The organism is Nocardia elegans NBRC 108235 (assembly GCF_001612845.1).
Lineage (GTDB): Bacteria > Actinomycetota > Actinomycetes > Mycobacteriales > Mycobacteriaceae > Nocardia > Nocardia nova.
Window position 1 is genome coordinate 1 of sequence record NZ_BDBF01000017.1, and the last position, 56,925, is coordinate 56,925.

General features: G+C 68.6%; 54 protein-coding genes and 2 pseudogenes (1 of these 56 only partly in view). 33 read left to right on the forward strand and 23 right to left on the reverse strand.

Annotated elements, in window-relative coordinates; all coding sequences use genetic code 11:
• Window positions 1-93: 93 nt before the first annotated feature.
• On the forward strand, window positions 94-1,554 hold the full coding sequence (locus NE2_RS13940) for an MFS transporter (protein WP_063026493.1): 1,461 nt from the start codon (window positions 94-96) through the stop codon (window positions 1,552-1,554).
• Entirely contained in the window at window positions 1,544-2,197 is a 654-nt protein-coding gene (locus NE2_RS13945) for an acyl-CoA-like ligand-binding transcription factor (protein ID WP_063026308.1), read from the forward strand. The genes NE2_RS13940 and NE2_RS13945 overlap by 11 nt, the downstream gene beginning before the upstream one ends.
• Window positions 2,198-2,209: 12 nt before the next feature.
• Here the strand turns inward: NE2_RS13945 and NE2_RS13950 are convergent, their stop codons facing one another.
• The 7 genes from NE2_RS13950 to sdhC form a co-directional block, all read right to left on the reverse strand.
• Window positions 2,210-3,094: a phenylalanine 4-monooxygenase gene (locus tag NE2_RS13950; RefSeq protein WP_063026309.1), complete on the reverse strand. Its 885-nt coding sequence runs from the start codon at window positions 3,092-3,094 to the stop codon at window positions 2,210-2,212.
• A 115-nt stretch (window positions 3,095-3,209) separates the two neighbouring features.
• The gene (locus NE2_RS13955; protein ID WP_063026310.1) at window positions 3,210-3,644 is read right to left on the reverse strand and encodes a PIN domain nuclease; all 435 of its coding nucleotides are present in this window, start codon (window positions 3,642-3,644) and stop codon (window positions 3,210-3,212) included.
• Complete coding sequence (locus NE2_RS37535; RefSeq protein ID WP_039776673.1) at window positions 3,641-3,850, reverse strand: type II toxin-antitoxin system VapB family antitoxin; 210 nt, start codon at window positions 3,848-3,850, stop codon at window positions 3,641-3,643. The genes NE2_RS13955 and NE2_RS37535 overlap by 4 nt, the downstream gene beginning before the upstream one ends.
• A gap of 184 nt (window positions 3,851-4,034) precedes the next feature.
• On the reverse strand, window positions 4,035-4,811 hold the full coding sequence (locus tag NE2_RS13965; protein ID WP_036498394.1) for a succinate dehydrogenase iron-sulfur subunit: 777 nt from the start codon (window positions 4,809-4,811) through the stop codon (window positions 4,035-4,037).
• On the reverse strand, window positions 4,811-6,595 hold the full coding sequence (gene sdhA, locus NE2_RS13970) for a succinate dehydrogenase flavoprotein subunit (protein ID WP_030513571.1): 1,785 nt from the start codon (window positions 6,593-6,595) through the stop codon (window positions 4,811-4,813). Before sdhA ends, NE2_RS13965 begins: the two co-directional genes overlap by 1 nt.
• Window positions 6,596-6,608: 13 nt before the next feature.
• Entirely contained in the window at window positions 6,609-7,040 is a 432-nt protein-coding gene (locus NE2_RS13975; RefSeq protein WP_030513572.1) for a succinate dehydrogenase hydrophobic membrane anchor subunit, read from the reverse strand.
• A gap of 1 nt (window position 7,041) precedes the next feature.
• Complete coding sequence (sdhC, locus tag NE2_RS13980; protein WP_051024341.1) at window positions 7,042-7,443, reverse strand: succinate dehydrogenase, cytochrome b556 subunit; 402 nt, start codon at window positions 7,441-7,443, stop codon at window positions 7,042-7,044.
• Between the two features lie 329 nt (window positions 7,444-7,772).
• Between sdhC and NE2_RS13985 the strand changes: the two genes are divergently transcribed.
• The 5 genes from NE2_RS13985 (at window position 7,773) to NE2_RS14005 (ending at window position 11,881) form a co-directional block, all read left to right on the forward strand.
• Entirely contained in the window at window positions 7,773-8,174 is a 402-nt protein-coding gene (locus NE2_RS13985) for a cytidine deaminase (protein ID WP_030513574.1), read from the forward strand.
• A 44-nt stretch (window positions 8,175-8,218) separates the two neighbouring features.
• Entirely contained in the window at window positions 8,219-9,505 is a 1,287-nt protein-coding gene (locus NE2_RS13990; protein WP_063026311.1) for a thymidine phosphorylase, read from the forward strand.
• A 147-nt stretch (window positions 9,506-9,652) separates the two neighbouring features.
• Window positions 9,653-10,177, forward strand: coding sequence for a DMT family transporter (locus NE2_RS13995; RefSeq protein WP_063026312.1), 525 nt, complete (start codon window positions 9,653-9,655; stop codon window positions 10,175-10,177).
• On the forward strand, window positions 10,174-10,677 hold the full coding sequence (locus NE2_RS14000; protein WP_063026313.1) for a DMT family transporter: 504 nt from the start codon (window positions 10,174-10,176) through the stop codon (window positions 10,675-10,677). Before NE2_RS13995 ends, NE2_RS14000 begins: the two co-directional genes overlap by 4 nt.
• Before the next feature lie 109 nt (window positions 10,678-10,786).
• Window positions 10,787-11,881, forward strand: a complete 1,095-nt coding sequence (locus NE2_RS14005; protein WP_063026314.1) for an adenosine deaminase — start codon at window positions 10,787-10,789, stop codon at window positions 11,879-11,881.
• Between the two features lie 41 nt (window positions 11,882-11,922).
• On the opposite strand, the gene NE2_RS14010 is transcribed toward NE2_RS14005, so the two are convergent.
• From NE2_RS14010 to NE2_RS14030, 5 genes are all read right to left on the reverse strand, one after another.
• Window positions 11,923-13,173, reverse strand: coding sequence for a SatS C-terminal domain-containing protein (locus NE2_RS14010; RefSeq protein ID WP_063026315.1), 1,251 nt, complete (start codon window positions 13,171-13,173; stop codon window positions 11,923-11,925).
• Between the two features lie 33 nt (window positions 13,174-13,206).
• Entirely contained in the window at window positions 13,207-13,539 is a 333-nt protein-coding gene (locus NE2_RS14015) for a YbaB/EbfC family nucleoid-associated protein (RefSeq protein WP_030513580.1), read from the reverse strand.
• A gap of 182 nt (window positions 13,540-13,721) precedes the next feature.
• On the reverse strand, window positions 13,722-14,072 hold the full coding sequence (locus tag NE2_RS14020; RefSeq protein ID WP_063026316.1) for a hypothetical protein: 351 nt from the start codon (window positions 14,070-14,072) through the stop codon (window positions 13,722-13,724).
• Window positions 14,069-15,211: an NlpC/P60 family protein gene (locus NE2_RS14025; protein ID WP_063026317.1), complete on the reverse strand. Its 1,143-nt coding sequence runs from the start codon at window positions 15,209-15,211 to the stop codon at window positions 14,069-14,071. Before NE2_RS14025 ends, NE2_RS14020 begins: the two co-directional genes overlap by 4 nt.
• A complete protein-coding gene (locus tag NE2_RS14030) occupies window positions 15,208-15,528 on the reverse strand; it encodes a type VII secretion target (RefSeq protein ID WP_063026495.1) in 321 nt (106 codons plus the stop codon). The genes NE2_RS14025 and NE2_RS14030 overlap by 4 nt, the downstream gene beginning before the upstream one ends.
• A gap of 146 nt (window positions 15,529-15,674) precedes the next feature.
• Between NE2_RS14030 and upp the strand changes: the two genes are divergently transcribed.
• A complete protein-coding gene (upp, locus tag NE2_RS14035; protein ID WP_063026318.1) occupies window positions 15,675-16,304 on the forward strand; it encodes a uracil phosphoribosyltransferase in 630 nt (209 codons plus the stop codon).
• A gap of 71 nt (window positions 16,305-16,375) precedes the next feature.
• Here the strand turns inward: upp and NE2_RS14040 are convergent, their stop codons facing one another.
• Both NE2_RS14040 and NE2_RS14045 read right to left on the reverse strand, forming a co-directional pair.
• Window positions 16,376-18,004 carry a phospho-sugar mutase gene (locus tag NE2_RS14040; protein ID WP_063026319.1) on the reverse strand — a complete coding sequence of 543 codons (1,629 nt, stop codon included), beginning with the start codon at window positions 18,002-18,004 and terminating at the stop codon, window positions 16,376-16,378.
• A gap of 9 nt (window positions 18,005-18,013) precedes the next feature.
• Complete coding sequence (locus tag NE2_RS14045; RefSeq protein WP_063015631.1) at window positions 18,014-18,793, reverse strand: purine-nucleoside phosphorylase; 780 nt, start codon at window positions 18,791-18,793, stop codon at window positions 18,014-18,016.
• A gap of 101 nt (window positions 18,794-18,894) precedes the next feature.
• Here NE2_RS14045 and NE2_RS14050 point away from each other — a divergent pair, with 101 nt between their 5' ends.
• From NE2_RS14050 to NE2_RS14065, 4 genes are all read left to right on the forward strand, one after another.
• Window positions 18,895-19,803, forward strand: a complete 909-nt coding sequence (locus NE2_RS14050) for a ribonuclease Z (protein WP_063026320.1) — start codon at window positions 18,895-18,897, stop codon at window positions 19,801-19,803.
• A gap of 88 nt (window positions 19,804-19,891) precedes the next feature.
• The gene (locus NE2_RS14055) at window positions 19,892-20,593 is read left to right on the forward strand and encodes an enoyl-CoA hydratase-related protein (protein ID WP_063026321.1); all 702 of its coding nucleotides are present in this window, start codon (window positions 19,892-19,894) and stop codon (window positions 20,591-20,593) included.
• A gap of 45 nt (window positions 20,594-20,638) precedes the next feature.
• Window positions 20,639-21,952, forward strand: coding sequence for a M20 family metallopeptidase (locus tag NE2_RS14060; RefSeq protein ID WP_084494031.1), 1,314 nt, complete (start codon window positions 20,639-20,641; stop codon window positions 21,950-21,952).
• Window positions 21,953-22,218: 266 nt separating this feature from the next.
• Window positions 22,219-23,364 carry a M20 family metallopeptidase gene (locus NE2_RS14065; RefSeq protein ID WP_373862248.1) on the forward strand — a complete coding sequence of 382 codons (1,146 nt, stop codon included), beginning with the start codon at window positions 22,219-22,221 and terminating at the stop codon, window positions 23,362-23,364.
• 63 nt (window positions 23,365-23,427) lie between these two features.
• On the opposite strand, the gene NE2_RS14070 is transcribed toward NE2_RS14065, so the two are convergent.
• Window positions 23,428-23,910 (reverse strand): gamma-glutamylcyclotransferase family protein, encoded by a 483-nt coding sequence (locus tag NE2_RS14070; RefSeq protein ID WP_039776727.1) that lies wholly within the window; start codon window positions 23,908-23,910, stop codon window positions 23,428-23,430.
• A gap of 201 nt (window positions 23,911-24,111) precedes the next feature.
• Here NE2_RS14070 and NE2_RS14075 point away from each other — a divergent pair, with 201 nt between their 5' ends.
• The 4 genes from NE2_RS14075 to NE2_RS14090 all read left to right on the forward strand — a co-directional run bounded on the left by NE2_RS14075 (window position 24,112) and on the right by NE2_RS14090 (window position 29,548).
• Window positions 24,112-25,530, forward strand: a complete 1,419-nt coding sequence (locus NE2_RS14075; RefSeq protein WP_267888184.1) for an NAD(P)H-quinone dehydrogenase — start codon at window positions 24,112-24,114, stop codon at window positions 25,528-25,530.
• Between the two features lie 354 nt (window positions 25,531-25,884).
• A complete protein-coding gene (locus NE2_RS14080; protein WP_228816556.1) occupies window positions 25,885-27,030 on the forward strand; it encodes a hypothetical protein in 1,146 nt (381 codons plus the stop codon).
• Window positions 27,031-27,114: 84 nt separating this feature from the next.
• Complete coding sequence (locus NE2_RS14085; protein ID WP_063026325.1) at window positions 27,115-28,287, forward strand: DUF8176 domain-containing protein; 1,173 nt, start codon at window positions 27,115-27,117, stop codon at window positions 28,285-28,287.
• Window positions 28,288-28,372: 85 nt separating this feature from the next.
• Complete coding sequence (locus NE2_RS14090) at window positions 28,373-29,548, forward strand: aminotransferase-like domain-containing protein (protein WP_063026327.1); 1,176 nt, start codon at window positions 28,373-28,375, stop codon at window positions 29,546-29,548.
• 325 nt (window positions 29,549-29,873) lie between these two features.
• On the opposite strand, the gene glpK is transcribed toward NE2_RS14090, so the two are convergent.
• Window positions 29,874-31,373 (reverse strand): glycerol kinase GlpK, encoded by a 1,500-nt coding sequence (glpK, locus tag NE2_RS14095; protein WP_063026329.1) that lies wholly within the window; start codon window positions 31,371-31,373, stop codon window positions 29,874-29,876.
• Window positions 31,374-31,505: 132 nt separating this feature from the next.
• On the opposite strand from glpK, the gene NE2_RS14100 reads away from it, so the two are divergent.
• Window positions 31,506-33,254: a glycerol-3-phosphate dehydrogenase/oxidase gene (locus NE2_RS14100; protein WP_063026331.1), complete on the forward strand. Its 1,749-nt coding sequence runs from the start codon at window positions 31,506-31,508 to the stop codon at window positions 33,252-33,254.
• A 3-nt stretch (window positions 33,255-33,257) separates the two neighbouring features.
• Here NE2_RS14100 and NE2_RS35675 read toward each other — a convergent pair whose 3' ends face one another.
• From NE2_RS35675 to NE2_RS37775, 4 genes and pseudogenes are all read right to left on the reverse strand, one after another.
• Window positions 33,258-33,431 (reverse strand): hypothetical protein, encoded by a 174-nt coding sequence (locus NE2_RS35675; RefSeq protein WP_157110937.1) that lies wholly within the window; start codon window positions 33,429-33,431, stop codon window positions 33,258-33,260.
• Between the two features lie 119 nt (window positions 33,432-33,550).
• Complete coding sequence (locus NE2_RS14105) at window positions 33,551-34,357, reverse strand: DNA-formamidopyrimidine glycosylase family protein (protein WP_063026333.1); 807 nt, start codon at window positions 34,355-34,357, stop codon at window positions 33,551-33,553.
• 41 nt (window positions 34,358-34,398) lie between these two features.
• Window positions 34,399-38,388: pseudogene (locus NE2_RS37070) on the reverse strand (Lhr family ATP-dependent helicase); the annotation flags it as partial.
• Between the two features lie 396 nt (window positions 38,389-38,784).
• Window positions 38,785-39,333 (reverse strand): annotated as a pseudogene (locus NE2_RS37775) (DEAD/DEAH box helicase); the annotation flags it as partial.
• A 270-nt stretch (window positions 39,334-39,603) separates the two neighbouring features.
• On the opposite strand from NE2_RS37775, the gene NE2_RS14115 reads away from it, so the two are divergent.
• From NE2_RS14115 to NE2_RS14125, 3 genes are all read left to right on the forward strand, one after another.
• Complete coding sequence (locus NE2_RS14115) at window positions 39,604-39,975, forward strand: VOC family protein (RefSeq protein WP_063026503.1); 372 nt, start codon at window positions 39,604-39,606, stop codon at window positions 39,973-39,975.
• A gap of 81 nt (window positions 39,976-40,056) precedes the next feature.
• Window positions 40,057-41,004 carry a patatin-like phospholipase family protein gene (locus tag NE2_RS14120; protein ID WP_063026337.1) on the forward strand — a complete coding sequence of 316 codons (948 nt, stop codon included), beginning with the start codon at window positions 40,057-40,059 and terminating at the stop codon, window positions 41,002-41,004.
• Complete coding sequence (locus NE2_RS14125; RefSeq protein ID WP_063026339.1) at window positions 41,001-41,852, forward strand: SDR family NAD(P)-dependent oxidoreductase; 852 nt, start codon at window positions 41,001-41,003, stop codon at window positions 41,850-41,852. Before NE2_RS14120 ends, NE2_RS14125 begins: the two co-directional genes overlap by 4 nt.
• Before the next feature lie 4 nt (window positions 41,853-41,856).
• Here NE2_RS14125 and amaB read toward each other — a convergent pair whose 3' ends face one another.
• Entirely contained in the window at window positions 41,857-43,386 is a 1,530-nt protein-coding gene (amaB, locus tag NE2_RS14130) for an L-piperidine-6-carboxylate dehydrogenase (protein WP_063026341.1), read from the reverse strand.
• A gap of 97 nt (window positions 43,387-43,483) precedes the next feature.
• Here amaB and NE2_RS14135 point away from each other — a divergent pair, with 97 nt between their 5' ends.
• From NE2_RS14135 to NE2_RS14155, 5 genes are all read left to right on the forward strand, one after another.
• Window positions 43,484-43,936 carry an Lrp/AsnC family transcriptional regulator gene (locus NE2_RS14135; protein ID WP_030513603.1) on the forward strand — a complete coding sequence of 151 codons (453 nt, stop codon included), beginning with the start codon at window positions 43,484-43,486 and terminating at the stop codon, window positions 43,934-43,936.
• A 64-nt stretch (window positions 43,937-44,000) separates the two neighbouring features.
• On the forward strand, window positions 44,001-45,365 hold the full coding sequence (gene lat / locus NE2_RS14140) for an L-lysine 6-transaminase (protein WP_063026343.1): 1,365 nt from the start codon (window positions 44,001-44,003) through the stop codon (window positions 45,363-45,365).
• A 146-nt stretch (window positions 45,366-45,511) separates the two neighbouring features.
• Window positions 45,512-47,152: an acyl-CoA carboxylase subunit beta gene (locus tag NE2_RS14145; RefSeq protein ID WP_063026345.1), complete on the forward strand. Its 1,641-nt coding sequence runs from the start codon at window positions 45,512-45,514 to the stop codon at window positions 47,150-47,152.
• 206 nt (window positions 47,153-47,358) lie between these two features.
• Window positions 47,359-47,694, forward strand: coding sequence for an acyl-CoA carboxylase subunit epsilon (locus NE2_RS14150; RefSeq protein WP_030513606.1), 336 nt, complete (start codon window positions 47,359-47,361; stop codon window positions 47,692-47,694).
• A gap of 1 nt (window position 47,695) precedes the next feature.
• A complete protein-coding gene (locus NE2_RS14155; protein ID WP_063026346.1) occupies window positions 47,696-48,421 on the forward strand; it encodes a Maf family protein in 726 nt (241 codons plus the stop codon).
• Here NE2_RS14155 and NE2_RS14160 read toward each other — a convergent pair.
• Window positions 48,329-49,120 carry a helix-turn-helix transcriptional regulator gene (locus tag NE2_RS14160; protein WP_030513608.1) on the reverse strand — a complete coding sequence of 264 codons (792 nt, stop codon included), beginning with the start codon at window positions 49,118-49,120 and terminating at the stop codon, window positions 48,329-48,331. The genes NE2_RS14155 and NE2_RS14160 overlap by 93 nt on opposite strands.
• A gap of 158 nt (window positions 49,121-49,278) precedes the next feature.
• On the opposite strand from NE2_RS14160, the gene NE2_RS14165 reads away from it, so the two are divergent.
• Together NE2_RS14165 and NE2_RS14170 are read left to right on the forward strand one after the other, a co-directional pair.
• Window positions 49,279-50,208 (forward strand): sulfurtransferase, encoded by a 930-nt coding sequence (locus NE2_RS14165; protein WP_063026348.1) that lies wholly within the window; start codon window positions 49,279-49,281, stop codon window positions 50,206-50,208.
• 121 nt (window positions 50,209-50,329) lie between these two features.
• Window positions 50,330-52,132: an acetyl/propionyl/methylcrotonyl-CoA carboxylase subunit alpha gene (locus NE2_RS14170; protein WP_063026350.1), complete on the forward strand. Its 1,803-nt coding sequence runs from the start codon at window positions 50,330-50,332 to the stop codon at window positions 52,130-52,132.
• A gap of 91 nt (window positions 52,133-52,223) precedes the next feature.
• Here NE2_RS14170 and NE2_RS14175 read toward each other — a convergent pair whose 3' ends face one another.
• On the reverse strand, window positions 52,224-53,738 hold the full coding sequence (locus NE2_RS14175; protein WP_063026352.1) for a serine/threonine-protein kinase: 1,515 nt from the start codon (window positions 53,736-53,738) through the stop codon (window positions 52,224-52,226).
• Window positions 53,739-54,028: 290 nt separating this feature from the next.
• On the opposite strand from NE2_RS14175, the gene NE2_RS14180 reads away from it, so the two are divergent.
• The 6 genes from NE2_RS14180 to NE2_RS14205 all read left to right on the forward strand — a co-directional run.
• Window positions 54,029-54,487 carry a DUF1707 SHOCT-like domain-containing protein gene (locus NE2_RS14180; protein ID WP_063026354.1) on the forward strand — a complete coding sequence of 153 codons (459 nt, stop codon included), beginning with the start codon at window positions 54,029-54,031 and terminating at the stop codon, window positions 54,485-54,487.
• Entirely contained in the window at window positions 54,487-54,825 is a 339-nt protein-coding gene (locus NE2_RS14185; RefSeq protein WP_063026356.1) for a hypothetical protein, read from the forward strand. Before NE2_RS14180 ends, NE2_RS14185 begins: the two co-directional genes overlap by 1 nt.
• A 132-nt stretch (window positions 54,826-54,957) precedes the next feature.
• Entirely contained in the window at window positions 54,958-55,194 is a 237-nt protein-coding gene (locus tag NE2_RS14190; protein WP_063026358.1) for a hypothetical protein, read from the forward strand.
• 71 nt (window positions 55,195-55,265) lie between these two features.
• Window positions 55,266-56,114 (forward strand): biotin--[acetyl-CoA-carboxylase] ligase, encoded by an 849-nt coding sequence (locus NE2_RS14195; RefSeq protein WP_051755357.1) that lies wholly within the window; start codon window positions 55,266-55,268, stop codon window positions 56,112-56,114.
• A 29-nt stretch (window positions 56,115-56,143) separates the two neighbouring features.
• On the forward strand, window positions 56,144-56,692 hold the full coding sequence (locus NE2_RS14200; RefSeq protein WP_063026360.1) for a PH domain-containing protein: 549 nt from the start codon (window positions 56,144-56,146) through the stop codon (window positions 56,690-56,692).
• Between the two features lie 61 nt (window positions 56,693-56,753).
• A protein-coding gene (locus NE2_RS14205; protein ID WP_030513615.1) for a response regulator transcription factor crosses the window boundary here: on the forward strand, window positions 56,754-56,925 show its start. Its footprint extends 506 nt past the window's final position; 172 of the gene's 678 nt are visible here — the first part of the coding sequence; its start codon is at window positions 56,754-56,756; its stop codon lies beyond the right edge, outside the window.

The following is a 56,925-nucleotide window of genomic DNA, read 5'->3' on the forward strand; positions in this document are numbered from 1 at the left end:
GGCGCCGATGCGCCTGGCGCCGATGCGCCGGGAGTCGATGTGCCGGGCGCCGGCCGGGCGCGCTGGCTCGCCCTCGGTGCGCTCGGGCTCGCGATGCTCACCATCGGCCTCGACACCACGGTGCTGGTCGTCGCGCTGCCCACCATGGCCGTCGACCTGCATGCGAATACCGCTGCGCTGCAATGGTTCACCACCGCCTACACCCTCGCGCTGGCCGCCGTGATGCTGCCGGCGGGTGCGCTCGGCGACCGCTACGGCCGCAAGAAGTTCCTGCTGGCGGCGCTGGTCGTCTTCGGTGGGGCATCGCTGTGGTGTGCGCTGGCGACCTCGGCGGGGATGTTGATCGCCGCCCGCGCGGTGCTGGGTATCGCGGCTGCCGCGATGATGCCGCTGTCGATGTCGGTGCTGCCCGGCCTGTTCCCGGATCGAACCGAACGACAGCGCGCATTGACGGTCTGGGTCAGCTCCACCGCATTGGGGCTGCCGCTCGGGCCGATCGTGGGTGGCTGGCTGCTGAACCATTTCTGGTGGGGTTCGGTCTTCTTGATCAACGTTCCCCTGGTCGTGGTCGGGCTGATCGCGGTGGCGCTCCTGGTTCCGGAAACCCGCAGCGATTCGGCCTTCCGCATCGATCTGCCCGGCGTGCTGCTCTCGGCCGCGGGCATGCTGGGATGCACCTACGGATTCATCCGCTTCGGCGAACAGGGGTGGGGCGACGGCGCGGCCTGGGCGGCTGTGGTCGCCGGTGCGGCGCTGCTGGCCGGCTTCGTGTGGTGGCAGCGGCGGATCGCGCACCCACTGGTCGACATCGCACTGTTCACCAACCGCGGATTCCGTTGGGGCACCGCGTATTCCGTTTTCGTGAACTTCGCGATGTTCGGCATGTTCTTCACCGTGCCGCAGTACTTCCAGGCGGTGCTCGGTGTCGACTCGCTCGGTAGCGGGCTGCGGTTGCTGCCGCTGATCGGCGGGCTGGTGGTCGGCACGCGCGTGGTCGACAAGCTGCTGCCGAAACTCGGGGCGCGGATCGTGCTCAGCGGTGGCTTCCTGATCCTCGGCGCCGGGCTCGCCATGGGCGCCATGACCCGGGTGAGCAGCGGATACGGCTACACCGCGGCCTGGACCACGATCCTGGGCTTCGCGATGGGCCTGGTCATGCCGGCCGCGATGGGAATGGCGATGGGGCAGCTGGGAGCCGAGCGCGCCGGTTCCGGTTCGGCGCTGCTGCAGGCGCTGCGCCAGGCCGGTGGCACCATCGGCGTGGCGGTGCTGGGCACCGTCCTCGCCACGCAATATCGCTCCGACCTGGGATCCTACAACCACGAGCCGGTGTCGGACGGCGTGAACGCGGGTGTCGCGGTGGCTCGGACCACCGGCAACGCCGACATGCTCGCCCACGTGCAATCGGCCTTCGTCTCCGGGATGGGCGCGATGCTGTGGCTGTGCGCCGGAGTGTGCGTGGTGGCGGCGCTGCTCGCCGCGATCCGGACCCGAAGCGGGGAGCCGGACCCGCACTCCGCGGCCGATGCGGGAGAATCGGTGCATGTCGGCTGAGTCGAAAGCACCCGTTCGGGCCCACTCCGGGGCGACCACGCCGCCCCGGGCGGGCCTGCGCGAACGCAAGAAGCAGCGCACCCGCCGCACCATCCGCGCGGAAGCGATGAAACTGTTTCAGGCACAGGGGTATTCGGCGACCACGATCGAGCAGATCGCCGAGGCCGCCGATATCTCGCCGAGCACCTTTTTCCGCTATTTTCCGTCCAAAGAGCAGGTGGTGCTGGCCGACGACGTCGATCCGATCATGATCCACGCGCTCGAATCCCAGCCGCCGGAGCTGACGCCGCTGGCCGCGTTCCGCCAGGCGATGCGCGACACCTTCGACAATCTGGACCCGCAGGACTGGCAGTTCGAGCAGGACCGCATGAAGCTGATCTACAGCGAGCCCGAGCTGCGCAGCGTGATCATGCAGGAGACCGAACGCAACGTGGATCTGGTCTCCGCGCTGCTCGCCCGCCGAGTCGGCCGCGAACCGAGCGACTTCGAGGTCCGTGCCTTCTCCGGGGCGATGATCGGGGCGATGATGACCGCGTTCGGCCGGGAGGGGCTCGATCTGGACAAGATCGACCGGATCGTGGAATTCATGGAGGCGGGCATGCCGCTGGGGCCGGCGGTCCCCGAACCGGAATCGGGCGACTGACGCCACCTCCGATCAGGACGCGGTCAGCTCGGCTGCCGCGCTGTCGTCGGTCATGCCGGCGAAGAAGCCGCCGATCACGTCCTCGATCTCGGAAATCGACCGCGCGCAATACAGAATCGGCTGGTAATGCGTGATGTCGTAGGTCGCGGTGCCCATGTCGTGAATGTTCAGCGGACGCAGCCGGGCGTGCCGGAACTCCTCGATCTCGCCGAACGAGGACAGCAAACCCGCACCGTAGCAACGCACTTCGCCCTTTTCGCGCACCACACCGAATTCCATGGAGAACCAGAACACGTCGGCCAGGAATTTCAACGCCGCCTCGGTCTCCAGCCGGGACACCGCGGCGCCGGCTTCGGCATAGATCGCGGCGAACCGTGGCGACGCCAATTGATTTGCGTGCCCAATGATTTCGTGAATCGAATCGGGCTCCGGCGTGTACAGCGGAGCGGAATGGTGGCGAATGTACTGGGTGGAGTGGAAAATTCGATCGGCGAACGAGCCGAAGAATTCGCGCAGCGGCACCAGGCCGGCCGCCGGAACGTAGCGAAAACCGGTGAGCGGCACCAGTTTCGCGGTCACCTCGTCCAGTTGCGGAATATGATCGGCAGGCAGGTCCAGTCGCCGGGCGCCCTCGAGCACCTCCGCCGACGCGTACGTCCGATGTTTGCGCGTCAACTCCGCCGACACGATGCGCCAGACCCGCTGCTCCTCCTCGGTGTAGTCGATGCGCGGCAGCGTCTCGCCCTCCCGATACGCCAGCGCCAGCGCGGCGATCGCGTTGCGCCGCGCCCGATACTCCGGATCGTGCACCCCCGGATGCTCGGCACTCAAATGCACCGTGACATCGCCGTCGTTACCCGTGGTAACCGGCGAATACAGCTGACCTTCGGTGAACATGCCTCCAGGCAAGCACCCGCACCCCGATCCGACAACAAACCCCCAGCAAACTGAGCAAATTGCCTAGCTGGAGCCGGTCCTACGGTCGCCGCGCTCCTGGCTCCGATATCGATCCTCAGTCGATACTTCCTCTCGGCACGACCCAGACGTGTGGCTGACGCGTGACCGAGGCGATGTGTTCGAAGTCTTCGTCGTAGTGCAGGATCGTGGCTCCGTGGTACTCGGCGACTGCCGCGGTGAGTAGATCGACGATGCCGGCTGCACGATGTTTTCCCTGTCTGGCGAGCAATAGCTGCACTTCACGAGCCCGGTCGGCGATCGGCTCGGTGACCGGAAGTGTGGTGAATCGCGCCCGGCGACTGTGCGCGATGTTCTGGACGTCTGAAAGATTTCGACCCGAGTAGCCTGCTTCGAGATCGAGCGTGACACACGTTGCGGCCGCACGATCGGCGAGCAGACCGGCGATGACGGTCCGGACGCCGGGGTCGCTCAGACGGGCATATGCGGATGTATCGATCAGGTGCAGACGCAGTGGGATCGGTTCGATCACCGCCGAGCCCCGCGCATGACCTCGGGGTCGCCGATATCGGGACCGACTCCGAAGCCGTAGGGATCGTTCAGAATCTCCTCGACGCGCCGACGACGTTCGGCGACGAACCGGAGCGCCGCGTTGACGGTGTCCTTCTTGGTGGTGGTACCCAGCTCTTTCGCGGCAAGGGTCAAGGCCTCGTCATCCAAGTCGATCATCGTCTTCATATTTACAACGGTATGTCCGCCCCCTTATGACGAGCAATACTGGTTGATGCAACCGTTATTCGGCGCCACCGGCCATGTGGATGGGTGCCCGCGTGCGCCGGCGGCCCGGCCCGACGACGAAAAGGCCGCCCGCATCGAAAGATGCGGGCGGCCTTCGTTTTTCGGACTCTGCGAGTCTGCTACCTCAGGGGCGGGCGAACAGGAGAGCTCGCTTGACCTCCTGGATGGCCTTGGTGACCTCGATGCCGCGGGGGCAGGCGTCGGTGCAGTTGAAGGTGGTGCGGCAGCGCCAGACGCCTTCGACGTCGTTGAGGATGTCGAGACGCTCGCGGGCGCCCTCGTCGCGGCTGTCGAAGATGAAGCGGTGAGCGTTCACGATCGCGGCCGGGCCGAAGTAGCTGCCGTCGCTCCAGTACACGGGGCAGGAGGTGGTGCAGCAGGCGCACAGGATGCACTTGGTGGTGTCATCGAAGCGGTGCCGGTCGGTCTGGGACTGGATGCGCTCACGGGTCGGCGCGTTACCCGAGGTGATCAGGTACGGCTTCACCGCGCGGAACGCGTCGAAGAACGGCTCCATGTTCACCACGAGGTCCTTCTCCACGGGCAGGCCGCGGATCGGCTCGACGGTGACGGTGAGCTCCTTGCCGTTCTTGGGCAGCATGTCGCGCATCAGCACCTTGCACGCCAGCCGGTTCACGCCGTTGATGCGCATGGCGTCGGAGCCACAGACACCGTGCGCGCAGGAGCGGCGGAAGGTGAGCGTGCCGTCCAGGTAGGACTTGATGTAGATGAGCACGTTCAGGAAGCGGTCGGTCGGCAGGACCGGCACCTGGAACGAATCCCAGTGCGCGCCCTTGTCGTCCTCCGGGTTGAACCGGGCGACCTTCACCGTCACCATGGTCGACCCGTCGGGCACGGGGGCCGGCTTCTGCCCGGCCGGGGCTTCGGCTACAGCAGTCATCAGTACTTACGCTCCATCGGCTCGTAACGGGTCTGCACGACCGGCTTGAAGTCGAGCTGGATGTCGGCGATCAGCTCCGCCGGCTTACCGGGCTCGACCTGCTTGTACGCCATGGTGTGGCGCATGAAGTTGACGTCGTCGCGGTCGGGGTAGTCCTCGCGGGCGTGGCCGCCGCGCGATTCCTTGCGGTTGAGCGCGCCCACGACGGTGACCTCGGCCAGCTCCAGCAGGAAGCCGAGCTCGACGGCCTCGAGCAGGTCGCTGTTGTAGCGCTTGCCCTTGTCCTGCACGGTGATGTGCTGGTAGCGCTCCTTGAGCGCGTGGATGTCGGTCAGCGCCTGCTTGAGGGTCTCCTCGGTGCGGAACACCGCGGCGTTGGCGTCCATGGTGACCTGCAGCTCGGTGCGGATGTCGGCGACCCGCTCGTTGCCGTGGTCGCTCAGCAGCAGCGTCAGCCAGTCCTGCACCATCTGCGCCGGGTTCTCCGGCAGCTCGACGAATTCGGTGCGGGCGGCGTACTCCGCGGCGGCGATACCCGAGCGGCGGCCGAACACGTTGATGTCCAGCAGCGAGTTGGTGCCCAGGCGGTTCGAGCCGTGCACCGACACGCAGGCGCACTCACCGGCGGCGTACAGGCCGGGGACCACGTCGGTGTTGTTGCGCAGCACCTCGCCGCGGATGCGGGTCGGGATACCACCCATCACGTAGTGACAGGTCGGCATGACCGGCACCGGCTCCTTCACCGGGTCCACACCCAGGTAGGTGCGGGAGAACTCGGTGATGTCGGGCAGCTTCTCCTCGAGCACGTCTTCGCCGAGGTGGGTCACGTCGATGAAGACGTAGTCCTTGTTCGGACCGCCACCGCGACCCTCGAGGACCTCCTTGACCATCGACCGGGCCACGATGTCGCGCGGCGCGAGGTCCTTGATGGTGGGGGCGTAGCGCTCCATGAAGCGCTCACCGGAGGCGTTGCGCAGGATGCCGCCCTCACCGCGGACGGCCTCGGAGATCAGGATGCCCAGACCGGCCAGGCCCGTCGGATGGAACTGGTGGAACTCCATGTCCTCCAGCGGCAGCCCCTTGCGGAACACGATCGCCATACCGTCACCGGTCAGCGTGTGCGCGTTGGAGGTGGTCTTGTACATCCGGCCGGAACCGCCGGTGGCGAAGATGATCGCCTTGGCGTGGAAGACGTGGATCTCACCGGTGGCCAGCTCGTAGGCGACCACGCCGGTGGCGACCGAACCGCGGTCGGTCTCGCTCATCACCAGGTCGAGGACGTAGAACTCGTTGTAGAACTCCACGTCGTGCTTGACGCAGTTCTGGTAGAGCGTCTGCAGGATCATGTGGCCGGTGCGGTCGGCGGCGTAGCAGGCGCGGCGCACGGGCGCCTTGCCGTGGTCGCGGGTGTGACCGCCGAAGCGACGCTGGTCGATCTTGCCCTCGGGCGTCCGGTTGAACGGCAGGCCCATCTTCTCCAGGTCCAGCACCGCGTCGATGGCCTCCTTGGCCATGATCTCCGCGGCGTCCTGGTCGACCAGGTAGTCACCACCCTTGACGGTGTCGAAGGTGTGCCATTCCCAGTTGTCTTCTTCGACGTTGGCCAGCGCGGCGCACATACCGCCCTGAGCCGCGCCGGTGTGGCTGCGGGTCGGGTACAGCTTGGTCAGCACGGCGGTGCGAGCCCGGGGGCCGGCCTCGATCGCCGCGCGCATCCCCGCGCCACCGGCACCGACGATGACCACGTCGTAGCGGTGTTCCTGAACCGGACGGGATTCACTCATCGCGGAGGCGTTCCTAACTGATGTTGGGGTCGAAGGTGAAGATGACGTAGGTGCCCACGCCCATGATCAGGATCATGGCGACGGCCAGCAGGGTCTTCAGCCAGAAGCGGGTGGAGTCCTTGCGGGAGTAGTCGTCGATGACCGTGCGCAGGCCGTTGCCACCGTGCAGTTGCGCCAGCCACAGCATGGCCAGATCCCAGCACTGCCAGAACGGGCTGGCCCAGCGGCCCGCCACGAAGCCGAAGTTCAGTCGCTTCACACCGCCGTCGAGCATCAGCATGATCGTCATGTGGCCCAGCACCAGCACGATCAGCAGCAGGCCGGAGAAGCGCATGAACAGCCACGCGTACTTCTCGAAGTTGTTGCCGGAGGAGCGGCGCGGGGTGCGCGGCGAGTCGAGGCTGGCGGGCCGGTCGTAGGACTTGCCGAGAACAGGTGCGGTCATATCAGTGCTCCGTCAGCAGGTAGAAGAACTGGCGGCCGACGCCGGCGGCGGAGACCAGAACCCAGATGGTGAGCACGATCCACAGCATCAGGCGCTGGTACTTGGGGCCCTTGGACCAGAAGTCGACGAGGATCACGCGGACGCCGTTGAGCGCGTGGAACAGGACGCAGACGACCAGGCCCATCTCCATGAGGGCCACGACCGGGTTCTTGTAGGTCTCGATGGCCCGGTCGTAGGTGTCCGGGCTGACCCGCACCAGAGCGGTGTCGAGTACGTGGACGAACAGGAAGAAGAAGATCGTGACACCGGTGATCCGGTGCATCGCCCAGGACCACATACCCGGGTCGCCGCGGTACAGGGTCTTCCGCTTCGGCTGAGCCGGAGCTTCCAGTGTGGTCGTCATAGCGTGCGGTGCCTCCAACGTCGTTGATGGACACGCCGGCGAGCCGGCAGTCGGATCCGGTCGCAGCTTCGGCATACGCCGAGCATGTGAATCTGGAGAAACACCAGCTCAACTCGGGCGCTGACATCCGGAGGCGGTGGCCGGCGGTGCGTTGCCAAACCTGGACCGATCTGTGGAGAACTCTAATCCCCGGCGATTCGCGGAACTAATTCGGCGTGCCGTGCGTTGAGCCTCCAAGCGGCGAGTTAGGTTTGCCTTGCCTGACTGTTCGACAGCGTCGCGATGCCATTTCTACGCTGTCATATCAGCCATTCGAGCGGAGGTCCGATATGCCGGAAATTGATTGGGATTCCCTGCGTCACAACGCATTTCGAGTAATGCGTAATGCGTATGCACCGTACTCCGGCTTTCCGGTCGGCGCCGCTGCTCTCACCGCCGGCGGTTCCATTGTGAGCGGCTGCAATGTGGAAAATGTCTCATACGGGCTCGGCGTCTGCGCCGAAACTGTACTCGTCGGTAACTTTTGTTCGTCCGGCGGCGGCCGTTTGCTGGCGGTCGCGGTCTGTGATTCGCACGGGGAAATCCTGATGCCCTGCGGGAGGTGCCGGCAGGTGCTCTACGAGCACGGCGGGCCGGAACTGCTCGTCGACCATCGTGACGGCCCGGTACCCCTGGCGAGGTTGCTGCCGGACGCCTTCGGGCCGGACGATCTGGCCGCCGGCCGGAAATGATGTGAATTTCCGCACCCCGAACGGGATCTGGAAGGCTTTTCGCCATGACCCATACGGCGGTGTCGGTGATCGCGGCCAAGCGCGACGGTGCGGAACTCGACGACGAACAGATCGATTGGGTGGTCGACGCGTTCACTCGCGGCGAGGTCGCCGACGAACAGATGTCGGCCCTGGCGATGGCGATCGTGCTGCGCGGCATGACCCGCCGTGAACTCGCCCGGTGGACGGCCGCGATGATCGCCTCCGGGCAGCGGATGGACTTCACGGACCTGCCCCGGCCGACCGTCGACAAACACTCGACGGGAGGAGTCGGCGACAAGATCACCCTGCCGCTGGCGCCACTGGTGGCCGCGTGTGGCGCGGCGGTCCCGCAGTTGTCGGGCCGCGGCCTGGGTCACACGGGCGGAACCCTGGACAAGCTGGAATCGATTCCGGGCTGGCGAGCCGATCTGGACACCGCGCGGATGCGGTCGATCCTCGCCGACCCGGAAATCGGCGCGGTGATCTGCGCGGCCGGGGCGGATCTGGCGCCGGCCGACAAGCGCCTGTACGCGCTGCGCGATGTGACCGGCACCGTGGAATCGGTTCCGCTCATCGCCAGTTCGATCATGAGCAAGAAGATCGCCGAGGGAACCGGCGCACTCGTCCTGGATGTGAAGGTCGGCAGCGGCGCGTTCATGAAGAATTTCCGCGACGCCACCGAATTGGCCACGGCGATGGTCGAATTGGGGACCGACGCGGGGGTGCGGACGGTCGCGTTGCTCACCGCGATGGACACCCCGCTCGGGCGTACCGCGGGCAATGCGCTCGAGGTCGCCGAAGCGGTGGAGGTTTTGGCCGGGGGCGGCCCGGCGGATGTCGTCGAACTGACGGTGGCGCTGGCGCGAGAGATGGTGGCGCAGGCCGGTATTCGCGATGTCGACCCCGCCGCCGCGCTGGCCGACGGCCGCGCGATGGATCACTGGCGGGCGATGGTCGCGGCGCAGGGCGGCGATCCCGACGCGCCCCTGCCGCGGGCGCGGCACACCGAAACCCTGGTGGCGCAGGAATCGGGCGTCCTCACGCGGCTGGATGCGATGGCCGTGGGGCTCGCCGCCTGGCGGCTCGGTGCCGGACGCGCTCGTCAGGGCGATCCCGTGCAGTTCGGCGCGGGCATCGAGATGCACTGCAAGCCGGGCGATCCGGTCACAGCCGGGAAGCCGCTGTTCACCCTGCACACCGACTCCGAAGCGGCCATACCCACGGCGATCGCGACACTGCGGGCGGGATTCGATATCGGAGCGGTGCCGCCGACCGCGCATCCGCTGATCCTCGGGCGGATCGGGCTCTGAACACAGTCGGTGACCTATCTATTGTGCCAATAACCAACGGCACGTCATTCAGGTTGCTATTCTGTGCTCGCACGACCGCAGAATCCGGCTGGTGAGCACCGCCTGCGTGCGGCGGCATTCGTTGTCACCTAGCGAAGGACGTGTCTCGTGGGTGCTCTCGCTCTCGGACTGATCTTCTTGTTCATCCTGGCCGCCGGCGGATTACGGTCCGTCGAGGTCGGATGCCAGAACACACAGAAATTCCATCTGAAGAACATGTGGCTGTGCGCGGTGGTGTCCTACGCCGTCGCGCTGGCCGGATTCTCGGTCTTCCTCGTGATCTCGACCGTGCTCTCGCACTCGCCGTGGCCGACGTGGGCCGACGTGGAACGGATGCCCTGGTGGGCGCCGTTCGGCGGGCTGATCGGCGGTGTCGCGGTGATCGGCATGATCACCGTGGCCAAATATGTCGGTGTCGCCACCTTCAACGCCGTCGTCATCGTGGCCGAAATGCTGGTCGCGCTGGTGATGGACGACCTGGGCGCGATGGGTTTCGCCGAGCGGCACGCGACGCCGCCACGGCTGCTGGCCGCGGCGCTGATCACCGTGGCGGTGTATCTCATGGCGAGCGATTCCCGGGAGGCGGCGCCCCGGCCACCCGAGTTCGTGCCGGCCGGGGAGGCGGCGCGATGACCACCCGCACCCCCGTTCGGCGGGCGGCCCTCGGCCGCGGGGCGATGATTCTCGTCTTCGTCCTGATGCTCGTCGGCGGCGCCCTGCGCTCGGTCGAGGCCGGATGCCAGAACTCGCTGAAACTCGCCCTGCACAACGTCTTTCTGTGCGGCGTGATCTCGTACGCGGTGGCACTCGCCGGTGTCGGCGCGATATTCGCTGTGACACTGGCGATTTCGCCGCATCAGCCGTGGCCGTCCCGATCGGATCTGAAGGCGATGCCCCGATGGGCTCCCTTCGGCGGGCTCACCGGCGGCGCCGCCATCTTCGCGATGATCACGGTGGCCTCCAGCGTCGGAGTGAGCACCTTCAACGCCCTGATCATCGCCGGTCAGATGCTGCTCGCGGCGGCCATGGACCATTTCGGTGTCATGGGTTTCCCACGCCGGCCGGTCAGCGCGCAGCGGCTGGCGGGCTGTGCGCTGATCGTCGTGGGCGCCTATCTGATGGCCAGGTACTGAGCCGAGTCCGGCTACATGCGGGCGACCGCCGGGCAACGACAGGCCGGCGGGCAGATGCACACCCGGCAAGTTGCCTGCACGGGCCCGCGAATGCGGATAGCGTCGTTACATGACTGGACCGATGCCTTTGACTCTCGCCTCGATCCGCCAGGCCCCCAAGGCCGTGCTGCACGACCATCTCGACGGTGGCCTGCGTCCCGCGACCGTGCTCGAACTGGCCGAGGACTGCGGATACGACCAGCTACCCGCCACCGACGCGCAGGCCCTGGCGCACTGGTTCCGCGAAGCGGCCGACAGCGGATCGCTCGAGCGCTATCTGGAGACCTTCGCGCACACGGTGGCGGTGATGCAGACCCCGGAGGGACTGCGGCGGGTGGCGCGCGAATGCGCACTGGACCTGGCCGCCGACGGGGTGGTGTACGCCGAGGTCCGCTTCGCGCCCGAACAGCATCTCGAACGCGACCTCACCCTCGACGAGGTCGTCGAGCACACCCTGGCCGGCTTTCGCGAGGGCGAGCGGCTGGCCGCCGAAGCCGGCACTCCCATCCGGGTGACCTGCCTGCTCACCGCCATGCGTCACGCCGCCCGCTCGCGCGAGATCGCCGAGCTGACGGTGCGCTTCCGCGACCGCGGGGTCGGCGGATTCGACATCGCCGGAGCCGAGGCGGGCTATCCGCCCTCGCGGCATCTGGACGCCTTCGAATACATGCGCGCCAGCTGCGCGCAGTTCACCATTCACGCCGGGGAGGCGTTCGGACTGCCGTCGATCCACGAGGCGCTGGCGTTCTGCGGCTGCGATCGGCTCGGGCACGGGGTGCGGATCACCGACGACATCTTCGACAGCGACGGCTCCGAGCCCACCCTCGGGCTGGTGGCCAATTACGTTCGCGACAAACGGATTCCGCTCGAGCTGTGTCCCTCGTCCAATGTGCAGACCGGTGCCGTGCCGGCTCTGGACAAGCATCCGTTCGACCTGCTGGCGCGGTTGCGGTTCCGGGTCACCGTCAATACCGACAACCGGCTCATGAGCGATACCGACATGAGCCGGGAAATGCTGAAGCTGGTCGAAACCTTCGGCTACGGCTGGAGCGATCTGGAGCGGTTCACGATCAACGCCATGAAGTCGGCGTTCATCCCGTTCCCCGACCGGCTGCGCATCATCGACGAGGTGATCAAGCCCGGTTACGCAGTGCTGATCGGATGACCACCGCGTCCCTCGGTCGATGACCGCGCCTCGGGAACCGGCTAGCCCTTCTCCAGCCGGTTCTCGAAGGCCTGCTCCAGCGCTCGCCAGCTCTCGGCCTCGGCGGTGAAGGGCGGACTCGGCGCCAGCCGGGTCGGGTCCGGCTCCAGCAGGTAGGAGACGTACCAGCCCAGCGGCGTCGACTTCGCCAGCGCCTGCTCCACCGAGTCGTCACCGACGTAATCGGCTGCGTCGGTGAACAATTCGACCGCCAGATCGAGCTGGTCGATGTCGACCGCCTTGGGTCCCTGGCCCAGGTCGTCGGCCAGGCCCGGCAGCACGTAGACGTTCTCCTCGGTGACCTCGACCTCCAGCGAGCCGTCGACCGCCGCCGTGCGAACCTCGCCATAGGTGCTGACCCGCGCCAGGTCGTGGTCGTGATCGTCGGCCAGGTAGCGAGCCAGTGCGCGCTCGGAGGGGAAGACGGTGATGGTGCCGTCGTGGCCGAGGAACACCGGCTCGTCGTCCAGATAGCAACGCAGGGTGAAGAATTCGCCTTCGGACGTGACGATCTTGACCGGGTCGATGCCGACCTCGTGCCAGAAGGTCTCCTCTTCGTCCTCGTCGTCTTCCTCGTCCTCGTCGAGGTCGACCGGCTCGATATCGTCGTCGTCGGTGTCGGCGACGTCCTCGGCGTCGACGACGTTCTCCTCGGCGGCCAGCAGTTCCGCCTCGGCCACGGCCAGCGCTTCCGGGTCGACCTCCGGCGAAGCCACCACGGAATCGATGGCATCGATGACCCGGTCCCAGTCCTTGGCGATCGCGTTGCCGACCTGGTCCCACAGCTGTTCGCCGTCGCGGCCGACGAATGCGGTCACACCCGCAGGCAGAGCGCCGAGGACGGGATGGGAGCCGAAGAACTTGGTGACCACCTCGAGTTCGCACACCTCGCCGATGGTGCGGACCATCTCGAGGGTCTCTTCCAGTTCGGCGATGGTCTCGGGGTCGGGTTCACCGGCCGCGAGTTCGGGGACGCCGACCAGATCGAAGACGTGCTCCTCCTGGGGTTCGAGCTCGGCGGCGGACAAACCGACGACGACCTTCCAGGACGGATGGTCCACCAGATCGTTGTCGTCGTTGGTCCGGATGAACGCGGCGAGCTCCGCGGGGGAGTCGAATCCGTAGAGCTCGTCCTCGTGACCGAGGAATGCCTCCCACTCGTCGTCACCGTCTCGCCAGCGCGGTGCCCACAGGGTGACCAGATCGCCGTCGGTGAGACCGAGCTCGATCGGGACGATGTCTCCAGAAGCCATGACCGGAAGCCTATCGAGCCGTCGCCTTCGGCACTATTCGGCCCGCCCCCCAACGTTTCCCGATTCGGGCGCGGTGAAGGCGGAATTGAGGGTGGCGACGACCTCCGAGCGCTGCTCTCCCGCATTCTGCGCCGCCTGCTGGCACGCCCAGATGATCAACTGGCCCACTTCGGCCGGAGAATGCGAGGTGACGGCCTCGGACAGGTCCAGGCCGACCAGGGCGCCGTCGCTGTCGACCTCGACGCTCACCGAACCGTCCTCGGCGGTGAACCGGCCGCGCACGTTCTTCAGGTTGTAGAGCGCCGCCTCGAGGGCCTCGAGTTTATTCGTCGCCGCGGCGACGAGGGCATCCATTTCCGCGCTCACAGTGCGTCCTTTCCGGCAGATGCGCTAACGCTCATGCTGTGCTTGACAACCGTATGAACGGGGCGCTGCGTGGTTACGCTGCGCCGCCTCCGCTGTGTCGGACGGCGGCACTCCCGGTGCGCTGCGTGGTTACGCACGCTGCCTCCTCCGCGCCCGTCGCTCGATGCCGCGCGCCCGACCGTTCATACGGGCCTCATCCAGCTGGTGGGGCCGGTGTCCTCGTCGTCCATGCGGTCGAGTTCGTCGACGGCTTCCTGGCGGGTGGGCAGGGCCAATTTGTCCAGGATCTCGGTCGGCATGCCGGATTCGGCGAGCAGTTCGCGCCGGCGGGCCTTGGCGACGATCGCCGACCGCTTGGTCAGCCGCAGAATCTCCGCGGCCAAAGCCTGTGCGCCGTAACGGTATTCGCTGCGTTCGAATTTGATCTCGACCGGAATGCCCTGATCGGTGGCCCGCACACTGATGGTGCCGGCGCGATTGGTGCTGGCGGCGACCGTGACGCTCGGGATCTGCTGGTGCTGCGGCTGGCTCATGACGTCGGCCTGTAGAACCCGTGGAACGCCATTCCCATGTTCTCCGTTCGAATCGGGTCGATCTGCACCGGATCACCGGCCTCGACCATCTGTCCGTTACCGACGACCATCGCGACGTGACCGTCCCAGACGGCCAGATCGCCCGGCATGACATCGCCCGGGCTCACCGGTGTGGCGCCGGCACTCTGATCGCAGGCGAGTCGGGGCAGGTCGACGCCGGCCTCGCCGTAGGCCCACTTGGTCAGGCCGCTGCAGTCCAGGCCGGCCCCGGGGGTGTTGCCGCCCCAGACGTACGGCGTGCCGCAGGCGCTGATCGCGGCCTTGACCGCGGTGGCGGCCTTCTGATTGGGCGCCTCGACCTGGCTGCCGTCGGGCAGGGTGATCATGACGCCGCCGTGGCGGCCGGGCTTGTCGGCGCCGGACTGCTGGGCTCCGGGAGTCCTCGTGCCGCCCGAGCTCGACCGGGACTGCGTCGCCGCGGAGGCCGGGCTGGTCATGCTGCTCATCATCGAACCGCCGCTCGATACCAGACCGCCGAGCAGTGAACTGGCCGTCTGCGCACCGGTGCTCAGCGCGGGTGCAGCGACCGCGGCCGCGGCCACCGGAGCGCTCGACATGGACGGCGTCGGCGGGGGCGGGGTGAGGTCGTTCATGGAGGCGGTATGCGTGTCGAGCTCCGACCGCACCCGGCCGACCACCCCCAGCGCCTGGCCGAAGTGGTCGATCGCGGAATTCACCACGGTGATCAGTCCCGGGGGAGTCGTCACCGCGGGCCCGAGCGCCGTGACCGACTGCACGAACGACTGGACGATTCCGTCGAGTTCCTTCTGGCCCGTCTGCACCGAGGCGGCGGCCTGGCTGACCACATCGGCCATATCGTTGCCGCGGTCCGACATCGCGGCCGCCGAGGTCTGTACCTTGAGCGCCTTGTCCATCGCCGCGTCGCCACCACCGCCGTTCCAGGCGTTGGTCATCTGATTGATGCTCGCGCTACCGGCCTGATGAATCCCGTCGAGGTGGGTGGACACCTGGCGCAGCGCATCGGCCGGGCCGCCGGCGGGCAGCACCCCGGAGCCGAAGCTGGTGAGCAGATCGATGAGTGGTTGGGCGAGTGCGTCGAGATCGATGACGCCCGTCATCCGATCGGGCCTTCCGCGGCGCGCAGTGCGGCGGCGTGGGCGGCGTCGGTTTCGGAATAGGTGGCGGCGGCGCCCGTCGCGGCGGCCCCCACACTGCCCATCACCGCGGACAGTTCGCCGATCCCCGCGACATGCCCGGCGTGGGCCGCGGCATAGGCGGCGACGAAATCGCCCCCCACCAAACCGAAGATCGGGCCGAGCAGGACCGGGTCGGCGCCGGCGGCGCCCGCCGCGGCCACACCCATTTCACCGGCCAGTCCCGCAGCTGTGGCACCGTAGGCGGCGACGCCCTCGGTGTCGACCGAGATCCTGTGCATCAACATCCCCCATCGTGCTGGTCTGGTGGCAGATTACGTCATCCGAGTAGTTCGACGCATGCCCCTGCGCAACGGTTCCCACTCCGGTTGCGGAAATCCGCCCTCGGTTGCCGATTTCCAACCCCGACAGACCTTATCGTTCCCTCATGCGTACGCATATCGTGGAACACCCGCTGACGGCCACCCTCCTGACGACCATGCGCGATGCCCGCACACCCAACGCGGGATTCCGGGCGGCACTGGCCGATCTGACCGGATTCCTCGTCTACGAAGCGCTGCGGGAAGCCCCGACCCACACCTTCGACATCGACACCCCGGTCGCGCCGACCCGGGGCGCCCGGCTGGCGCGACCACCGCTGCTGGTGCCGGTGTTGCGCGCCGGCCTCGGCATGGTCGACGCCGCCAGTGCGCTGATTCCGGAATCCCGCGTCGGTTTCGTCGGCGTGGCGCGCGACGAGCAGACCCATCGGCCGGTGCCGTACATGGAATCGCTGCCGGCGGACCTGTCGGGCCTGCCGGTCTTCGTCCTCGATCCGATGCTGGCCACCGGTGGATCGATGCGCCACACCCTGGAACTGCTGTCCGCCCGCAACGCCACCGACATCACCGCCATCTGCGTCGTCGCCGCCCCGGAAGGCATTGCCGCGCTGGAGAAATCGGGTCTGCCGGTGCGGCTGGTGACCGCCGCGGTCGACTCCGGACTCAATGCCGACGCCTTTATCGTGCCGGGGCTGGGTGACGCCGGCGACCGCCAATTCGGTCCGCGCCACGACTGATGCCGCCCGCCGCCGGGTAGCATCCTGCCGAACCGCGGGATCGGTAGGGTTCGCGCGGGGGGCTCAGCTGTTCACGACTTCTCGCAGAACTCGCGCAGTACCGAGAGTCGTTGTGCTGCAACCGCTTTCGACGAAGTCAGCGAATCGCGGTCGCGAACCGGCTCGACGACCTCCAGATAGAATTTGAGTTTCGGTTCGGTACCCGAGGGGCGGATGACGATGCGCTGCCCCTCGCCTTCGAAGATCAAGGCGTCGGTGCGCATCCGGCCGCGAACCGTGGACAGGTCGGTGCAGGTGACGGGCACGCCCGCGATGACATCGGGCGGCATATCGCGCAGGCGGGCAACGGCTTGCGCGGCGGCCGCCTGATCGGGCAATCGCAGCGAGACCTGGTCGCCGGCGTGCAGGCCGAATTCCACGGCGTAGTCGTCGAGGACGTCGAGCAGGGAACGCCCCCGCTCTCGCAGGCGGGCGGTGAGGTCGGCGGCGGCGACGGCGGCGGTGATGCCGTCCTTGTCGCGCACGGCAGCCGGGTCGACGCAGTGGCCGATGGCCTCCTCGTAGGCGTACACCAGGCCCGCCCCGGCGCGGGCCAGCCATTTGAATCCGGTGAGCGTTTCGGCGTAGCGGGCCCCGCGCGCCGCCGCGAGTTTCCCCAGCAGTCGCGACGACACGACGGTGGTCGCGACCAGCGCGTCCGGTGCCGCGCTGCGCAGGACGTAATCGGCCAGCAGCACACCGGTTTCGTCGCCGCGCAGCATGCGCCACCCGTTCGGGCCGGGGACCGCGAGCGCGCAACGATCGGCATCGGGATCGAGTGCGACGGCGAGGTCGGCGTCGATGTTCTCCGCCAGTGCCAGCAGCAGATCCGCGGCGCCCGGTTCCTCCGGATTCGGGAACGCCACGGTCGGGAAGTCCGGATCGGGCGCGAACTGTTCCTCGACCACATGGACGTCGTGGAACCCGGCGGCGGCCAGCGCGGCCACCGCCGTCTCGCCGCCGACGCCGTGCATGGGGGTCAGCGCGATCCGGATATCGGGGCGCTGCACCGTCATTCGGTCTCCCGCGAGCGGTTCGCCGTCCCGATCCTCGTTCGCGGTGTGGTGGCCCGCATGGACCGGGATCGTTCGCGCGCCGCCGATCGCCTCGGGCACGGCGGCGGCTCGCGCCAGGTAGCGGCGAACGAGTTCCTCGCCGAGTTCGGCTCGCCCGGCATCATCGGGCAGCGACAGGATCGACGGTGAGGGGGCGCCGGCGGCCGGATCGGTGCGGGCGATCGGTTCGGTGACCGCATCGATGCAGCACTCGATCTCGGCGTCGGCGGGCGGGATCAGCTGCGAACCGCCGTCCAGGTAGAGCTTGTACCCGTTGTCCGTGGCGGGGTTGTGGGACGCCGTGATCTGCACGCCGGCCACCGCACCCAGCTCCCGTACCGCGAACGCCACGATCGGCGTCGGCAGCGGCCGTGGCAGGAGCAGCACCGAAAAGCCCGCTGCGGCAAACACTTCCGCGGTGACCGTAGCGAACTCCGCGGAGCCGTGCCGGGCGTCGCGACCGACGATCACCAGACCACCGCCGAGGCAGCGGTCTCGGAGCCACGCCGCCACACCGGCGCTCGCGCGTGCCACGGTGCCGGCGTTCATCCCGTCCGGCCCCTCCTGGAGCGGGCCGCGCAGACCTGCCGTTCCGAATCGCAACATGGCGCCCGCCTACAGCCGTTCCAGCACACCGCGCAACAATTTTCCCAATCTCGGTGCGGCGGCCTGCCCTTCGGCGAGTACCTCCTGGTGGGACAGCGGTGCGCCGGTCACGCCCGCGGCCAGATTGGTCACCAGCGATATGCCCAGCAGCCGCAGCCCCAGCGAGCGGGCCGCGATCGCCTCCAGCACGGTCGACATGCCGACCAGATCGGCGCCCATGCCGCCGAGCATGCGGATCTCGGCGGGCGTCTCGTATTGCGGCCCGTTCAGGCCCGCGTAGACGCCCTCGCTCAGTGACGGGTCGATTTCCCTTGCCAGCGTGCGCAATTCGGGATCCCAGGCATCGACCATGTTCACGAACGCGGCACCGGTGAGCGGAGTGCGCCCGGTGAGATTGAGGTGATCGCTGATAAGCACAGGCTCGCCGACGCGCAGGCCCGGGCGGATACCGCCCGCGGCGTTGGTGAGGATCACCGTCTCGGCGCCCGCCGCGGCCGCCGCGTGCACCGCGTGGACCACCCGATGCGGTTCGTAGCCCTCGTAGAGGTGCTGGCGGCCCATCATCAGCAGCACCGGCACCTCGCCGACCGCCACCGAATGCACGATGCCCTGATGGCCCTGCGCTGTCGGCGGTTCGAAGCCGGGCAGCTCGGTCATCGGAATCGACGCCCGCGGCGCTCCGATCTCGGTGGCGGCGGACTGCCAGCCGGATCCGAGTACCACCGCGACCCGATGGTGCGTGACTCCCGTACGTGTGGCGATCGCCTCGGCGGCCTGTTCGGCAAGCATGCGCCCACGATAGTGCGCCGACGGGCCGGTTGTGCGCGTCGCGGGCCGGACACGACCACCACCGCCGGGCGCGGTCGCCGGGGCGGGGGCAGGATGGTGCCGTGCGTGAACTCGTGGTCCTCGGGACGGCCAGTCAGGTGCCGACCCGCCGACGCAATCACAACGGATATCTGTTGCGCTGGGACGGTGACGGCCTGCTGTTCGACCCCGGCGAGGGGACGCAGCGGCAGATGCTGTTCGCGGGGGTTTCGGCGAGTGGCGTCACCCGGATCGGGCTGACGCACTTCCACGGTGATCACTGCCTGGGCCTGCCCGGGGTGCTGGCGCGGCTGAATCTGGACCAGGTGACCCATCCGGTCGACATCTGCTTCCCGGGATCGGGCGCCGATCTGCTCACGCACCTGCGCGGGGTGGTACCCGCGTTTCCCGGTCTGCGCGAACATCCGATCGAGGCGGACGGTCCGGTGCCGCTGCCCGACGCGCCGTTCACCTTCGAGGCCGTGCGGCTGTCGCATCGCATCGACACCTTCGGCTACCGGCTGGTCGAACCCGACAGCCATCGGATCCTGCCGGAGCGGCTCGCCGAATTCGGGCTGGCGGGTCCGGTGGTCGGGGCACTGCAGCGCGAGGGCGCGGTGCGACTGCCCGACGGTCGCACGGTCACCGTCGACGAGGTCTCGGCCCCGCGGCCCGGACAGCGTTTCGCCTTCGTGATGGACACCCGAATGTGTTCGGGCATAGCCGAATTGGCCGAAGGCGCCGATATGCTCGTCATCGAGTCGACCTTCCTGGAGGCCGAGGCGCAGCTGGCCGACGATTTCGGCCATCTCACCGCGGGGCAGGCGGCACGCGTGGCCGCGGAGGCGGGCGTGCGGACCCTCGTCCTCACCCATTTCTCGCAACGCTACGGCGATCTGTCCGGACACCGGGCCGAGGCGGAGCGGTATTTCGACGGGGAGCTGGTGATCGCCGAGGATCTGATGCGGGTGCCGATCCCGCCACGTCGCTGACACGTACCCGGCCGGTGATGACAACTCGTCGGTAACTTGGCCGGGGGTGTGATGCGGCCGTTCATACGGAGCTGCATATTCTCTGCCTATGCCGTACTTGGACCGTGACGGGGACGTATTCGTGCTCTACCTCGGCAACGAGGGTCAGACCGACAGCGAGAACCGCTTCCACCCCGACTGGATCGACGCCGTCCACGCGAAACTGGACGAGGTAGAGGCCGCCGAGGGGCCGGCGGCGCTGGTCACAGTGGCCACCGGAAAGTTCTTCAGCAACGGCCTGGACACCGACTGGCTGTTCGGCAACATGGACAAGATGCACTGGTACCTGGACCGGGTACATTCCGTCTTCAGCCGGTTGCTGGCCTTCGGTATGCCGACCGTCGCCGCGCTGAACGGCCACGCCTTCGGCGCCGGCGCCATGCTGGCCACCTCGCACGACTTCCGGGTGATGCGCTCGGATCGCGGGTACTGGTGCCTGCCCGAGGTTCACCTGGGGATGCCGTTCACGGTCGCGATGAACGCACTCGTCACCGAGCGGCTGACCAATCAGGTCGCGCTCGAGGCGATGACCACGGGCCGGCGCTACGGCGCCGCCGACGCGATCTCCGCGGGCATCGTCGACGAGGCGGCCGAGGCGGACGGCGTCCTGGCCGCGGCCGTGGCGCGGGCCGCGGCACTGACCGGCAACCGCAAGCCGAATCTGCCGGTCATCAAGCGTGCGCTGCACGGACGGGCGCTCGCGGGCCTGAATACCCCGACCACACCGGAGAATCTCGCCTTCGGCTCCTGATAACCCGATGATCATCGCGTGGCGCACAGTGCGAGACTGTGTGCCATGCCACGCAGCGGGGACGAACGCAGCTGGAGTCGAACGGGCCGGTCGGCGCACCGGGCCGCTGCGCCCGGCTGCGCCCGCGCCGACGATGCCGGTGCCGACGATTTCGACGCGCAGGTGGCCCCGGCCGATCCTGCCCTCCTCGCCGCCGCCGATGCCGCGGTCGCGGCCGCCGAATCGGATCTGATCGCCCTCTCGCATTCCATCCACGCCGAACCCGAGCTGGCGTTCGCCGAGCACCGCAGTGTCGCCAAGACGCTGGTCCCGCTGCGTGAGCGCGGATTCGGTATCGAGACGCCGGTCGCGGACCTGGACACCGCCTTCGTCGCCACCTACGGCAGCGGTGATCTGGTGGTCGGAATCTGCGCCGAATACGACGCGCTGCCCGAGATCGGTCACGCCTGCGGACACAACATCATCGCCGCGGCGGCGGTGGGCGCGGGCTTGGCCCTGGCCGAGGTGGCCGATCGGTGCGGCCTCACCGTGAAGGTGTTCGGCACGCCGGCCGAGGAGAGCGGCGGCGGCAAGGTGCTGATGCTCGAGCGCGGGGTCTTCGACGGGATCGCGATGGCGCTGATGGTGCACCCGGGTCCGCTGGACATCGTGGGTGCGCGGTCGCTGGCGCTGGCCGATCTGTCGGTGTCCTTCCACGGCCGCGAGGCACATGCCAGCGCCGCGCCGGAGTACGGCCGCAACGCCGGGGACGCCGCCACCGTCGCGCAGGTCGCACTGGGTCTGCTGCGTCAGCATCTGCGCCCCGGCCAGCAACTCCACGGTATAGTCGAGTCGGGCGGTGTTGCCCCGAATATCGTGCCCGGCCATGCGGAACTGTTGTATTACCTGCGGGCAGACGATTCCGCATCCCTCGACGATCTGCTGCAGCGCGCCTCGGCCTGCTTCGAGGCGGGAGCGCTGGCGACCGGATGCACCCATGAAATCCGGGCGCTGGCGCCCACATATACCGAGCTCACGCCGGATTCCGCACTACTGTGTGCCTACCGCGAGCAAATCATCGGTATGGGTCGCATGCCGCTCGCGCCGGACCTCGAGGCAGCACGGCCGCTGGGCAGTACCGATATGGGCAATGTCACCAACGTCATTCCCGGCATCCACCCGGTTGTCGGCATCGAGGCGAACGGCGCGGTGACACACCAGCGGGAGTTCGCCGCGGCCTGTGTGACGCCGTCGGCCGATCTCGCGGTGACCGACGGGGCGCGGGCACTGGCCCGTACCGCAATCCAGGTTGCGGGCGATCAACTACACAGGGACAGGTTGTTGGAGCGCAGTATTCAGCGACAGGAGGAAATTCGGTGAGCACGATCGGCCGGTCATCACCGGCGGGCCGCGAAGGAGATGCCGCGGCGGGTCGCGGCGACGATACCGCCACCGGTTCGGAGGACGACTCCGCGACCGGTGCGCGCCCTTCCGCGGCGGCGGGTCGCACAGCAGCAGCCCCGGGTCTGCAGAGCAAGGCGGCCACACCGGGCCTGCAGGGTAAGGCGCTGGGCCCGGAGGCCGGTACGTGTCGGCACACCGGGCTCGCGACCGGACGGCAGGCGGAGATCACGGCCGGACAGGCGGTGGTCGAGGCGTGGCTGCGTGACCACGGTGACGATCTGATCGGCTGGCGCCGCCACATCCACGCCAATCCGGAACTGTCCCGCGCCGAGCACGGCACCACCGAATTCGTCGAGTCCTGGCTGGTGAAGGCCGGTCTGGAACCGCGCAAACTGCCCACCGGCACCGGTTTGATCTGCGATATCGGCCCGGCGGGGCCACGCCTGGCCCTGCGCGCCGATATGGATGCGCTCCCGCTGCAGGAGTACACGGGCCGGCCGTTCGCCTCGAGCGTCCCCGGCGTATCCCACGCCTGCGGTCACGACGCGCACACCGCGATTCTGCTCGGCACCGCCCTGGCCCTCGCCGAGATGGACGAACTGCCGGTCGGCGTCCGGCTGGTCTTCCAGCACGCCGAGGAGGTCATGCCCGGCGGTGCCATCGATATGGTCGCCGCCGGTGCGATGGACGACGTCTCGCGGGTGTTCGCCCTGCACTGCGATCCCCGGCTCGAAGTCGGCCGGATCGGGGTGCGGGTCGGAGCCATCACCTCGGCCGCCGACACCGTGGAACTGGTGCTCGACTCGCCGGGCGGGCACACCTCCCGGCCGCATCTGACCAGCGATCTGGTCTATGCCATCGGCACCGTCATCACCGGCCTGCCGGGTCTGCTCAGCCGTCGCATCGATCCGCGAACCAGCACGGTGATGGTGTGGGGCGCGGTATCGGCGGGTAAGGCGCCCAATGCGATTCCGCAGACCGGCATGCTGACCGGGACCGTGCGGACCGGGGATCACACCACCTGGTCGCTGCTCGAGCCGATGGTCCGTGAGATCGTCGACGGACTGCTCGCCCCCACCGGCGTGCGATATCAGCTGAACTACAAGCGTGGCGTGCCGCCGGTGGTCAACGACGAATTCTCCACCCGGATGTTCGAGGACGCGATTCTCGGTCTGGGCCCGGACGCGCTCTCGGATACTCCGCAGTCGGGCGGTGGCGAGGACTTCTCCTGGTACCTCGAGGAGGTTCCGGGTGCGATGGCACGGCTGGGCGTGTGGTCGGGCGAGGGCCCGCAACTGGACATCCACCAGCCGACCTTCGACATCGACGAGCGCGCGCTGGCGGCCGGCGTGCGCGTGATGACCAATCTGGTCCTGCAGGCACGCTGACCGGGCGGCCCGCCGGGTGCGAACTCGGCGGGCTGTCGGGCTCTCTCCCTGCGGTCTTTTCGGCTACATCGATCCGAAAGTCCCCGGACCGACGTTGCGGCTGTTGCGGGTGCGCAGCGCGTGGACGTAATCGGCCGGGGCTCCGGCCTTTTCGGCCGCGTCGGCGATCACACCGATGTAGCGGGCCGAGGGCAGCCCGCCCTCGTAGGCATCCAGCACGTACAGCCACGCCAGGACCGGCTGCGTACCCGTGCCCGAATTGGGCGAGACCCGGAGCCGGATCTTCTTGTGGATACCGAAATCCGAACCCTCCCACCGGTCGAGGCTCTGCTCGTCCTCGGCGGAGACGTCGTACAGCACGACGAACACCCGGGAGCCCGGATCCTCGACGACCGTCGCGAGCGGCCCTTCCCAGCCGATGTCGTCGCCGGCGAAGGTCAGGCGCCACCCTTCCAGCCAGCCCGTTCCGTAGACGGGGGAGTGCGGACAGCGCTTGAGCATCTGCTCCGGGTCCATATTGGATCCGTAGGCGGCGTATATCGGCACCTGGCAAGAGTATCGAATGTAGGGACCGCTTGTTTCGATCCGGCCGGGTTCGGGCCCTGCCTGTCTTCGGCGAGGCGGGGGAATGTCCGGAGAATTACCGGAAGGTGACACGCGCAACGTGACCCATGACGCGGTCAAAACTGTGAGGAGCAGGACCGATAACGTTGACGGCAGTGCCGGAGATCCCGGCCGGACGGCTCGATAGCGGAGGTACACATGGCCCGCATTGCAATCATCGGGGGCGGCCCCGCCGGCTACGAGGCGGCGTTGGTGGCAGCTCAGCACGGAGCCACGGTCACCGTGATCGACTCCGACGGTATCGGTGGCGCATGCGTGCTGTGGGACTGCGTCCCGTCCAAGACCTTCATCGCTTCGACCGGGGTGCGCACCGATCTGCGCCGCGCGCGTGATCTGGGCATCACGCTGCACATGGCGCAGGCGCAGGTGCGATTGTCGGAGGTCAACTCCCGGGTGAAGGCGCTCGCGCAGGCGCAGTCGTCCGACATCCGGTCCAAACTGCAGGCCGCCGGAGTCACCATCCTCAACGGCCGCGGTCAGCTGATCGACCAGATCGCCGGTCTGGCCACACATCTGGTGCGCGCGACGCTCGCCGACGGCACCGAACGGGTGATGGAGGCCGAGATCGTCCTGATCGCCACCGGCGCCAGCCCGCGGGTGCTGCGCGGCGCCGAACCCGACGGTGAGCGCATTCTCACCTGGCGTCAGCTCTACGACCTCAAGGAGCTGCCGGAAACGCTGGTCGTGGTCGGCTCGGGCGTGACGGGCGCCGAATTCGTCTCCGCGTACACCGAGATGGGCGTGAAGGTGAAGCTCGTCTCCAGCCGCGACCGGATGATGCCGGGCGAGGACGCCGACGCCGCGCTGGTCCTCGAGGACGCCCTGGCCGAACGCGGCGTGGAGCTCGTCAAGCAGGCCCGGGCCGACGCCGTCGAGCGGACCGCGGACGGGATCGTGGTCAAACTGTCCGACGGGCGCACGGTCACCGGCTCCCATGCGCTGATGACGGTCGGCTCCACGCCCAATACCCAGGATCTGGGCCTCGAGCGCATCGGCATCGAACTCGACCGCGGCGGCTATCTGCGCGTCGACCGCGTCTCGCGGACGGCGGTGCCCGGGATCTATGCCGCCGGCGACTGCACCGGGTTGCTGCCGCTGGCCTCGGTCGCGGCGATGCAGGGCCGGATCGCGATGTATCACGCACTCGGCGAGGGCGTGCAGCCCATCCGGTTGAAGACGGTCGCCTCCGCGGTGTTCACCCGGCCCGAGATCGCCACGGTCGGTGTCAGCCAGACCGCAATCGACAACGGTGAGGTCCCCGCGCGCACGGTGATGCTGCCGCTCAACACCAATCCGCGGGCCAAGATGTCGGGCCTGCGACGCGGTTTCGTGAAGATCTTCTGCCGGCCGGCCACCGGCGTGGTGATCGGTGGCGTGGTGGTCGCGCCCATCGCCTCCGAACTGATCCTGCCGATCGCGATCGCGGTACAGAACAACCTGACGGTGAACGACCTGGCACAGACGTTCTCGGTGTACCCGTCGCTGTCCGGATCGGTCACCGAGGCGGCGCGGCAATTGATGCGTCACGACGACCTCGATTAGTGGGCGGCTGCTGTTTCAAATGCGCTGCCCCGCTTGACGTTTTGCCGGACGGAGTGCGGCTTCCCACAGCCGGGTAGCACCAGTTGCCTGAAACTTGTTCGTGTGGTTCACTTCCGGCAGAGATGTCAGTGGTGGGCGGTTGGCAGGTTCACGTGCGGGGGGAATGCAATCTTTCCCGGGCCGGGAATCCGCGAGCGGCTCGCGGACCGCAGCAGGGTGCGGGCCGGACATCGATGAGGGACCAATGGAGACGGCCCCATCGGACGGCGTTCGTCGGTCGGTGGCAGTGGCCGAGCTCGGGAAAGGGATTGCGAGACAGTGAAACATCGTAAGCCGAGTCGGGCGCAGCGAGCGATGGCCACGACATCGTTGCCACTGGCCACCGCGGCCGCCGTGGCAACCATCCTCGCGTCGGGTACGGCGAGTGCCGCGCCGGCCGATCAGCCGAGCGTGCCGACCACTCCGGCGCAGCCGGGCGCCACCAACGAGGCCCCCGCGCAGGACAAAAACAACAACGGCCAGAGCCAGGACGCGCCGGGCACGCAGGAGAACGCCCCGCAGCAGAACGGCACTCAGCAGAACGGGCCGCAGCAGAACAACAACCAGCAGAACGGGCCCCAGCAGAATGGGCCGCAGCGCAACGGCAATCCGCAGCCGGGCGTCACCACCCCCAATCAGCCGGGTGTCACCACGCCGAACCAGCCGGGCGTCACCACCCCGCAGCCGGGCGTCACGACCCCGAACCAGAACGCGCCGAAGCCGGACCAGAACCTGGCCTCGCCGACGCAGCCGGGTGTGACCACCCCGCGTGTCGCGCCGCTGCCGGTGCCGGGTCAGGGCAGCCAGGTGCAGCCGGCCGTCGTTCCGGACCAGCCCACCCCGAACGGTCAGGCCGACCAGCTGAAGCCGGGTCAGCAGTCGCCGGACCAGACCGTGGGCACCCCGAACAAGCCGCAGTCGCACGACGGCAGCATGGACACGCTGCGTAGCCAGCAGGGCAACTCGGCCCCTTCGCAGCAGGCGCAGTGGACCTCTCCGAGCCTGCAGTCCGCACCGGCCGCACCGGTCGTGCAGATGAACGGCCCGCACACCGAGGTCGGCGCCAACGTCGACGGCGGCGGGCTGCTGCCGGGCTACGTGGCCAACACCCACCACTTCAGCAACCTCGACGGGTATGTCGGCACGGTCGGCTACAGCACTCCCAACGGGGTGGGCGACGCCGGTGTGTCGGTGGAGTTCGTCGAGGCGAACAAGGTCAAGATCACCTCGTACACCCACGCCACCGGCTTCGACGATATGAAGTCCGAGAGCTACGTCGACACCACCCAGGCCAATGCGGCCAAGGCGGCCGTCGAGGGCTGGATCAAGCAGCAGCCGGGTGGCGCCGCGGCACTGGATGCGGCCGCTCAGATTGGTAGACTCCCGCAGGGTGATATCGCTCCGCAAACGGTGAATGTCGCTGGTGCGACCACACAGTGGGGTGGCACGGTCCAGTACTGATCCGGTACTGATACAGACTGAATCGGCGCGTGGGGCGGTCGTTCGCGACCGCCCCACGCGTGTGTCTCGGGGAAGGAACGGGTGATGGCCTCCGGCGACGATCAGGGCCGGGACGAAGGCGAGTCGGAATTCGGCCCGCCGGTTTCCGGATTCGGACCACCGCTGAACGATTTCGGGCCGCCGACGGGTGAAACGGGTGCGGTCGGCTGGGCGCCGGTCGGAGAACCGGAACGTCCCACACTGGGCTGGCAGCCCGCCGATGCTCCCGCGACGCCGTCCGTCCCGCCGCCGCCCGCGCAGTACCGCGCGCCGGATTCGACCGCGGCGCCCGAAACCGTTCGCCACTCGGCACCGGAGACGCCACGCGCGCCCGAAACCGTGCGGACGCCCGCGCCGGAAACCATGCGGACGCCCGCGCCCGAAACCCGCCGCGTTCCCGAGCCGCCGCACGGCACGGACGCGGCACGCGCCCCGGAGACGGTGCGCTACCCCGACGCCGGCGGTGCCGACGCGGACCGCGGAACCTGGTGGCGCGCAGACGATTCCGGCTTCCCGCCCACTCCGCCGCGCGAAACCACAGGCTCGCTGTGGGACGACGACGAACTGGCGAAGAAGCTCACGGTGCCGCGCGGTGGCGCCGAGCAGAAATCGGGTTCGGGCTCGTTGTGGGACGACGACGAGCTGGCCAAGAAGCTCGCGCCGTCGCGGCCGGTGCCCGGACCGGAACCCGCCGAGGCCGGTCGCAACAAGACGGTCCTGATCGGCGGCGTCGGCGCGGCGGTCGTGCTGATCGTGGCGTTGATCGTGGTTGTCGTCTTCGCCACGAGCGGTGGTGGCGACAAGTCCGACAATGCGCAGGCCGGTGGTGCGACCAATGCAGCCGACGGCACCGGCTGCCAGGCCCGCACCGAGGGCAATCTGGTCTACGGCAACGGACCCGGCGACACCTCGAGCGGTGCGAACGCAATCTTCGGCTACCAGCACGCGTATTACACCGATCGCAATGCCGAGAAGGCGCACACCTTCATCGCTCCTGGGGCGAACGTGCAGGCCCCGCCGGACCTGCAGAAGACCATCGACGAGCACATCCCGAAGGGCACGACGTACTGCCTGCGGATCGCGACGACCGCGCCCAACCAGTTCAACGTCGAGGTCTCGGAGTTCCACCCCGACGGTACGAAGTCGTTGTATCTGGAGGTCATCACGACCGTGAATCAGGGAGGCCGGAACCTCATCCAACTGATCCAATCGTTCTAAATCTCACAATATGAGAATCTGAGTTCATATTGTGGACGCCGCTGTGCGAAAGTGGAGGTACCACCCCTTTCGCTCGGAGGTCTCCATGTCGCCGCATACTCCACCCCTGTCCCGTCGGCTGGACGGTCTGCAGAGTTCGGCGATTCGGGATCTGCTCAAGCTGACCTCCCGGCCGGACATCGTCAGCCTGGCCGGGGGCCTGCCCGACGAACAGCTGATGCCGCGCGATGCCATCGCCCGCGCCGCGGAGTCGGCGCTGGCCGACCCGTCCCGGTTGCAGTACACCGAGTCCGCGGGTTGGGGGCCGCTGCGTGAAGTGCTCGCCTCGCGGGAGTCGGTGCGACTCGGCCGGTCAGTGCCGGTGGAGGAGATCTTCGTCACGCACGGTTCGCAGCAGGCTCTCTCGCTGCTGGGTGAGGTCCTGCTGGATCCGGGCGCTCTCGTGGTGGTCGAGGATCCGGCCTACGTCGGTGCGTTGCAGGTGTTCCGCGCGGCGGGGGCGCGGATCGTGGCGATTCCGCTGGATTCCGACGGTATGCGTGTCGACGCGCTGGCCGAGCTGCTCGAGCGCGGCGAGCGCCCCGCGTTGGTGCATACGGTGAGCAATTTCCACAATCCGCGGGGTGTGACGCTGAGCCCGCAGCGTCGTCGCGAACTGGCGGCGCTGGCCGAACGCTACGGCTTCTGGGTGGTCGAGGACGATCCGTACGGCGAGCTCTGGTTCGATCGCCCCGCGCCGCAGGCCGTTGCCTCCTACTCGCCCAACGTGATCCGGCTGTCGAGCGCCTCGAAGATCCTGGCGCCGACACTGCGGGTGGGCTGGATGATCGCCCCGAACGCGGTGTGCCGTGGCGTGGAATTGCTGAAGCAGGGCGCCGATCTCTGCGGTTCGGCGCTCACCCAGCAGATCGCCGCGGACCTGCTGGCCGACGAGCCGTGGCTGGGCGCACACCTGGACAAGGTGCGCGGCATCTACGGCGAGCGTGCCACCGCCCTGGTGAACGCGGTTCGCACCCGTTTCGGCGACCGGGTGGTGAGCACCGACGCCGCCGGCGGCATGTTCGTGTGGCTCGACTTCACCGACGGCACCGATACCGTCGAACTGCTTCCACACGCGATCGACCACGGCGTGGCCTACGTCCCGGGCTCCGCCTTCGCGGTCTCGCAGCCCTACCGTGGCTCGATGCGCCTGTGTTTCACCACGTCGGATGCGGCGACGTTGGAGCATGCGGTCGACCGGCTCTTCGCCGCCGCAGAGTGATCCGTTACCTCGATTACGCACTAGCGCAATAGTTTTCGCAATTGCGCAGTAGTTGATCTTGCCGTTACGATCCATGTGGACTCAAGGGAGGGAGAATGTGATGTCCGCAAAGGTTGGTTTCGGGGTAGCGATTGTCGTATCACTCATCGGGTTCGCGCCGAGCGTGGCAGCGGCAAGTGGTCCTTGTCAGCCAGGTGTATCGACAAACTGCACGTCGACACCGCCGCCGCCGCAGTGTCAGCCTGGAGTGTCGACGAGATGCCCGCGGTGACTGGTAGTGCGTCACGGTAGCGTCGACGGTCAATGACACTACGGGTGGGCTGGCTTACTCAGCCCACCCGTAGGTGCGTTCGACGGCCTTGTTCCACTCTGCGTAGAGGCGTTCGCGGTCGGTGTCGGACATGGTCGGCTGCCATACCTTGTCCTCGGACCAGTTGGCGCGGATGTCGTCGGTTCCGGACCAGTAACCGACGGCCAAGCCGGCCGCGTAGGCGGCGCCGAGCGCGGTTGTCTCGGTGATCACCGGCCGCACCACCGGCACATCCAGGATGTCGGCCTGGAATTGCATGAGCAGTTCGTTGGTCACCATGCCGCCGTCGACCTTGAGGGTGGTCAGTTCGACGCCGAGATTCTCCGCCTGGGCGTCGGCGCGCATCGCGTCGATCACCTCGCGGGTCTGAAATGCGGTGGCCTCCAAGACCGCTCGGGCCAGATGCGCCTTCGTGACGAAACGGGTGAGTCCGCTGATCACGCCGCGCGCGTCCGGCCGCCACCGCGGTGCGAACAGACCCGAGAAGGCGGGAACGATGTAGGTGCCGCCGTTGTCGTCGACACTGCGGGCCAGCGGTTCGATCTCGGCCGCGGATTCGACGATGCCGAGGTTGTCGCGCAACCACTGCACCAGGGATCCGGTCACCGCGATGGAACCCTCCAGCGCGTACACCGCGGGCTGGTCGCCGAGCCGGTAGCAGACCGTGGTCAGCAGGCCGTGCTTGCTGAATACCGGAGTGGTACCGGTGTTGAGCAGCATGAAATTGCCGGTTCCGTAGGTGTTCTTCGCCTCGCCCGGCGACAGGCACGCCTGCCCGAAGGTCGCGGCCTGCTGATCGCCCAGGATGCCGGCCACCGGAACCCCGGCGAGCGGTCCGGCGGAGATCTCGGCATACACCTCCGAGGAGCTGTGGATCTGCGGCAGCATCGAGACGGGGATGCCGAACTCCGCGCAGATCTGCGAATCCCATTGCAACGTCTCGAGATTCATCAGCATCGTGCGGGAGGCGTTGGTGACGTCGGTGAGGTGGCGGCCGGTCAGCTTCCACAGGATCCAGCTGTCCATGGTGCCGAAGCACAAATCCCCGGCCTCCGCGCGGGCGCGCACCCCCTCGACGTTGTCGAGGATCCAGCGCAGCTTGGGGCCGGCGAAATACGTGCTGAGCGGCAGTCCGGTCCGGTCGGCGTAGCGCGCGGGACCGACGTCGCCGGCCAGCTCGTCGCACAGCGCCGCGGTGCGGGTGTCCTGCCAGACGATGGCGTTGGCCACCGGCTTCCCGGTGGCACGCTCCCAGACCAGGGTGGTTTCGCGCTGGTTGGTGACGCCGACCGCGGCGATGTCCCCGGCGCCGATCCCGGCGTCCTCCAGGGCGGCGCCGATCACGAATTCGGTGTTGCGCCAGATGGTTTCGGCATCGTGCTCGACCCAGCCCGGCCGTGGGAACAACTGCTCGTGCTCACGCTGCCCGAGGCCGGCGATGCGGCCGGAGCGGTCGAACACGATGCACCGGCTCGAGGTTGTCCCCTGATCGATGGCGGCCACGAAGCGTCGCATCCGTGCAGGCTACTAAACGTCGCACGCGCCGCGCATCACATCGCCGCGGGCCCGGCGGTGGACTAGGGTAGTAGCGATTACCGACGGGTAACGCAGGACGATCCCACCGAACAGTGCGGAGGAAGTCGAGCGATGAACGAGAAATCACACGGTCAGCACACCGGCGAACTGGGGCCCGAGCAGCGGGAGGCCAGCTGGGAAAGCTTGGGCGCCAAGCATTTCGACGTCATCGTGGTCGGTGGCGGGGTCGTCGGCGCGGGCATCGCCCTCGATGCCGCCACGCGGGGCCTGGAAGTGGCCCTGGTGGAGGCGCGCGATCTGGCCTCGGGCACGTCGAGCCGTTCGTCGAAGATGTTCCACGGCGGCCTGCGCTACCTCGAGCAGCTGGAATTCGGGCTGGTCCGGGAGGCGCTGCGGGAACGTGAGCTCAGCCTGAAGACACTGGCCCCGCATCTGGTGAAACCGCTGCGGTTCCTCTACCCGCTGACCAACCGCGGCTGGGAGCGGCCCTACGTCGCCTCGGGACTCGTGCTCTACGACACCATGGGCGGCGCGAAATCCGTTCCGGGACAACATCATGTGACCCGGTCCGGCGCGCTGCGCCTGGCGCCGGGGGTGCGCCGGGACGCGCTGATCGGCGGGGTCACCTACTACGACACCGTGGTCGACGACGCCCGCCACACCATGACGGTGGCCCGGACCGCCGCCCACTACGGCGCGGTGATCCGCACATCGACCCAGGTCGTGGACTTCCTGCGGGAGGCCGACCGGGTGGTCGGAGTGAAGGTGCGCGACAGCGAGGACGGGCGCACCACCGAGGTCCGCGGACATGTCGTGATCAACGCGACGGGCGTGTGGACCGACGAATTGCAGGCGCTGTCGCATGTTCGCGGCCGATTCCATGTGCGCGCGTCCAAGGGCGTGCACATCGTGGTCCCGCGCGATCGGATCGCCAGCGACGCCGCGCTGATTCTGCGCACCAAGACCTCGGTGCTGTTCGTGATTCCGTGGGGCAGCAATCACTGGATCATCGGCACCACCGATACCGACTGGAATCTGGACCTGGCCCATCCGGCCGCCACCAAGGCCGATATCGACTATCTGCTCGAACGGATCAACGAGGTGCTCGTCACCCCGCTCACCCATGACGATATCCAGGGGGTGTATGCGGGGCTGCGGCCGCTGCTGGCCGGGGAGAGCGACGAGACGTCCAAGCTGTCGCGCGAGCACGCGGTGGCGCAGATCGCGCCCGGTCTGGTCGCCATCGCGGGCGGTAAGTACACCACCTACCGGGTGATGGCCTACGACGCGGTGGATATCGCCGTTCACGACATTCCCCAGCGGGTGTCGTCCTCGATCACCGACAAGGTGCCGCTGCTCGGCGCCGACGGTTACTTCGCTCTGCTCAACCAGACGCCGCAGCTGGCGCAGACCTACGGTGTGCACCCCTATCGGATCGAACATCTGCTCAACCGCTACGGCGCCCTGATCACCGACGTACTCGATCTGGCCGAGGGCAAACCCGAACTGCTGCAGCCGATCACGGACGCGCCCAGCTACCTGCGGGTGGAGGCGGTCTACGCGGCGGCCGCCGAGGGGGCGCTGCATCTGGACGACATCCTGGCCCGGCGCACCCGGATCTCCATCGAGTTCTCCCACCGCGGCACCGAATGCGCCGACGAGGTGGCGCGGCTGGTGGCGCCGGTGCTGGGCTGGGACGAGGAGCAGATCCGGCGTGAGGTCGTTACGTACAACGCCCGGGTGGACGCCGAGATCCGCTCGCAGACCCAGCCCGACGACGTCTCGGCCGACGCCCTGCGCGCCGCCGCGCCGGAACCTCGTCCGGAGATTCTGGAACCGGTGCCGCTTCCGCAGGGATAGCGGTCAGGGCGCGGTCGCCGTGGGCGCCGAAGTGTGACCGGAACGCACAGGGCCCGTACTCGCCGAGTGCTGCAGGGCATAGGTGAACAGCACCGTGGCCGCGATGGCGATGGCGGTGATCAGCAGCTGGGTGACGAGCCGTGTGCTACGACGCATCGCGGTGCTCGCATATGCCATCTGCCCTGCTTCCCGACCGGTGACGATCTGTGTCGCCCTTATGTCGCGCTCACGCTCCGAAACGTTAGCGGCCGAAGGAAATGCAGCTATCGATCAGCAAATATTGCGCTTCGTCGCGGTCAGCGGCGAGTCCGGCGTGCGGCCCTCGGTTCCGGCGTCTCGGGTGCGGGCTGACAGCGGGGGCAGAAGTAGATGCCGCGTTCGGTGGCGGTGGCGGAGGCGGCATCCGGGCCGAACATGCGGACGAGGATCATCGATCCGCAGCGCCGGCAGGGTTGGCGCTGCCGACCGTAGACCACCGCGGGCCGGGGTGGATGGTGGGCCGCTCGCTCGAGGATGCGGTGGGCGGCGTCGACGAGTCCGGGGAGATCGGGTACGGCTGCGACGGGAGTGGCCGGGTGGATCCGCTCGGCGAAACAGATCTCACTGCGGAAGATGTTGCCGACTCCGGCCATGACGGTCTGGTCCAGCAGCGCGAGCCCGATCGGCCGCTCCGGGTCCGCGCGCAGCCGGCGGACCGCCTCGGCCGCATCCCAATTCGGGCCCAGGAGATCCGGGCCGAGATGATCGATCGCGGTGTGCTCGTCGGCGAGCGGGAGCACCTCGACCAGGCCGAGGGAGAAGCCGACGGCTTCGGTGTCGTCGGTGGCGAGAATCAGGCGCGCGGTGAATCCGGGTTTGGTCCACCGCTGGCCGGGGCGGTAGACCCGCCAGGTGCCCTCCATCTTGAGATGGGTGTGGATGCTGACCTTTTCGGTGCGGACGAACAGGTGTTTGCCGTAGCTGCCGACGCTGTCGACCCGGCTGCCGCGCAGATCGAGCGTGGCATAGCGTGGGACGCGAAAGTCACTGCGAGTCAGCGTCTTTCCCGCCAGCGCGGTTCGCAGCCGGGCCGCCGCGAGGTAGACGGTATCTCCTTCCGGCATCGCCGTTCACCCCCTGTGTCGCCGGAGGATGCGCGCCGGTCTCATGCTGTGCTGCGGAGCCGGAAGCCCCGGGGAGTGGTGTGGAAGCCGGCGTCGGTGAGGAATGCGGCGAAGGTGTTGCCGTGCACAGATTCCCCGTCGACGCGTTCGACGACCAGTGAGTCGATCCGGCGGTCGTGGACCAGAGACGCCAACGCGGCCGCGGCCTCGGTCCGGATCTCGGGGTCCTCGGTGAAGGTGAGCAGAGTCTTACCACCGCGCTCCAGGTACAGTGCCAGTTCGCCCGCGGCCAGGACGACCAGGGCTCCCGCCTTACGGCCCGGACGATGTCCGGCTCCCTCACCCGCGTTCTTCGGCCACGGCAGTGCGGCGCCGTACGGATTGGCCGGATCGCACGCGGCGAGCGCGACCGTGCCGCCCCGGCCGGTGTCGCCGCCCACCCGGTCGGAATCGTAGGAACGCAGCCGGTCTACCACGTCGGTGGTGGAGAACTGCGCCCCGCCGAGAGTGTCGACGAAATAACCGCGCCGGCAGCGCCCGCGATCCTCGAATTCGGTGAGCACCCGGTACATGAGCGCGAAGCCGCCCGGAATCTCCTCGTTCTGCACCGAACCCCGGGTCAGCACCCCGTAGCGCTCCAGCAGGAGATCGGCGGTGGCGTGGGCACGAATGGTGTTGTCCGGCAGGCGCTGTGGCAGCAGCGACCATCGACCGGCCACCGCGGGCGGGCCGGTCCGGGTCGGCATGGCCGGTCGCGGCAGGTACATGCGGCCGCGCGGGGTGCGTCGCGGGGTGCGGTGGGCGGTGGTGCTGCGGGTGGTGCCGGACAGTCGCGCCCGGACCGGGGCGAAGGTGTCGCCGGACAGATATCCTGCCCACACCAGCTCCCACAGTGCCGCGGCCACGGCCGCATCGTCGAGTATCCCGGTGGCGTCGGACAGTTGCCGGAAGAAGTAGGCGCCGCCCGCCACCGCGACGACACGGTTGCCGCCGACCGCAGCCGGTTCGGTGGCGGCCGCGCCGTCGCCATCGCCATCGAGCGCGATCGCGTCGCCGGTCGCCACCGTCAGCTCCGCGCCCAACGCCGTCAGCAGGTGCACCTGCACATCGGTGAAGTCGATCTCCTCCGGCGGCGCCAGCGTGACCGGCGCCTGATCCGCCGGATGCAGGGCGATCCAGCCGTCCTTCGCGGTGATGGCCCCGTGGCCGGACCAGAGCACCTCACCGGAGGCGGTGAGTTCGTCGAGCATCGCCGGTGTGTAGTCACGCACCCGCGACGGCAGAATGAGCGACTCCCACGCCGATGCCGGAATCGGCACGCCCGCAAGCTGTTCCACCACCGCGGCGACACCGTCCACGCCGCGCAGTGTCGAAGTGCCGATATGCTGCCACGCCGGCAGGAACCGGCCGAACGCGCCCGTGGATACCGGCTCGACCTCCTTACGCGCCGCGGCCAGCGAACGGCGGCGCAGCCGGCGCAACACCTGCGCGTCACACCATTCCGCACCGGCCGAACCCGGCGTGAATTCACCTTCCACCACCCGCTTCTCGGCCCCGAGGTGGTGCAGGGCGGTGGCGGCGACGGCCGGGCCGATCCCGAAGCGCCGGGCGACGGCGTCGAGGGTGAACGGGGCGTGAGTGCGGGCGTAGCGCCCGATCAGATCACCCAGGGGATCGGCGACCGGTTCGATGAAGGCCGCCGGGGTGCCGATCGGCAGGGGGACGCCCAGGGCATCGCGCAACCGGGCGGCGTCCTCGATCGCCGTCCACCACCGCGATCCCGCGAACGACACCTCGAGAACGCGCCTGGCCTGTAGCAATTCGGCGAACCACGGGTTCGGGTCGGCGGTGCACCGCGCGGCCGCCTCGGCCGGGGTGAGCGGGCCGAGTAGGCGCAGCAGGTCGGCGAGCCCTTCCGCGTCGCGGGCGTGGCGCTCGGGGGTCAGCCGCTGCAGTTCGCGTTCGGTCAGTTCGAGGACCGCGGCGTCGAGGAGTTCGCGCAGTTCCACCCGCCCCAGCAGTTCGGCGAGCAGGCTCGAATCCAGCGACAGCGCGGCCGCGCGACGCTCGGCCAACGGGCTGTCGCCCTCGTACATGAACTGGCCGATGTAGTCGAACAGCAACGCGTTGGCGAACGGTGACGGGGCGGCGGTCTCCACCTCGACCAGGCGCAGTTTGCGCCGCGCCACATTCGTCAGCAGATCCCGCAGGGCGGGCAGGTCGTAGACGTCGCGCAGGCATTCGCGCACCGTTTCCAACAGGATCGGGAAATCGGGGAATTTCCTTGCCACATCGAGCAATTGGGCCGCGCGCTGGCGCTGCTGCCACAGCGGCGCGCGGCGGCCGGGATCTCGGCGCGGCAACAGCAGCGCTCGCGCCGCGCATTCGCGGAAGCGAGAGGCGAACAGCGCCGATCCGCCCACCTGCTCGGTCACCACGTCGTCGATCTCGTCCGGTTCGAAGACGAACAGTTCCGCGCCCGGTGGATCGTCGGTGGTGTCGGGCAACCGGACCACGATGCCGTCGTCGGAGGCGGTCGGCGCGGCATCGACCCCGAACCGCTCCCGCAACCGCGCGCCCACCGCGAGCGCCCACGGCGCGTGCACCGGTAGACCGTAGGGCGAGTGCAGGATCAGCCGCCAATCTCCGAGTTCGTCGCGAAACCGTTCGACCAGCAGCGTGCGATCGGTCGGCAGATGGCCGGTGGCCTGCCGCTGCTCGGCCAGCAGTGAGACCAGATTCGCCGTCGCGAAATCGTCCAGGCCGGCGGCGTGGACGAGCTGTTCGAGTTCGACCAGTTCGCCGCCCTTCGCGGCGGCCTTACCCGCCTTGGAGGCCGCGGCTCCCGCTCGGGAGGGCGTGCGTCGCGTGGCGCCGTTTCCGCTGGGGTCCGAGGACGATCGGCGTTGTCGCGCAGGACTTTCCGCCCGCGCCGCCGGGGACCGCGGTTGCTCGTCGCCGAACGAATCGGCGCCGTTCCCCGCGGCCCGGCGCGCGGACTGCTGTCGTCCGCGACCGCCCGCCGGCCCGGAGTCGAGGGCTTCGCTGTCGAGCGCCGCATCGGGCCCACCCGCGTCTCGCACGAGTTCCGCGATCCGCCCGGCCGGTGCGTGTTCGACCGCCTGACCGGCCGTACGGATGAATTCGCCCAGAGCCGCGCCCAATTCGGCCGGACGCCCGAGGGAATCGCCGTGCCAGAAGGGGAGTCGGCCCGGCAGGCCGAACGCGGGGGAGACGAGGACCCGGTCGTGGGTGATGTCCTCGATGCGCCAGCTGGTCGCGCCGAGGGCGAACACATCGCCCACGCGCGATTCGTAAACCATCTCCTCGTCGAGTTCGCCTACCCGCGAAGCCTTTTCGCCGACCATGAACACCGGGAACAGACCACGGTCGGGAATCGCGCCGCCGGAGGTGACCGCGAGGCGCTGAGCGCCGGGACGCCCGGTCAGGGTGCCCGCATCGCGATCCCACACCAGGCGCGGACGCAGCTCGGCGAATTCGTCGGAGGGATATCGACCCGACAGCAGGTCCAGCACCGATTCGTACGCCGAGCGCGGCAGCGCGGCGAAACTTCCTGTCCCCCTGACCGTTTCGAACCACTCGTCGACATCGATCGGTTCCAGTGCGCAGGCGGCCACGGTCTGCTGGGCGAGGATGTCGAGGGGGTGGGCGGGGATCTTCAACTCCTCGATCTGTCCCGCCGTCATCCGCATCGACGCCACGGCGCAGTGGATCACATCGGTGCGGTGCTTGGGGAAGATCACCCCGCGCGAGATCTCACCGACCTGATGTCCGGCGCGTCCGACCCGCTGCAGCCCGCCCGCGACCGACGGCGGCGCCTCGACCTGCACCACCAGATCCACCGCACCCATATCGATACCGAGCTCGAGGCTGCTGGTCGCCACCACACACCGCAACCGGCCGCTTTTGAGATCGTCTTCGATGATGGCGCGCTGTTCCTTGCTCACCGAGCCGTGATGGGCCCGGGCCAGCAGCGGCGCCGCCCCGTGATTGACCTCGGTCGGCGACCCGAGCTGGGCGGGCGGCGCGTGCTCGCGGCGTCCCGCGACCTCCTCCGCCTCGTCGGGTTCGGCGATCCGCTCGGCGTATTCCTCGTTCAGCCGCGCCGTCAGGCGTTCGGCCAGCCGCCGCGAATTCGCGAACACGATCGACGAGCGGTGCGCCAGCACCAGATCCACGATCGCGGCATCCACATGCGGCCAGATCGAGCCCGGCTGATCGGATTCGTCCGGCTCGGTCATATCCGCCACCGGCACCCGCACCGACAGGTCGAACGTCTTCGGCGCCGGCGGCGACACGATCGTGATCGGCGCCGAGCCGACCAGAAATCGCCCCACCTCCTCCGGCGGACGAACGGTCGCCGACAACCCGATGCGCTGGGCGGGCCGCTCGGTGAGCTGGTCGAGCCGGGCCAGCGACAGGGCCAGATGCGCCCCGCGCTTGGAACCGGCGATCGCGTGGACCTCGTCCACGATCACGGTGCCGACCTGCGACAACGTCTCGCGGGCCGCCGAGGTGAGCATCAGGTACAGCGATTCCGGGGTGGTGATCAGGATGTCGGGCGGCTTGCGCTGCAGGGTCCGCCGGTCGGCCGGGGTGGTATCGCCCGACCGCACGCCGACGCTGATCTCGGGGGCGGGCATACCGAGCCGCGCGGCCGTGCGGGTGATGCCCACCAGGGGTGCGCGCAGATTGCGCTCGACGTCGACCGCGAGGGCCTTGAGCGGGGAGATATAGAGCACGGCGGTGCGCTGCGGGCCGGACGTGGGTTCGCGGGTGGCGAGCCGGTCGATCGCCCACAGGAAGGCCGACAGAGTCTTACCGGACCCGGTCGGCGCGATCACCAGGGTGTGTTCTCCCGCGGAGATCGCCTCCCAGGCTCCCAGCTGGGCGGTCGTGGGCGCGGGGAACGCACCGTCGAACCACTCCTGGGTCGGCCGGGAGAACTGCTGCATGGGTTCAGTGTGCACCCGGGCACCGACATCGAGACCCGGCGGCGAAGTCCCTCGGGCGCATTTCCCGGTCTCGAGCTCGCCGGACGGGGTCGCCGACGCGGACGGATCGGCGCCGGTCCACGACTCGTCCCGATAGGCTGGCCGCGACTGCGGTGGCTAACCGACGATGGGACCGATATGAGCGAGCGCCCCGACACTGTGACCGCGATTCCGGCCGACCCCGCACAGGTGACGAACGACCCCGCCAACCCGCCGGTCCCGCCCGGCGCGATGCTGCTCGAATTGGTGCCGGTCCCGGTGCGCGATATCGACCGGGGAATCGAGTTCTATCGCGATCGGCTCGGCTTCCATCTCGATGTGGACGTGGCTCCGGCGCCGGGCGTGCGGATCGCGCAGCTGACTCCACCCGGTTCCGCCTGTTCGATCCTGCTGTCCGAAGGCGTCGCCACCGCGGACGGCGCGGTCGGCTCCCTGCGCGGACTGCATCTTGTCGTGGCCGATATCGAGGCAGCCCGCGCGGAACTCGTCGCGCGGGGCGTCGGCGTGGGCGAGATCGACGATGTCGGTGGTGGTGTGCTGTACGCCCATTTCGCCGACCCCGACGGCAATACCTGGAGTCTGCAGTACATGCCCTGGCGGTAGCCGCGGCCGTTCATTGCCGAACGGTGGCGATCGGCCGACTGGGCCGCGCATCGCGCCCCTCGCCCGCTAGTGTTTGAGACTATGCGTAACAGTAACGGGTTACAGCGGCGTGGCCTGGCGATCGGATGCGGCGGCACGGTGGGCGCGGCCTGGATCGTGGCGGCGCTCGCGGCGGTGCGAGATGTCCTGCAGTGGGATCCGCGCGAGGCCGATGCGCTGATCGGCACGTCCGCCGGCGCGGAAATGGTGACGATGCTGGCCTCGGGAGTCTCCGTCGACGATCTGATGGCGATGCAGCGCGGCACCGTCGCCGATCCGATCCTGGCCCGGCATATGGCCGACGAACCGGGCCGCTTCCCGCCGCTGCCCCGTCCCCGCCTCGGCGCCCCGCGAATGGCCTTGCACGGCAACCGTTCTCGACAAGCCCTGCTGACCGCGGGCAGCCGGCTGCTGCCGGTCGGCGGCGGCGATGCGAGCTGGCTGCAGCGCCTGGCCACCGATCTGAACCGTGACCGGGACTGGTTCGACCATCCATCCGCGTGGCTGGTCGCGATGGACTACGACTCCGGCGAGCGGGTCGCCTTCGGCGCACCGGAGGCGCCGGCCGCGACGATCGGCCAGGCGCTGCGGGCGTCGTGGGCGGTTCCGGGCTGGTTCCCACCCGTGCCGATCGCCGGACGGCGGTTCGTCGACGGCGGCGCCGCCTCCACCGCCTCGGTGGATCTGCTGCTGCCGCTGGGCCTGGACGAACTGGTGGTGCTGACACCGATGGCCTCGGCGCGGTCGGTGCCCGCCGGCGGACCGGGACACTGGCTAGAGCGTCAGCTCCGCGGGCCGATGAGCGCGCAACTGGAATCGGAGATCGCCGCCGTGCGCGCGGCCGGAACCCGCGTGTTGCGGCTGGCGGTGACCGCGGCCGACCTGGCGGTCATGGGCCCGAACTTCATGGACGGCCGCCGGCGCGGCGAGACCTTCGAGCACAGTCTGCGCAGCACCCGCCGCGCCATGGAACGGAGTGAATTCGCATGAACCTGTTCGGTACCGGCTATCCGCCGATCGACCTGGCCGCGGCCCGCGTTCTCGTCACCGGAGCCGGTCGCGGCATCGGCCGGGCCACCGCGGAGTTGTTCGCGCACAAGGGATCCGACGTCGTCCTCGCCGATGTGGACGCCGCGGCCGCGACCGCCGCGGCGGCCGACCTCGGCGCCCGCGCGGTCGAACTCGACGTGCGCGACCGGGAGCGGTGGGACCGGGTCGTCGCCGATCTGGGCCGGATCGACGTCCTGGTGAACAACGCCGGAGTGATGCCCGCGGGCCCGTTCCTCGGTGAACCGGATGCCGTGGGGCACACCACGATCGATGTGAACGTCTGGGGCCTCATCCACGGCATGCGGGCCGTCGCGCCGGCGATGATCGACCGCGGCCGCGGTCATATCGTCAACGTCGCCTCGCTGGCCGGAAAAATCCCGCTGCCCGGGTTGGCGGTGTACAACGCGAGCAAGTTCGCCGCCGTCGGACTCTCGGCCGCGACCCGGCTGGAATTCGCCGAATCGGGGGTCAGCGTGAGCTGTGTGCTGCCCTCCGCGGTGCGCACCCGCCTGTCCTCGGGGCTGACCCTGGGCCGCGGGTTGCCCACGGTCGACCCGGTCGACGTCGCCGCCGCGATCGTCAAGACCTGCCGGACCCGGCGGGCCGAGGTGGCGGTGCCGCAGTATCTCGATCCCGTCGACATCGCGCTGGCGGCCGCCCCCGAATCGGTCGTGCGCATGGTGCGCGGGCTCTTCGACGGCGACCGGGCGCTGCATCCGGGGGACGCGGCGGTGCGGGCGGCCTACGAGGACCAGGTCCGCGCCATCGCGCGCGATCCGGAGCGTTGAACGCTCAGCCGAACCGAATGCCTTGTGCCAGCGGCAGTTCGGTGGAGTAGTTGACTGTATTGGTGGCGCGGCGCATATACGCCTTCCAGGAGTCGGAGCCCGATTCGCGTCCGCCGCCGGTCTGCTTCTCGCCGCCGAACGCACCGCCGATCTCCGCACCCGAGGTGCCGATGTTCACATTGGCGATGCCGCAGTCGGAACCGTCGGCGGCCAGGAATCGTTCCGCCTCGCGCTGGTCGCCGGTGAAGATGGCCGACGAAAGCCCCTGTGGCACAGCGTTGTGCAGGGCGATCGCGGAATCCAGATCGTGATAGGTGAGCACGTAGAGAATCGGCGCGAACGTCTCCTCGCGCACGATCGCGGTCTGAGCGGGCATCCGGATGATTGCGGGGCGTACATAATAGGAACCGTCGCCGCCGACCTCGACGCGCTCACCGCCGCAGATCAATTCGCCCCCGTCGGCGAGCGCACGGTCGATCGCCGCCCGCATCGCGGTGTGGGCGCGGCCGTCGATCAGCGGCCCGACCAAGACCGAGTCGTCGAGCGGATTGCCCACGGGCAGTTGGCGATACGCCGCGCTCATCCGATCCAGCAGTGGCCCGGCGATATCCACGTGCGCGATGACCCGCCGCAGTGTCGTGCACCGCTGTCCGGCCGTTCCCGCCGCGGCGAAAACCACGGCCCGCGTTGTGAGGTCGAGGTCCGCGGACGGGGTGACGATCGCGGCGTTGTTACCGCCGAGCTCGAGCAGGCACCGGCCGAAACGCGCCGCCACTCGCGGTGCCACCGCCTGCCCCATCCGCACCGATCCGGTGGCGCTGACCAGAGCCACCCGTTCGTCGTCGACCAGCTGGGTGCCGACGTCGGCACCCCCCTGGATCAGCTGGTGGATCCGCGGGTCGGCGCCGACGTCGAGGGCCGCGCGTCGCAGCAGCGCATCGCAGGCCAGCGCGGTCAGCGGCGTCGTCTGCGAGGGTTTCCACACCACGGTGTCGCCGCAGACCAGGGCGATCGCGGTATTCCACGACCAGACCGCGACCGGGAAGTTGAACGCCGAGATCACCCCGACCACCCCGAGGGGATGCCACGTCTCCATGAGCCGATGCCCGGGTCGTTCGGAAGCCATGGTGCGGCCGTACAGCTGGCGGGACAGGCCGACGGCGAATTCGCAGACGTCGATCATCTCCTGCACCTCGCCGCGCGCCTCGGCGCCGATCTTGCCCGCCTCCAGGGTGACGAGTTCGGCCAGCGCGTCGAGATTGTCGGCCAGTAGTCGTCCCAGCCGCCGCACCACCGCGGCACGTTGCGGTGCGGGGACGGATCGCCACGCCTGAAAAGCGCTGTGCGCCTTGTCGATCGCGCCGGTCACGTCGAATGCGGAGGTGGCCGGGACGCGCATCAGCTCGCCGCCGGTGATCGGTGTGCGGGCCGGCAGGTCGCCCGAATCGACCGGGTCGACGCCGAGTTCGAGCAGCAGGCGCGCGGCCCGGTCGCGCAGTTCGCCGGTGGTGGGCAGAACGGGTGCGGATGTCATCTGCGGCTCCGTTTCCGAAATCGGTTGATGGGGGGCTTCGCACCGGTGGGAGATCGTTTCCGGCCCCGGCCACCGCCCGCTGGGTTAGCCTTCGCTGATGGCGGATGCACCTGCGAAACCTGTTCTCGACGACATCGATCGGCTCCTGATCCGCGAATTGATGGCCGACGGCCGGGCCACGCTGTCCAATCTCGCCGAGAAGGCCAGTCTGTCGGTATCCGCGGTGCAGTCGCGAGTGCGTCGGCTCGAGGCGCGCGGCGTGATCCGCGGATATTCCGCCAAGGTCGACCCGGAGGCGCTGGGACAACTGCTCTCGGCATTCGTCGCGATCACTCCTCTCGATCCCTCACAGCCCGACGACGCTCCGGCCCTGCTCCAGCACATCCCCGGCATCGAGGAATGCCATTCGGTGGCGGGGGAGGAGAGCTACATGCTGCTCGTCCGGGTGGCCTCGCCCCGGCATCTCGAACAGTTGCTGCAGGAGATCCGCGCCACCGCCAATGTCCGCACCCGAAGCACCATCATTCTGCAGACATTCTACGACAGGTGAGACCTGATCGTAATTTATACGTTTGTTTGTAGTGAAACCGTAAATATTTTCGTATCCTGTGGGAGTGACCCTCGAACTGGAGCGCCCCGGAACGGCCGACGCGGAGGTCACGAACCCGGCGTCGGTCACTGCCTCGCGCGTACACGACATCCTGTCCGCCCACATGCTCGCCGACGGTTTCGATCTGGTGCTGGACCTGCGCAGATCGCGGGGACTCGACCTGGTCGACGCCCGGGACGGCACCGTCTATCTGGATATGTTCGGCTTCTTCGCCTCCTCCGCCTTGGGGATGAACCATCCGGCGCTGGCGGCGAACGCTCGCTTTCGCGCCGAACTCACCAGGGCGGCGCTCAACAAGCCCAGTAATTCCGATGTCTATACGGTCGCGATGGCGCGCTTCGTCGACACCTTCGCACGGGTCCTCGGCGATCCGGCGCTGCCGCATCTGTTCTTCATCGACGGCGGTGCGCTGGCGGTCGAGAACGCGCTGAAGGTCGCCTTCGACTGGAAGAGCCGCCACAACGCGATGCACGGCCGCCCGGCCGAACTGGGCACGAAGGTGCTGCATCTGACCGGCGCCTTCCACGGCCGCTCCGGCTACACGCTGTCGCTGACCAACACCGACCCGATCAAGACCGAACGATTCCCGGCCTTCGACTGGCCGCGCATCGAGACCCCTTATCTGCGCCCCGGCATCGACATCGAGGCCGCCGAGCAGCGCGCGCTGGCGCAGGCCTGGGCCGCATTCGCCGAAAATCCGCACGACATCGCGTGTTTCATCGCCGAGCCGATTCAGGGCGAGGGTGGCGATCGGCACATGCGACCGGAATTTCTGCGGCGCATGCAGCAGCTGTGTCACGAGCAGGACGCGCTGTTCATCGTCGACGAGGTGCAGACCGGCGTGGCGATGACCGGGTCGACCTGGGCCTACCAGCAGTTGGGCCTGCGACCGGATGTGGTCGCCTTCGGAAAGAAGACGCAGGTCTGCGGAATCATGGCCGGCGGGCGCGTCGACGAGGTGCCCGACAACGTGTTCGCGGTGAGCTCGCGGCTCAATTCCACCTGGGGCGGCAACCTCGCCGATATGGTGCGGGCCCGCCGCATCCTCGAGGTGATCGAATCCGACGACCTGGCCTCGCGCGCGAAGGAGCTGGGCGCGCTGCTGCTCGACCGGCTGCGCGCCCTCGCCGACCGGCACGAGCGGCTCACCGATCCGCGCGGTCGCGGGCTGATGTGCGCGGTGACACTGGATTCCGCCGAACTGCGCGATGCTGTCCTCGCGGAACTGCGCGAGCGCGAACGGGTACTGTTCCTCGGAACCGGCGACCGCGGTATCCGGTTCCGGCCGCCGCTGACGGTCACCGCCGACGAACTCGAGCGGGCGGTGGACGCCCTGGATCGCGTCCTCGCGGGCATGGCCGATCGCTGACGATTCCCAGGCTCGCGCGAGCGTGTCCGGACCGCCGTTGTGGCACTTCACCAGCGCTTTTCTGCTGGCGGGTAGCCAATAAGGGTACTGGTCGGTAGCCCCCACTGGAATTCCGCCGGGCTGCGCCACTGGTTACACTCCGGGGCATGACGAGTGTCCAGAGTCAGCCTTCGCCGGGTTCGGCGGGCGCCCCCGATATCCACACCACCGCAGGGAAGCTGGCTGATCTGCGCAATCGGCTGGAAGAGGCCAAGCACCCGATGGGTGAGGGCGCGGTCGAGAAGGTCCACGCCAAGGGCAAGCTGACCGCGCGCGAGCGCATCCTGGCCCTGCTGGACGAGGGTTCGTTCGTGGAGATGGACGCGCTCGCCCGGCACCGCAGCGTCAACTTCGGCCTGGAGAACAACCGTCCGCTCGGCGACGGCGTGGTCACCGGCTACGGCACCATCGACGGCCGCGACGTCTGCATCTTCAGCCAGGACTCGACGGTGTTCGGCGGCAGCCTCGGTGAGGTCTACGGCGAGAAGATCGTCAAGGTCATGGACCTCGCGCTCAAGACCGGCCGCCCGTTGATCGGCATCAACGACGGCGCCGGCGCTCGCATCCAGGAGGGCGTGGTCTCGCTCGGCCTCTACGGCGAGATCTTCCACCGCAACATCCAGGCCTCCGGCGTGATCCCGCAGATCTCGCTGATCATGGGCGCCGCGGCCGGTGGGCACGTGTACTCCCCGGCGCTGACCGACTTCGTCGTGATGGTCGACCAGTCCAGCCAGATGTTCATCACCGGCCCGGACGTCATCAAGACCGTCACCGGTGAAGAGGTCACCATGGAGGAGTTGGGCGGCGCCCACACCCACATGGTGAAGTCCGGTACCGCGCACTACGTCGCCTCCGGCGAGCAGGACGCGCTGGACTGGGTGAAGGACCTGCTGAGCTACCTGCCCAGCAACAACCGCGCCGAGGCCCCGCGCTTCCCGGCCAGCGACCCGATCGCCGGCGCGATCGAGGATTCGCTGACCGAGGAGGACCTCGAGCTCGACACCCTGATCCCGGATTCGCCGAACCAGCCCTACGACATGCACGAGGTCATCCGGCGACTGGTCGACGACGACGAGTTCTTCGAGGTGCAGGCCGAGCGCGCGATGAACGTCATCGTCGGCTTCGCCCGCATCGACGGCCGCAGCGTGGGTTTCGTGGCCAACCAGCCCACCCAGTTCGCCGGCTGCCTCGACATCGACGCCTCGGAGAAGGCCGCCCGGTTCGTGCGCACCTGCGACGCGTTCAACATTCCGATCATCACGCTGGTCGATGTTCCGGGCTTCCTGCCGGGTACGGGCCAGGAGTACAACGGCATCATCCGCCGCGGTGCGAAGCTGCTCTACGCCTACGGTGAGGCCACTGTGGGCAAAATCACGGTCATCACCCGCAAGGCCTACGGCGGCGCGTACGACGTGATGGGCTCCAAGCACATGGGCGCCGATGTGAACCTGGCGTGGCCCACCGCCCAGATCGCCGTCATGGGCGCTTCGGGCGCGGTCGGCTTCGTCTACCGCAAGAAGCTGCAGCAAGCGGCCGCGGAGGGCGCCGATGTCGACGCACTGCGCCTCGAGCTGCAGAACGAGTACGAGGACACGTTGGTCAACCCGTACGTGGCGGCCGAGCGCGGCTACGTCGACGCGGTGATTCCGCCCTCGCGCACCCGCGGCCAGATCGTCGCGGCGCTCCGCTTGCTCGAGCGAAAGATGGTTACTCTACCGCCGAAGAAGCACGGCAACATTCCGCTCTGATCCGACGATATGTGCGGTAGCGGAGGCACACTTTCCGGGAGAGTGGCGAGTTCGTACCGCGCACGATTGCCGCATCCGGGTGAAGATGGTAGGAAAAGGCCCTCATTCGATGAGGGCCGCACGAATACCGTTCGCGGCGTGGGTTCGTCCCGCGCCGCGAACGCCGGGCCCCCTCGGTCCGGCACAGAACAGGAGGAGTTGGCGCTGTGACGGCTGTGGCTGACGAAGAGATATTGCGCGCTGCCGAATTGGATTTGGCGGTCGACGAATTCGGTGACGGCGACACCAGGCTCGCATCCGACACCGCTGTCGTCGAGGCCGAGGTCGGCCACGGGCCGGTCATCCGTGTTCTGAAGGGTTCGCCTACCGACGAGGAACTCGCCGCTCTGGTCACCGTGTTCGCCGCCGCGGGCGCGAACGCCGACGCGGCGCCGCAGGATCAGGGCCCGGTGGACAACTGGGGCCGGCCCACCATGATGCACCGCGGTACCTCGCCGTTCTCCCCCTACGCCTTCCCCTATCTGTCGCACATCCGCGGCTGACGTGACGGGATTCGTTCTCGGCTCCGCCTCCCCGGCGCGACTGCAGGTGTTGCGTGCGGCCGGGCTGGATCCGGTGGTGCGAATATCCGAGGTCGACGAGGACGCCGTCGCCGCGGCGCTCCCGCCGGACACACCACCCGCGGGCGTGGTGACCGCTCTCGCCCGAGCCAAGGCCCACACCGTCGCCGCCGCATTGATCGCCGACGCCGCCGCGTCCGTAGACGGTCCGGCCGCCCCGGATTCCTACGGCATTGTCGCCGCGCGGTCCCCGCGATTGGTGGACGACTGCGTGGTCGTCGGCTGTGACTCGATGCTGTTGGTCGGCGGCGTGCTGCAGGGCAAGCCCCATACCCCGGACGTCGCCCGCGCCCGTTGGGCCGAGATGGCCGGGCGCAGTGCCGATCTGCTCACCGGCCACTGTGTGCTGCGCGTGCGCGACGGCGCGATCGTCGCCGACGCCCAGGACTGCAGCACCACCACCGTGCATTTCGCAGCGCCCGGCCCGGCCGAGCTGGATGCCTATATCGCCACCGGCGAGCCGCTGCGGGTGGCCGGTGCGTTCACCCTCGACGGAATGGGCGGCTGGTTCGTCGACCGCATCGACGGTGACCCGTCCAGTGTCATCGGAATCGGCCTACCGCTGCTGCGTCGCCTCCTGGGCGACGTGGGCGTCGGAATTGCGCAGCTGTGGCTCCGTGCGCAGCTGCGGGCCGACGCGATTGGCTGACGGCGTCGGTAGTCGCGGTCCGGTCCCGGCCTGATCGGGGATGTGAGCGGGATCCGGGAGCGTGCTCGCCAGCGCCTCCAGATGGATCACGCAGAGTTCCGGGCCCACGAACGGGTGCAGCCGGACGTTGACCGCATCGCGTCCGCCGTTGCGGTCCAAGACTTCGCGCATCAGGCCCTGATGCACACCGCAGACCACCTCGGAGTGGGTGCGCGCCAATTCGCGCAGCGGGCATGCGGTCAGGCGGATGTTGAGCTGGTCGCCGGTTTCGGAGGCGGGATCGCGCTCCGGGGCGAAACCCAATTCGGAGCTCACCGTCACCGCGACATCGCGCGCATCGTCGAGCGAGGCGATGGGCTGTTCGAGCTGTTCGACCTTGGCGCCCCACGCGCGCCCGGCCGTCACGGCCAATTCGGAACGCCGGCGGGGATCACTGCCGAGCTGATCGGCCAGCACCTGCGCGAGATCTTGATAACCGACCGATCGCTGCACCGCCGTGTATCCGATGCGCGGGCGGCCGCGGCCGCGAGGCGGCTGCTGGAATTGGCGGACCAGCGATTCCCGGGTGAGAACATCCAGATGAAAGCGGACGGTGGTGACGTGCTGTCCGGTGATGCGCGCCAGTTCCTGGGCATCGAGAGGCTCGCTGGCGCCGCGTAGGATCGCTAGCAGGCGCCGTCGTGGCCAAGAATCGGACATAGCTCACCCCTCCTCCCATGTGACTTTATCGGACGAAGCTGCGACTTAATCGCGCTTCATCCGATTCGTGATGTGAAACCGACGGCGCACATTGTTCGCACCTACGATCGGTACTGCCCAGCCGCCCATCGTCTACCACGCGTGAAGGATCTTCCACCGTGCCCGTCGCTCCGGACTCTCATCCATCCTTCGGCTCTCATGCATATCCACAACGATTGGTAACCACTGAGTGGCTGTCGGCAAACATCGGTACCCCTGGCCTCGCGATCGTCGAGTCCAACGAGGACATCCTGCTCTATGACATCGGCCATGTGCCAGGGGCGGTCAAGATCGATTGGCGCGCCGAGCTTACCGATCCGCTCACCCGCGACGTGATCGACGGCGCCCGTTTCGCCGAACTCATGCGTGCCAAGGGCATCGCGCGCGAGGACACGGTCGTCGTCTACGGCGACAAGGCCAACGGCACCGCCGCCGCCACCGCGTGGGTCTTCGGCCTGTTCGGGCATCCGGATGTGCGGCTGCTCGACGGCGGCCGGGACGCGTGGATCTCCGAGGCCCGCGACACCACCTTCGAGGTGCCCGACGTCGGGCTGGGGGAGTATCCGGTCGTCGAGCGCGACGATCGCAGCGCCCGGGCCTTCCTCGACGATGTGCGCGCCTGCCTGAACGACGGCGGAACCGGCGCCGGGCTGGTCGACGTCCGCGCGGCAGGGGAGTACACGGGCGACGACGACCGCATCCGGGACCGCCCGGAGGAACAGTCACTGCGCGCCGGGCACATTCCGACCGCGATCAACATCCCGTGGACCGCGGCGGTGGGCGGCGACGGCCGATTCCGCAGCCGGTCGGAGCTCGAGGAGATCTACGCGCCGCTGCTGGGCGCCGAGGACACCATCGTCTACTGCCGCATCGGCGAACATTCGGCACACACCTGGTTCGTGCTGACCTCGCTGCTGGGCGTGGCGAATGTGCGCAACTACGACGGCTCCTGGACCGAGTGGAGCAACGCTGTGCGCACGCCGATCGTCAAGGGAAGTGAACCGGGTTCGGCTCCGGTCGCCGTGTCGGCGGCGGCACAGTCGGTCTAGGGTGTTGTTCACGTCACGGGGGTCCGGGCTACTGTTCGGTAGCCCTATCCCTGTTCGGAGTCTGTTGGCACACTGCCTACACTCACCCGAGACGTAAGTTGTCCAAAGCACAGGAGGCTCAGTGCCCAGCCATGCCAGCGCGCAGATCACGAAAGTCCTGATCGCCAATCGGGGCGAGATCGCGGTGCGTGTGATCCGGGCCGCCAAGGATGCCGGTATCGCCAGTGTCGCCGTGTACGCGGAACCGGACGCGGACGCGCCATTCGTCAAATTGGCCGATGAGGCATTCGCGCTCGGGGGGCAGACCTCGGCCGAGTCGTACCTGGTCTTCGACAAGATTCTCGACGCGGCGCGCAAGTCCGGCGCCGACGCGATCCACCCCGGTTACGGCTTCCTGTCCGAGAACGCGGATTTCGCCCAGGCCGTCCTGGACGCCGGGCTGATCTGGATCGGCCCCTCGCCGCAGTCGATTCGCGATCTGGGTGACAAGGTCACCGCTCGCCACATCGCCGAGCGCGCGCAGGCTCCGATGGCCGCGGGCACCAAGGATCCGGTGAAGGACGCGAACGAGGTCGTCGAGTTCGCCAAGCAGTACGGCGTCCCGGTGGCCATCAAGGCCGCCTTCGGTGGTGGTGGCCGCGGCATGAAGGTCGCCCACACCATCGAGGAGATTCCCGAGCTGTTCGACTCGGCCACCCGCGAGGCGACCGCCGCCTTCGGCCGTGGCGAGTGCTTCGTCGAGCAGTACCTGGACAAGGCCCGCCACGTCGAGGCCCAGGTGCTGGCCGACAAGCACGGCAACGTCATCGTCGCCGGCACCCGCGACTGCTCGCTGCAGCGCCGGTTCCAGAAGCTGGTCGAGGAGGCGCCCGCGCCGTTCCTGTCCGACGAGGTACGCGCCAAGATCCACGAGTCCGCCAAGCGGATCTGCAAGGAGGCCGGCTACTACGGCGCCGGCACCGTGGAGTACCTGGTGCAGGGCGAGACCGTGTCGTTCCTCGAGGTCAACACCCGCCTGCAGGTCGAGCACCCCGTCACCGAGGAGACCTCGGGTCTGGACCTGGTGCGCTGGCAGTTCCGCATCGCCAACGGCGAGGAGCTGACCATCACCGAGGACCCGGCCCCGCGCGGACACTCGATCGAATTCCGCATCAACGGTGAGGATGCCGGCCGTGGGTTCCTGCCGGCACCGGGCCCGGTCACCGTCTACAAGGAGCCGTCCGGCCCCGGCGTGCGCGTCGATTCCGGCGTGGTCGCGGGCAGCGTGATCGGCGGACAGTTCGACTCGATGCTGGCCAAGCTGATCGTCACCGGCGAGAACCGCACCCAGGCGCTGGAGCGGGCCGCGCGTGCGCTGGCCGAATACGAGATCGAGGGCTTGGCGACGGTGCTGCCGTTCGACCGCCACATCGTGACCAACCCGGCGTTCGTCGGTGACGGCACCAAGTTCGACGTCTACACCAAGTGGATCGAGAACGAGTGGGAAAACACCATCGAGCCCTACACCGGTGGCCAGCCCATCGAGGACGAGGAGGAGGGTGCGCGCCAGACGGTGGTCGTCGAGGTCGGCGGCCGTCGCCTCGAGGTGTCGCTGCCGGGCCAGTTCAGCGTGGGCGCGGGTGTGGCCGCCGCCGGTGGCAACGGCGCGGGCGTGATCCGCAAGAAGCCCAAGCCGCGCAAGCGTGGCGGCGCGGGCGCCTCGGCCGCCTCCGGTGACGCCGTGACCGCCCCGATGCAGGGCACCGTGGTGAAGGTGGCCGTCGAAGAGGGCCAGTCGGTCGAGGCCGGTGACCTGATCGCCGTGCTCGAGGCCATGAAGATGGAGAACCCCGTCAACGCGCACAAGTCCGGTGTGGTCACCGGTCTGGCCGTCGAGGCCGGCGCCGCCATCACCCAGGGCACCGTGCTCGCCGAAATCAAGTAGGCAGCAAGCGATTTCGTGAAGAACCCCGCTCCGCAACGGAGCGGGGTTCTTCACGTTCTGGGTAGAGAACCGACGGCAACACGCACGAGACCTAACCGGCGTGCGGAGAGTGTTGTTTACCGGGCTCTGTCGGTTTGTCGTGCTTGGTTTCGGAATAGCTTGTGGCATGCGGGATTTCGAAGGGTGGCGGCAGCACGCCGGTGGGGAAGGGCAGCAGCCGGCGCGGTGGGATGACCGCGGTCGTGTATTCCGGTTCCGGGGTCGCCGGGGCCGCGGTGGTCGGTGCGGCGGTGGTCACCTCGGGAGGGGTGGTCGACTGCTGGTCGGAGGGAGTGCGGGAGCCGCTGCTCAGCAGGGCCGTGCACCCGGCGACGACCGCGAGGGCGACGATGGCTGCGCCGATCAGCGCGGCGGCGACGGTGAGAGCCGAGCGTCGTGGCGGTGCGGGTGAAACCTGCTGTGCCGTTGAGGACAAGGGATGCGGCCGGCTGGATGGTCCGAGTGCTGTGGGCGGTGCGAGGGCATCGGCCGGTGTGCCCGGGCCCGGCAGGACGCGAGTCGGGCGTGCCGCACCGCGCGGCCGCCCGGCCGCGGCACCCGCGAATCCGGGCACGGGCGCCGGTCCGGAGTCGAATCGTCTGGTCGTCGCGGGTTGCGCGGCCGCCAGGGGCGAAGGACCGAATTGTCCGCGTGCCGCTGGTGCGGGCCCGGGCTGCCCGCTCGCCTCCGGTGTCGCGCCTGGATGCGGCGTCTGCGACTGCTCGGATTGCAGGACCGGCGGTGGGTGGTCGACGGTGATCGTTCCCGCCGCGACCCGGGCCGCCGCCGCCAGCTCGCCCGCGGTGCGGTAGCGGTCGTCCGGCCGCTTCGCCATCCCGCGGGCGACGACGGCGTCGAGCGCGCCGGGGACGTGAGCGGCGACCGCGGAGGGGCGCGGCGGAGGCTCGTGCAGATGGGCGTGCAACTGTCGGACCGCGTCGGTATCACCGAACGGCCTTCGCGCGGTGAGGCATTCGTACAGCACGCAGGCCAGTGAGTACACGTCCGAGCGAGAGTCGCCGTGCCCGGTGAACCGTTCCGGCGCCATATAGGCGAGCGTGCCGACCGTGAAACCCGTTGCGGTGATGGTGGTTTGCCCCGCCGCGCGAGCGATCCCGAAGTCGATGAGATACGCGAACCCGCTGGGGTGCACGATGATGTTGGCGGGTTTCACGTCCCGGTGCACCAGCCCGGCCGCGTGGGCGGCGTCGAGCGCCTCGGCGATCTGCGAGATCAGATCGATCGACTCCGGCACCGCCATCGCACTCGACCGCACCAGCCGCGCCAGATCCACACCCGGGATGTAGGCCATATCCAGGTACAGCCGCCCGGCGTATTCGCCGAACCGATGGATCGGTGCGATATGCGGATTCTCCAGATGCGCTCCGATCCGGGCCTCGCGCTCGAATCGCCGCCGGTAATCCGCGTCCTCGGCCGCGCTCCCGGACAAGATCTTCAGCGCGACGGTCCGCGCATCCGCCGGGTCGTACGCCAGCCACACCTCCCCGGCCGAACCCCGGCCGAGCAGCCGATCGAGGCGGTACCGCCCGAACTCCCGCGCCGTCATCGCATCCGCCCGAGGTGCCTACCGGGGCGGATGAAGGGGCCGGGGGCACGGCGGCTCGCCGGTATCGTCCGCGCCCCGAGCCTCGCGTCGCTGGTCTGCGGCCGCGTCTCGGTACTCGGCTGTGGTGCTGGACCGGTCGTCGCGGCGACGAGCGGGGCGGCAGCGGTGCCGATGCCGCGCTGGCGGAACATGAGACCGACGATAGTGCGGATGTGCGGCCTGCGGTACCGCGGGTGGAATGCCGCGGCGACGGGCCCGCTCACCCGCGCCCCGCGCGGTAATCTCGTGCCATGGCTGATTCTCCCGACGTCCGCATCGGTACCGCGGAGCGCGAGCAGGCGATGCAACGCCTGTCGGAGCACTTCGCCGCCGGGCGGTTGTCGGTCGCCGAGTTCGACGAGCGCAGCGGTCTCATCGCCGCGGCGGTGACGCGAGGTGATCTGGCGCCAGTGTTCAGCGACCTCCCGGCCGTCGTGCCGGAGCCGCCGGAACCGCCGGAACCGGCCGCCGCGCAGCCGGGTGGGCGGCGCGAGTTCGCCGGTTCGATGATGGGCCTGGTGGTGATCATCGCGCTGGTGCTGTTCTTCACCACCCATACCTGGCTCTGGTTCCTGCTGATCCCCGCGGCCGGCATCATCACCGGCGGCCTCCAGCAGCGCGGCCACGATCGCCGGTTGCTCGACGGCGACGACCACCGCCTGCTCGACCGTCGCCGTCGCCGTCGCCGCGACCGTCGCCGGAGGTTCTGATGGAACCGATCGAAATCAACGCCGGCAGTTGGTATCTGCGTGCGCTGCGTGCCGACGACCGCATCGACGACCGCCCGGCTCTGGCCGACGGCGGCATCGCCGATCCCGGCTATGTCGAACGCCGTGCCCGCGACTGGGCGGAACAGACCGGGTATTCGTGGGCGGTGTGCGAGCCGACCACCGCGGAACTGGTCGCCGAGATCGTGGTGACGCCGCAACCCGATGGCACCGCGGAGATTTCGGGCTGGTCGCGCGAGGGCTACGATTCCGCGTTGCAGTCCGGCCTGACCGCGGTGAACCGATTCGTCGCCGGAGCCCTGGGCCTGCAACCTCTGTAAGGCGCGCTGAACGCCCTGTGCCGCAGCACTTTTCGCGTCGAGCGGTCGGGGTCGCCGATTAAATCGGTGGATTGCCGGGTGTCCGTACCCGTACCGTGAAGACTCCGAAATCAAGCACTGGGGAGGTGCGCGATGTGGGAGTGGAGTAAGTCGGTCGCGGAACGGGCCACCGCGACAGCGTGGACCCGGTCGGCCGGGGAGCCGGAGCCGACCGTCGTGGATCCGGAAGTCCGGTCCGAGTGGCCGGACGAGCAGGCGCAGGAAGAGCTCGGCGAATGGGCCTCCGACGCCGTCATGGCATATGGCGGAGCAGGCGCCGGCGGACCGGTGCGCTCGATCCATCTGCCGGAGTACGACCTGGCCCGATGAGAAGAACCGGGAGGCGGGTGCCGCTCACATGGCGGTACCCGCATCTTGGTGCCGTCCCCGCGAAGCGTCCGATGCGGAGCGGTACAACGACCGTCCGAGCAGGCAGGAGTAGCCTGCGAGGCGTGCAGAGGCCACCGTTGGACGCCGATATCCTGCGACATGCCGTCGCCGAACAGCCCGACCTGTCGTTCTTCTCCCACATCGATGTGGTGGAGTCGACCGGTTCGACCAATGCGGATCTGATCGGCGTGGCCGGCGATCCCTCCTCCGATCGGCGGGTGCTGGTCGCCGAATATCAGGACCGCGGTCGCGGCCGCCACGAACGGTCGTGGGTGAGTCCGCCGCGCGCGCAGATCGCGATGTCGATTCTGGTGCGGCTCGGCGGTATCGAGCCGGCCGTCCTCGGCTGGTTGCCGCTGCTGACCGGTGTCGCCGTCGTCGACGCGGTCCGCGAAACCACCGGACTGGACGCAAATCTCAAGTGGCCCAACGACGTTCTGATCGGCGGCCGCAAGGTGGCCGGCATCCTGGCCGAGGTCGCCTCCGGCGCGGGCGCGCCGGCGGTCGTGGTCGGCGTCGGGCTCAATGTGAGCCTCACCGAGGACGAACTGCCTGTGCCGCACGCCGTTTCGCTGACTCTGGCCGGTGCGGAGAACGCCGATCGCAACGAGTTGGTCCTCGCCCTGCTGCGCGCCTTCGCCCGCCACTTCACCGAATGGCGGACGGAGAACTGGAATGTCACGGCGCTGGCCGACGCCTACCGTGCGCGGTGCGCCACGCTCGGCGCCGACGTGCGGGCGGAACTGCCCGGCGGCGAGGTCATCACCGGTGTGGCCACCGATATCGACGCCTACGGCCGCCTGATCATCGGCGATCGTTCGGTATCGGCGGGCGACGTCACTCATCTTCGCCCGGCATAGCGGGCCGAATCAGGGGGTAGGGTTCGCATATGAGTTATCCGGAGGAGCTGCTCGCGCCGGACGAGCAGCTGCTACTGCACCGTCATCCGCATTGGAAGATGTTGTTCTTGCCGGCGCTCACCTTCATCCTCGCCACGGCGCTGGCCGGATTCCTGAGCGGGCTGGCCTGGCGCAACACCGAGGGCACCACGCGCAACGCCGTTCTCATCGCGATCGTCGTGGTGTGGGCGCTGCTGGTCGTGTGGCGCTGCCTGTCGCAGGTGATCCGTTGGAAGTCAACGCATTTCATCATCACCGACCGGCGGGTGCTGGTGCGCGAGGGCGTGCTCACCCACAGCGGCATCGACATTCCGATGAACCGCATCTCCAGTGTGCAGTTCCGCCACGGGTTGTCGGACCGGTTGCTCGGCACGGGCACCCTGATCATCGACGCCGCCTCGGGTGATCCGTTGGAGTACGACGACATTCCGAACGTGCAGAAGGTGCATTCGTTGCTGTACCACCAGGTCTTCGACAACCCGCACGGCGATCCGGGCCACGAGCAGTATCAGGACCCTCGCTACGGCGGCCGTCGGTAGCGGCGGGCCGCGGTTCGGTGGCGCACGCCCGATCGGCCCGGTTCGCCAGTAATCTTGTGCTGTGACCGCCGTACTGCTGGCCGAGGACGATGAGGCCATCGCCGCTCCGCTGTCGCGAGCGCTGGGGCGCGAAGGCTATTCGGTAACCGTCGAGAGCTTCGGCCCCGCCGTGCTGCGCCGGGCGCTGGAGGGTGAACACGATCTGCTCATCCTCGATCTGGGGCTACCCGGTA

Coding starts and splice junctions, on each gene's coding strand:
- NE2_RS13940 (WP_063026493.1), top strand. CDS start 94: ATGCTCACCATCGGCCTCGACACCACGGTGCTGGTCGTCGCGCTGCCC.
- NE2_RS13945 (WP_063026308.1), top strand. CDS start 1,544: ATGTCGGCTGAGTCGAAAGCACCCGTTCGGGCCCACTCCGGGGCGACC.
- NE2_RS13950 (WP_063026309.1), bottom strand. CDS start 3,094: ATGTTCACCGAAGGTCAGCTGTATTCGCCGGTTACCACGGGTAACGAC.
- NE2_RS37535 (WP_039776673.1), bottom strand. CDS start 3,850: ATGAAGACGATGATCGACTTGGATGACGAGGCCTTGACCCTTGCCGCG.
- NE2_RS13965 (WP_036498394.1), bottom strand. CDS start 4,811: ATGACTGCTGTAGCCGAAGCCCCGGCCGGGCAGAAGCCGGCCCCCGTG.
- sdhA (WP_030513571.1), bottom strand. CDS start 6,595: ATGAGTGAATCCCGTCCGGTTCAGGAACACCGCTACGACGTGGTCATC.
- NE2_RS13975 (WP_030513572.1), bottom strand. CDS start 7,040: ATGACCGCACCTGTTCTCGGCAAGTCCTACGACCGGCCCGCCAGCCTC.
- sdhC (WP_051024341.1), bottom strand. CDS start 7,443: ATGACGACCACACTGGAAGCTCCGGCTCAGCCGAAGCGGAAGACCCTG.
- NE2_RS13985 (WP_030513574.1), top strand. CDS start 7,773: ATGCCGGAAATTGATTGGGATTCCCTGCGTCACAACGCATTTCGAGTA.
- NE2_RS13990 (WP_063026311.1), top strand. CDS start 8,219: ATGACCCATACGGCGGTGTCGGTGATCGCGGCCAAGCGCGACGGTGCG.
- NE2_RS14000 (WP_063026313.1), top strand. CDS start 10,174: ATGACCACCCGCACCCCCGTTCGGCGGGCGGCCCTCGGCCGCGGGGCG.
- NE2_RS14005 (WP_063026314.1), top strand. CDS start 10,787: ATGACTGGACCGATGCCTTTGACTCTCGCCTCGATCCGCCAGGCCCCC.
- NE2_RS14010 (WP_063026315.1), bottom strand. CDS start 13,173: ATGGCTTCTGGAGACATCGTCCCGATCGAGCTCGGTCTCACCGACGGC.
- NE2_RS14020 (WP_063026316.1), bottom strand. CDS start 14,072: ATGAGCCAGCCGCAGCACCAGCAGATCCCGAGCGTCACGGTCGCCGCC.
- NE2_RS14025 (WP_063026317.1), bottom strand. CDS start 15,211: ATGACGGGCGTCATCGATCTCGACGCACTCGCCCAACCACTCATCGAT.
- NE2_RS14030 (WP_063026495.1), bottom strand. CDS start 15,528: ATGCACAGGATCTCGGTCGACACCGAGGGCGTCGCCGCCTACGGTGCC.
- upp (WP_063026318.1), top strand. CDS start 15,675: ATGCGTACGCATATCGTGGAACACCCGCTGACGGCCACCCTCCTGACG.
- NE2_RS14040 (WP_063026319.1), bottom strand. CDS start 18,004: ATGTTGCGATTCGGAACGGCAGGTCTGCGCGGCCCGCTCCAGGAGGGG.
- NE2_RS14045 (WP_063015631.1), bottom strand. CDS start 18,793: ATGCTTGCCGAACAGGCCGCCGAGGCGATCGCCACACGTACGGGAGTC.
- NE2_RS14055 (WP_063026321.1), top strand. CDS start 19,892: ATGCCGTACTTGGACCGTGACGGGGACGTATTCGTGCTCTACCTCGGC.
- NE2_RS14060 (WP_084494031.1), top strand. CDS start 20,639: ATGCCACGCAGCGGGGACGAACGCAGCTGGAGTCGAACGGGCCGGTCG.
- NE2_RS14080 (WP_228816556.1), top strand. CDS start 25,885: ATGGCCACGACATCGTTGCCACTGGCCACCGCGGCCGCCGTGGCAACC.
- NE2_RS14085 (WP_063026325.1), top strand. CDS start 27,115: ATGGCCTCCGGCGACGATCAGGGCCGGGACGAAGGCGAGTCGGAATTC.
- NE2_RS14090 (WP_063026327.1), top strand. CDS start 28,373: ATGTCGCCGCATACTCCACCCCTGTCCCGTCGGCTGGACGGTCTGCAG.
- glpK (WP_063026329.1), bottom strand. CDS start 31,373: ATGCGACGCTTCGTGGCCGCCATCGATCAGGGGACAACCTCGAGCCGG.
- NE2_RS14100 (WP_063026331.1), top strand. CDS start 31,506: ATGAACGAGAAATCACACGGTCAGCACACCGGCGAACTGGGGCCCGAG.
- NE2_RS35675 (WP_157110937.1), bottom strand. CDS start 33,431: ATGGCATATGCGAGCACCGCGATGCGTCGTAGCACACGGCTCGTCACC.
- NE2_RS14105 (WP_063026333.1), bottom strand. CDS start 34,357: ATGCCGGAAGGAGATACCGTCTACCTCGCGGCGGCCCGGCTGCGAACC.
- NE2_RS14115 (WP_063026503.1), top strand. CDS start 39,604: ATGCTGCTCGAATTGGTGCCGGTCCCGGTGCGCGATATCGACCGGGGA.
- NE2_RS14120 (WP_063026337.1), top strand. CDS start 40,057: ATGCGTAACAGTAACGGGTTACAGCGGCGTGGCCTGGCGATCGGATGC.
- NE2_RS14125 (WP_063026339.1), top strand. CDS start 41,001: ATGAACCTGTTCGGTACCGGCTATCCGCCGATCGACCTGGCCGCGGCC.
- amaB (WP_063026341.1), bottom strand. CDS start 43,386: ATGACATCCGCACCCGTTCTGCCCACCACCGGCGAACTGCGCGACCGG.
- NE2_RS14135 (WP_030513603.1), top strand. CDS start 43,484: ATGGCGGATGCACCTGCGAAACCTGTTCTCGACGACATCGATCGGCTC.
- NE2_RS14145 (WP_063026345.1), top strand. CDS start 45,512: ATGACGAGTGTCCAGAGTCAGCCTTCGCCGGGTTCGGCGGGCGCCCCC.
- NE2_RS14160 (WP_030513608.1), bottom strand. CDS start 49,120: ATGTCCGATTCTTGGCCACGACGGCGCCTGCTAGCGATCCTACGCGGC.
- NE2_RS14175 (WP_063026352.1), bottom strand. CDS start 53,738: ATGACGGCGCGGGAGTTCGGGCGGTACCGCCTCGATCGGCTGCTCGGC.
- NE2_RS14180 (WP_063026354.1), top strand. CDS start 54,029: ATGGCTGATTCTCCCGACGTCCGCATCGGTACCGCGGAGCGCGAGCAG.
- NE2_RS14185 (WP_063026356.1), top strand. CDS start 54,487: ATGGAACCGATCGAAATCAACGCCGGCAGTTGGTATCTGCGTGCGCTG.
- NE2_RS14190 (WP_063026358.1), top strand. CDS start 54,958: ATGTGGGAGTGGAGTAAGTCGGTCGCGGAACGGGCCACCGCGACAGCG.
- NE2_RS14195 (WP_051755357.1), top strand. CDS start 55,266: ATGCGGAGCGGTACAACGACCGTCCGAGCAGGCAGGAGTAGCCTGCGA.
- NE2_RS14200 (WP_063026360.1), top strand. CDS start 56,144: ATGAGTTATCCGGAGGAGCTGCTCGCGCCGGACGAGCAGCTGCTACTG.